The organism is Kitasatospora sp. SUK 42 (assembly GCF_015776785.2).
Classification (GTDB): domain Bacteria; phylum Actinomycetota; class Actinomycetes; order Streptomycetales; family Streptomycetaceae; genus Kitasatospora.
Window position 1 is genome coordinate 821993 of the sequence record NZ_LFMD02000007.1, and the last position, 57671, is coordinate 879663.

The 57671-nt window shown below is 74.5% G+C and carries 49 protein-coding genes (2 of these 49 running past the window's edge); 20 read left to right on the plus strand and 29 right to left on the minus strand.

Going from position 1 to position 57671, the window contains the following annotated elements; genetic code table 11:
* Together RZ50_RS25330 and RZ50_RS25335 are read right to left on the minus strand one after the other, a co-directional pair.
* Positions 1-1023, minus strand: partial view of a bifunctional diguanylate cyclase/phosphodiesterase gene (locus RZ50_RS25330; protein ID WP_196948879.1) — the 5' portion only. It extends 1095 nt beyond the left edge of the window; only the first 1023 of its 2118 coding nucleotides appear in the window; the start codon lies at positions 1021-1023; its stop codon lies off the left edge, out of view.
* Positions 1024-1152: 129 nt separating this feature from the next.
* Positions 1153-1959 carry an SAM-dependent methyltransferase gene (locus tag RZ50_RS25335; protein WP_196948880.1) on the minus strand — a complete coding sequence of 269 codons (807 nt, stop codon included), beginning with the start codon at positions 1957-1959 and terminating at the stop codon, positions 1153-1155.
* A 360-nt stretch (positions 1960-2319) separates the two neighbouring features.
* Here RZ50_RS25335 and RZ50_RS25340 point away from each other — a divergent pair, with 360 nt between their 5' ends.
* The 8 genes from RZ50_RS25340 to RZ50_RS25375 all read left to right on the plus strand — a co-directional run bounded on the left by RZ50_RS25340 (position 2320) and on the right by RZ50_RS25375 (position 11965).
* Positions 2320-2850 (plus strand): SRPBCC family protein, encoded by a 531-nt coding sequence (locus tag RZ50_RS25340; protein ID WP_196948881.1) that lies wholly within the window; start codon positions 2320-2322, stop codon positions 2848-2850.
* Complete coding sequence (locus tag RZ50_RS25345; protein WP_196948882.1) at positions 2847-4145, plus strand: aminotransferase class I/II-fold pyridoxal phosphate-dependent enzyme; 1299 nt, start codon at positions 2847-2849, stop codon at positions 4143-4145. Before RZ50_RS25340 ends, RZ50_RS25345 begins: the two co-directional genes overlap by 4 nt.
* Positions 4146-4471: 326 nt before the next feature.
* Positions 4472-5752 carry an ergothioneine biosynthesis glutamate--cysteine ligase EgtA gene (egtA, locus tag RZ50_RS25350; RefSeq protein WP_254803049.1) on the plus strand — a complete coding sequence of 427 codons (1281 nt, stop codon included), beginning with the start codon at positions 4472-4474 and terminating at the stop codon, positions 5750-5752.
* The gene (gene egtB, locus RZ50_RS25355) at positions 5749-7128 is read left to right on the plus strand and encodes an ergothioneine biosynthesis protein EgtB (protein WP_196948884.1); all 1380 of its coding nucleotides are present in this window, start codon (positions 5749-5751) and stop codon (positions 7126-7128) included. The genes egtA and egtB overlap by 4 nt, the downstream gene beginning before the upstream one ends.
* Entirely contained in the window at positions 7128-7877 is a 750-nt protein-coding gene (gene egtC / locus RZ50_RS25360; RefSeq protein ID WP_196948885.1) for an ergothioneine biosynthesis protein EgtC, read from the plus strand. Before egtB ends, egtC begins: the two co-directional genes overlap by 1 nt.
* Before the next feature lie 45 nt (positions 7878-7922).
* Entirely contained in the window at positions 7923-8894 is a 972-nt protein-coding gene (gene egtD / locus RZ50_RS25365; RefSeq protein ID WP_196948886.1) for an L-histidine N(alpha)-methyltransferase, read from the plus strand.
* Positions 8895-9091: 197 nt separating this feature from the next.
* Positions 9092-10519 carry a sugar porter family MFS transporter gene (locus tag RZ50_RS25370; protein ID WP_196948908.1) on the plus strand — a complete coding sequence of 476 codons (1428 nt, stop codon included), beginning with the start codon at positions 9092-9094 and terminating at the stop codon, positions 10517-10519.
* Between the two features lie 324 nt (positions 10520-10843).
* Entirely contained in the window at positions 10844-11965 is a 1122-nt protein-coding gene (locus RZ50_RS25375; protein WP_196948909.1) for a nitric oxide synthase oxygenase, read from the plus strand.
* 22 nt (positions 11966-11987) lie between these two features.
* Here the strand turns inward: RZ50_RS25375 and RZ50_RS25380 are convergent, their stop codons facing one another.
* A complete protein-coding gene (locus RZ50_RS25380; protein WP_196948887.1) occupies positions 11988-12644 on the minus strand; it encodes a TetR/AcrR family transcriptional regulator in 657 nt (218 codons plus the stop codon).
* A 173-nt stretch (positions 12645-12817) separates the two neighbouring features.
* Here RZ50_RS25380 and RZ50_RS25385 point away from each other — a divergent pair, with 173 nt between their 5' ends.
* The 4 genes from RZ50_RS25385 (at position 12818) to RZ50_RS25400 (ending at position 17891) form a co-directional block, all read left to right on the plus strand.
* A complete protein-coding gene (locus tag RZ50_RS25385) occupies positions 12818-13981 on the plus strand; it encodes an acyl-CoA dehydrogenase family protein (RefSeq protein ID WP_196948888.1) in 1164 nt (387 codons plus the stop codon).
* A 90-nt stretch (positions 13982-14071) separates the two neighbouring features.
* Positions 14072-15271, plus strand: coding sequence for an acetyl-CoA C-acyltransferase (locus tag RZ50_RS25390; protein ID WP_196948889.1), 1200 nt, complete (start codon positions 14072-14074; stop codon positions 15269-15271).
* 209 nt (positions 15272-15480) lie between these two features.
* Complete coding sequence (fabG, locus tag RZ50_RS25395) at positions 15481-16239, plus strand: 3-oxoacyl-ACP reductase FabG (protein WP_196948890.1); 759 nt, start codon at positions 15481-15483, stop codon at positions 16237-16239.
* Between the two features lie 281 nt (positions 16240-16520).
* Complete coding sequence (locus RZ50_RS25400; RefSeq protein WP_254803051.1) at positions 16521-17891, plus strand: S8 family serine peptidase; 1371 nt, start codon at positions 16521-16523, stop codon at positions 17889-17891.
* Positions 17892-18042: 151 nt separating this feature from the next.
* Here RZ50_RS25400 and RZ50_RS25405 read toward each other — a convergent pair whose 3' ends face one another.
* Positions 18043-19956 carry a hypothetical protein gene (locus tag RZ50_RS25405; protein WP_196948891.1) on the minus strand — a complete coding sequence of 638 codons (1914 nt, stop codon included), beginning with the start codon at positions 19954-19956 and terminating at the stop codon, positions 18043-18045.
* Between the two features lie 387 nt (positions 19957-20343).
* Between RZ50_RS25405 and RZ50_RS25410 the strand changes: the two genes are divergently transcribed.
* The gene (locus RZ50_RS25410; RefSeq protein WP_196948892.1) at positions 20344-20841 is read left to right on the plus strand and encodes an HAD domain-containing protein; all 498 of its coding nucleotides are present in this window, start codon (positions 20344-20346) and stop codon (positions 20839-20841) included.
* A 76-nt stretch (positions 20842-20917) separates the two neighbouring features.
* On the opposite strand, the gene RZ50_RS25415 is transcribed toward RZ50_RS25410, so the two are convergent.
* The 13 genes from RZ50_RS25415 to RZ50_RS25475 all read right to left on the minus strand — a co-directional run bounded on the left by RZ50_RS25415 (position 20918) and on the right by RZ50_RS25475 (position 35323).
* Positions 20918-24952 carry a LysM peptidoglycan-binding domain-containing protein gene (locus RZ50_RS25415; RefSeq protein ID WP_196948893.1) on the minus strand — a complete coding sequence of 1345 codons (4035 nt, stop codon included), beginning with the start codon at positions 24950-24952 and terminating at the stop codon, positions 20918-20920.
* Positions 24952-25401, minus strand: coding sequence for a hypothetical protein (locus RZ50_RS25420; protein WP_217680846.1), 450 nt, complete (start codon positions 25399-25401; stop codon positions 24952-24954). Before RZ50_RS25420 ends, RZ50_RS25415 begins: the two co-directional genes overlap by 1 nt.
* 308 nt (positions 25402-25709) lie before the next feature.
* The gene (locus tag RZ50_RS25425) at positions 25710-26216 is read right to left on the minus strand and encodes a TadE/TadG family type IV pilus assembly protein (RefSeq protein WP_308272242.1); all 507 of its coding nucleotides are present in this window, start codon (positions 26214-26216) and stop codon (positions 25710-25712) included.
* Positions 26213-26587: a TadE/TadG family type IV pilus assembly protein gene (locus RZ50_RS25430; RefSeq protein WP_254803052.1), complete on the minus strand. Its 375-nt coding sequence runs from the start codon at positions 26585-26587 to the stop codon at positions 26213-26215. Before RZ50_RS25430 ends, RZ50_RS25425 begins: the two co-directional genes overlap by 4 nt.
* 35 nt (positions 26588-26622) lie before the next feature.
* Positions 26623-26919 (minus strand): hypothetical protein, encoded by a 297-nt coding sequence (locus RZ50_RS25435; RefSeq protein ID WP_196948897.1) that lies wholly within the window; start codon positions 26917-26919, stop codon positions 26623-26625.
* Positions 26920-26974: 55 nt separating this feature from the next.
* Positions 26975-27853 (minus strand): hypothetical protein, encoded by an 879-nt coding sequence (locus tag RZ50_RS25440; protein ID WP_196948898.1) that lies wholly within the window; start codon positions 27851-27853, stop codon positions 26975-26977.
* Entirely contained in the window at positions 27850-28812 is a 963-nt protein-coding gene (locus RZ50_RS25445) for a type II secretion system F family protein (RefSeq protein ID WP_196948899.1), read from the minus strand. The genes RZ50_RS25440 and RZ50_RS25445 overlap by 4 nt, the downstream gene beginning before the upstream one ends.
* Positions 28812-30440 carry a CpaF/VirB11 family protein gene (locus tag RZ50_RS25450; protein ID WP_308272244.1) on the minus strand — a complete coding sequence of 543 codons (1629 nt, stop codon included), beginning with the start codon at positions 30438-30440 and terminating at the stop codon, positions 28812-28814. The genes RZ50_RS25445 and RZ50_RS25450 overlap by 1 nt, the downstream gene beginning before the upstream one ends.
* Entirely contained in the window at positions 30430-31776 is a 1347-nt protein-coding gene (locus RZ50_RS25455; RefSeq protein WP_196948901.1) for a hypothetical protein, read from the minus strand. The genes RZ50_RS25450 and RZ50_RS25455 overlap by 11 nt, the downstream gene beginning before the upstream one ends.
* Positions 31776-32579, minus strand: a complete 804-nt coding sequence (locus tag RZ50_RS25460) for an SAF domain-containing protein (protein ID WP_217680847.1) — start codon at positions 32577-32579, stop codon at positions 31776-31778. The genes RZ50_RS25455 and RZ50_RS25460 overlap by 1 nt, the downstream gene beginning before the upstream one ends.
* A gap of 190 nt (positions 32580-32769) precedes the next feature.
* Positions 32770-33570, minus strand: coding sequence for a hypothetical protein (locus RZ50_RS25465; RefSeq protein ID WP_196949128.1), 801 nt, complete (start codon positions 33568-33570; stop codon positions 32770-32772).
* A 128-nt stretch (positions 33571-33698) separates the two neighbouring features.
* Positions 33699-34262 (minus strand): hypothetical protein, encoded by a 564-nt coding sequence (locus RZ50_RS25470; protein ID WP_196949129.1) that lies wholly within the window; start codon positions 34260-34262, stop codon positions 33699-33701.
* A gap of 197 nt (positions 34263-34459) precedes the next feature.
* Complete coding sequence (locus RZ50_RS25475; protein ID WP_196949130.1) at positions 34460-35323, minus strand: hypothetical protein; 864 nt, start codon at positions 35321-35323, stop codon at positions 34460-34462.
* 193 nt (positions 35324-35516) lie between these two features.
* On the opposite strand from RZ50_RS25475, the gene RZ50_RS25480 reads away from it, so the two are divergent.
* From RZ50_RS25480 to RZ50_RS25490, 3 genes are all read left to right on the plus strand, one after another.
* Positions 35517-35969: a pyridoxamine 5'-phosphate oxidase family protein gene (locus tag RZ50_RS25480; RefSeq protein ID WP_196949131.1), complete on the plus strand. Its 453-nt coding sequence runs from the start codon at positions 35517-35519 to the stop codon at positions 35967-35969.
* 109 nt (positions 35970-36078) lie between these two features.
* A complete protein-coding gene (locus tag RZ50_RS25485) occupies positions 36079-36531 on the plus strand; it encodes a MaoC family dehydratase (RefSeq protein ID WP_196949132.1) in 453 nt (150 codons plus the stop codon).
* Between the two features lie 340 nt (positions 36532-36871).
* A complete protein-coding gene (locus RZ50_RS25490) occupies positions 36872-38125 on the plus strand; it encodes an MBL fold metallo-hydrolase (RefSeq protein ID WP_196949135.1) in 1254 nt (417 codons plus the stop codon).
* Between the two features lie 27 nt (positions 38126-38152).
* Here RZ50_RS25490 and RZ50_RS25495 read toward each other — a convergent pair whose 3' ends face one another.
* Both RZ50_RS25495 and RZ50_RS25500 read right to left on the minus strand, forming a co-directional pair.
* Positions 38153-40906 (minus strand): DUF6493 family protein, encoded by a 2754-nt coding sequence (locus RZ50_RS25495; RefSeq protein ID WP_196949133.1) that lies wholly within the window; start codon positions 40904-40906, stop codon positions 38153-38155.
* Between the two features lie 5 nt (positions 40907-40911).
* Entirely contained in the window at positions 40912-42276 is a 1365-nt protein-coding gene (locus RZ50_RS25500) for an SWIM zinc finger family protein (RefSeq protein ID WP_217680848.1), read from the minus strand.
* 136 nt (positions 42277-42412) lie between these two features.
* Here RZ50_RS25500 and RZ50_RS25505 point away from each other — a divergent pair, with 136 nt between their 5' ends.
* Positions 42413-43324 (plus strand): acyl-CoA thioesterase domain-containing protein, encoded by a 912-nt coding sequence (locus RZ50_RS25505; RefSeq protein WP_308272248.1) that lies wholly within the window; start codon positions 42413-42415, stop codon positions 43322-43324.
* Between the two features lie 88 nt (positions 43325-43412).
* Positions 43413-44063: a TetR/AcrR family transcriptional regulator gene (locus tag RZ50_RS25510; RefSeq protein WP_196949271.1), complete on the plus strand. Its 651-nt coding sequence runs from the start codon at positions 43413-43415 to the stop codon at positions 44061-44063.
* A gap of 30 nt (positions 44064-44093) precedes the next feature.
* On the opposite strand, the gene RZ50_RS25515 is transcribed toward RZ50_RS25510, so the two are convergent.
* Positions 44094-45305, minus strand: a complete 1212-nt coding sequence (locus RZ50_RS25515; protein ID WP_196949272.1) for a sulfite oxidase — start codon at positions 45303-45305, stop codon at positions 44094-44096.
* A gap of 352 nt (positions 45306-45657) precedes the next feature.
* On the opposite strand from RZ50_RS25515, the gene RZ50_RS25520 reads away from it, so the two are divergent.
* Entirely contained in the window at positions 45658-45843 is a 186-nt protein-coding gene (locus tag RZ50_RS25520; RefSeq protein ID WP_196949273.1) for a hypothetical protein, read from the plus strand.
* 109 nt (positions 45844-45952) lie between these two features.
* Here the strand turns inward: RZ50_RS25520 and RZ50_RS25525 are convergent, their stop codons facing one another.
* A complete protein-coding gene (locus RZ50_RS25525) occupies positions 45953-47698 on the minus strand; it encodes a DUF2398 family protein (RefSeq protein WP_196949274.1) in 1746 nt (581 codons plus the stop codon).
* 231 nt (positions 47699-47929) lie between these two features.
* On the opposite strand from RZ50_RS25525, the gene RZ50_RS25530 reads away from it, so the two are divergent.
* Positions 47930-48655, plus strand: a complete 726-nt coding sequence (locus tag RZ50_RS25530; protein ID WP_254803053.1) for a lysoplasmalogenase — start codon at positions 47930-47932, stop codon at positions 48653-48655.
* 70 nt (positions 48656-48725) lie between these two features.
* Here RZ50_RS25530 and RZ50_RS25535 read toward each other — a convergent pair whose 3' ends face one another.
* The 8 genes from RZ50_RS25535 to RZ50_RS25570 all read right to left on the minus strand — a co-directional run.
* A complete protein-coding gene (locus RZ50_RS25535) occupies positions 48726-49349 on the minus strand; it encodes a hypothetical protein (protein ID WP_196949275.1) in 624 nt (207 codons plus the stop codon).
* 216 nt (positions 49350-49565) lie between these two features.
* On the minus strand, positions 49566-50369 hold the full coding sequence (locus RZ50_RS25540) for an exodeoxyribonuclease III (RefSeq protein ID WP_196949276.1): 804 nt from the start codon (positions 50367-50369) through the stop codon (positions 49566-49568).
* A 176-nt stretch (positions 50370-50545) separates the two neighbouring features.
* Positions 50546-52333, minus strand: coding sequence for a gamma-glutamyltransferase (ggt, locus tag RZ50_RS25545; RefSeq protein ID WP_217680849.1), 1788 nt, complete (start codon positions 52331-52333; stop codon positions 50546-50548).
* 666 nt (positions 52334-52999) lie between these two features.
* Positions 53000-53374: a hypothetical protein gene (locus RZ50_RS25550; RefSeq protein ID WP_196950758.1), complete on the minus strand. Its 375-nt coding sequence runs from the start codon at positions 53372-53374 to the stop codon at positions 53000-53002.
* A gap of 350 nt (positions 53375-53724) precedes the next feature.
* Positions 53725-54831, minus strand: a complete 1107-nt coding sequence (locus RZ50_RS25555) for an ROK family glucokinase (protein ID WP_196950757.1) — start codon at positions 54829-54831, stop codon at positions 53725-53727.
* Positions 54828-55697, minus strand: a complete 870-nt coding sequence (locus RZ50_RS25560; RefSeq protein ID WP_196950756.1) for an ATP-binding cassette domain-containing protein — start codon at positions 55695-55697, stop codon at positions 54828-54830. The genes RZ50_RS25555 and RZ50_RS25560 overlap by 4 nt, the downstream gene beginning before the upstream one ends.
* Entirely contained in the window at positions 55694-56725 is a 1032-nt protein-coding gene (locus tag RZ50_RS25565) for an ABC transporter permease (protein ID WP_196950755.1), read from the minus strand. The genes RZ50_RS25560 and RZ50_RS25565 overlap by 4 nt, the downstream gene beginning before the upstream one ends.
* A protein-coding gene (locus tag RZ50_RS25570; protein WP_196950754.1) for a sugar ABC transporter substrate-binding protein crosses the window boundary here: on the minus strand, positions 56722-57671 show its 3' portion. Its footprint extends 70 nt past the window's final position; only the last 950 of its 1020 coding nucleotides appear in the window; the start codon falls outside the window, past its right edge; it ends in the stop codon at positions 56722-56724. The genes RZ50_RS25565 and RZ50_RS25570 overlap by 4 nt, the downstream gene beginning before the upstream one ends.

Here is a 57671-nt window from a genome sequence, read left to right on the forward strand (position 1 = left end):
GACCAGGTGGCCGAGCGGAGTGAGGGCGGCCTTCAGCCGGGCCGCGACGGCGGACAGCAGCTGGTCGCCCATGTCGTGGCCGAGGCTGTCGTTGACCACCTTGAAGCCGTCGAGGTCGACGTAGCAGAGGCCGAAGCGGGCGCCCGGCTCCGGTTCCTCGAACAGCTTCTCCAGGCGTTCGAAGAAGGCCGCGCGGTTGGGCAGGCCGGTCAGCGGGTCGTGGGTGGCCTGGTGGCGCAGCCGCTCCTGGAGCCGGTAGCGGTCGGTGACGTCCTCCAGCATCGCCACCTGGTACACCGGGACACCGTCGTCGTCGCGGATCAGCGAGACGGTCAGGTGGGTCCAGACCACCTCGCCGTCCTGGCGGTAGTACGGCTTGTCGAACTGGAAGTACTCCCGCTTGCCGCTGATCAGCTCCTCGTACGCCTCCCAGACGCCCGGGGTGTCCTCCGGGTGGACGAGGTCGCCGACCCGGCGGCCGATCATGTCCTCGGGGCCCGCGCCGAACAGCTCCTGCAGGGCCTTGTTGACCGCGAGGATGTTGCCGTCCGTGTCGCCGATGCCGATGCCGATCGCGGCGCTCTCGAACAGGGCGCGGAACCGGGCCTCGGAGGCGCGCAGCGCGCGCTCGGCCTCCTTGCGGGCGGCGTCGGCGGCGGTGCGGATCGCCTCCTGCTCGCTCAGCGTGCGCTCGCGCAGGGCGGCGGCCCAGCCGGCGGCGAAGGCGCCGGTCAGGGCGGGGCCCCGGCCGTCGCCGATCGGCTGCGCCTGGAGCAGTTCGACCGCGCGGGCGAGCAGGAGCGGGTCGGTGAAGTGCGCGTCGACCAGCTCCGCGCCGGCCTGGGAGGCCAGCCGGGGCTGGAACGGTTCGTCCTGCTGGGCGCGGTGCAGCAGCGCGGCGGTGCGCGAGACCAGTCGGCCGAGCAGGTCGGGGTGGACGGCGATGCCGTGGTCGGCGGAGAGCAGCCGCGACCAGTCCTCGTGGAACCGCTCGGCGTCACCGGTCACCGGGGTGGTGCTCATCCGCCCGCCCCGGTTCTCGGACCGCCGCGCGTCGTGCCGGCCGCCGTCACCGCCGGGGTGGGTGCGCCGGGCCGGGCGACGGCGGCCGCGCGGGGCGTGCGGCCGTCGGCTGTTCGCCGGTTCGACCGCTCAAGGTCGGAACCCCACGCCCGCCACCCCGGTCATTCGCTCGGGGTGCTCGCCGACCGTACCCGGCTGGTCCGGGCGCCACTGCGGCAGGTAGACCACACCTGGCTCGACCAGTTCGAAGCCGTCGAACATCGCGGTGATCTGCGCGTGGGTGCGCATGGTCAGCGGGGTCGGGGTCCTCTGGTAGAGCTTCTGGTGGTCCTCGGCCTGGTCCGGGCGGCCCTCCAGGGAGGCGTGCGAGAGGGCCAGCGCGCTGCCGGCCGGGAGCGCGTCGCGGACGACGCCGATCAGCTTCCGGGGGTCCTCTTCGTCGCTGACGAAGTGCGCCACGGCCACCAGCAGTACGGCCACCGGTTCGCCCTCGGCCAGCAGTCCGGTCACCTCGGGGCGGGCCATCAGGTCCTCGACGTCGCGCAGGTCGGCCTGGACGACGGCGCTGTTCGCGTCGTCCTCAAGCAGCAGGCGGCTGTGCGCGACGGCGACCGGGTCGCGGTCCACGTAGACGACCTTCGCCTCGGGCCGGATCGCGCGGGCGATCTCGTGCACCGCGCCGAAGGTCGGGATGCCGGAGCCGATGTCCAGGAAGCGGGTGACGCCCCGCTCGGCGAGGAAGGTCACGGCGCGGCGCATGAAGGCCCGGTTGGAGCGCATGATCTGCGGCAGCTCGGGCCACAGGGCGATCGCCTTGCGGGCCATCTCCCGGTCGACCTCGAAGTTGTGCGAGCCCCCCAGGTAGTAGTCGTAGACCCGCGCGGCGTTCGGTTTGTCCAGGTCCGTGCCCTCCGGTACCCAGCTCGGTCGCCGCATGCCTGTGACTCCTTCACTCCGTGTCCGGTGGTGCAGCGCCTCATGAATGCTGCCGTGACTGATGAGACTACAAGCACAGAAGATCCTCCCCCGCACCCCGAACAGGTGCAAGCGGAGTGCACGCTTCCCTGTGAACGGAGTTCTTTGCCGGGCGTTTACCCGTCGTTCCGGGGCCGCGGCGGCCGTACGGGGCGGGGGCGGCGGGGCGGCGGAGGCCGTACGGACCGCGCCGACTCGACGCCGACTCGACGCCGGCTCGACCGGGCCCCGACGCCAACTCGACGCCAACTCGGCAGCGGCTCGGCGGCGTTCGGGCCCGAGGCCCGACCCACGCGGCGGGCGCCGGGCTAGGGTGGGCGCGTGGACCCCAACCACTACCGATTCCGCGGCGTGTGGCGGCTCGCGGCACCGGTGACCGCGGTGTACGCGGCGCTGGAGGACGTGCAGAACTATCCGCAGTGGTGGCCGGAGATCCGCGCGGTGCGGCGGACCGGCGAGGAGTCCGGGGACGTGGTGATCCGCGCGCTGCTGCCGTACCGGCTGGTGGTCGGCCTGGAGACGACGCTGCGCGACCCGGCCGCCGGGGTGCTGGAAGCGGCGATGCGGGGGGACCTGAACGGGTGGTCGCGGTTCACGGTCACGGCGGACGGGCTGGACGGCGCGGGCAGCCGGGTGCGGTTCGAGGAGGACGCCCGGCCGGGCAAGCCCCTGCTGCGGCGCCTGGCGCTGCCGCTGCACCCGTTGTTCCGGGCCAACCACGCGGTGATGATGCGACGGGGACGGTGGGGGCTCGCCGCGTACCTGGCGGGCGGCGGCGGAACGGGCTTCAGCGGAGCGGACTTCGGCGAACGCGCTTCGGCGGACGGACTTCAGGGAACGGGGGACGGATGACGGATGACAGCTTTCAGCGAACAGATGACAGCTTTCGAAATCTGTCATCTGTCAGCGGTTCGCCCGCCCCCGGCGCCGCCCCCGCCGCCTCCCCCTCCCCTTCCCTCGCCCTCTCCCCCGCCTTCGACTTCGACGCCCCCTTCGACCGCGCCGGCACCGGCAGCAGCAAGTGGGCCCGCGCGACCGCCCCCGGGGTGATCCCGATGGGCCTGGCGGACATGGACCTGCCCGCTCCACCCGCCGTGGCCGAGGCACTGGAGCGGCGCGCACGCCACCGGGCGTACGGGTACACGGTGTGCGACCCGGCCGGCCGCACCCTGGTCGCCGACTGGTACCGCGCCCGGCACGGCGTCGAGGTGGATCCCGACTGGGTCCTGCTGCTGCCCTGCGGCCCGCGCACCGCCCTCCGCGTCCTCCTCGAAACCATCCGGCCCGAGGCCGGCGGCCACCGACCCGACCGCCCGCAGGCACCCGTCCTCTTCCCCACCCCCGAGTGGGGCGGCTTCGCCCAGCTCTGCCGCGCCGCCCGCCTCGACCACCTTGAGCTGCCGCTGCCCACCGGCCCCGACGGCTACCGCCTCCCCGACGGTCCGCTCCCCCGCCCCGCCACCGCCGTCCTGCTGAGCAGCCCGCACAACCCCTCCGCCCGGGTATGGCCCGCCGCCGAACTGCACGCCCTCGCCGAACGGGCGGCCGAGGCGGACGCACTGCTGGTCTCCGACGAGGTGCACGGCGACCTCACCCACCCCGGGCACGTCCACCCCGTCGCCGCCACCACCGTGGACCCGGCCCTGCGCCACCGCGTGGTCACCCTGAACTCCGTCGGCAAGACCTTCAACTGCTCCGGGATTCCCAGCAGCTTCGCCCTCGTCCCGGACCCCGGCCTGCGCGCCCGCCTCACCGACGCCCTCGCCGGCTACGGCCTCTGGGAGGGCGGCCTGCTGGAGCAGACCGTGCAGCAGGCCGCCCTGCGCGAGGGCGGCCCGTGGCTGGACGCGCTGCTCGCCCACCTCGCCGCCGCCCGCACCCGGCTCACCGAGCGGCTCGGCGCCGCCGTCCGCTCGGCCCCGCACTCCTCCTACCTGCTCTGGCTGGACGCCGCCGCCCTCGGGCTGCCGCCCGCGAACGCCCGTCAGGCCCTGCTGGAGCGCTGCGGCCTGGAGTCCTCCGACGGCGCCGACTTCGGCCCCGGCGGCCGGGGCTCACTGCGCTTGAACTACGCCCTGCCGGGCCGGGTGCTGGACACCGTCCTGACCCGTCTGGACCGCCTGGACCTGGACCGCCCGCACCCCTGAGCCCGGCGTACGCCCGTACCCGTACCCCCGCCCGCACCCGCGCCGGGAGCACGGACACGCCCCCGAGCACGCCCCGCGCACAACGGCCGCGGCCCCCACCTCCCCCGCTTCCGACCGTTTTCACCCGATCGCCGCCCCACTGACCTGCAAAAACGAACATTCACGCGATATTTGCGGAGCGCGCCCGCATGCTCCGTAGCAGACTGGGCAGGGTAGACCGGGCCGCAATCGTGATCCCGAGGATGGTGAGTCCGGTGATACCGACATCCCGTACGACACCGCCCGACCGGCAGAGCGCATCACCGCCCCCGGAAGGGGCGACCCCGTTGACCGAATCGGGGGCGCACAGCCACGTGTCGGGCGTCTGCTTCAAGATCGGACCCCCCAGGCTGGTGGGTGTCGAGGTCGAGTGGTTCGTCCACGACGACCGATGTCCTACCCGGCCCGTAAGGCCCCAACTGCTCCACGCCGCGCTGGAGTCGCTGCCCCTCGGCGGTCCCGACGGCACCTCGCTCCCCTCCGGTTCGCGCCTCACGCTCGAACCCGGCGGACAGGTCGAGCTCAGCTCCCCGCCCGCCACCGGCCTCCTGGCCTGCGTCGACGACACCAGACGTGATCTGACCGCCCTGCGGGCCGCGTTCGCGGCCCAGGGCCTGCGTCTCACCGGTACCGGGACGGACCCGCTCGCCCGACCCCGACGGATGGTGCTGGACCACCCCCGCTACCTGGCGATGGAGCACTTCTTCGACTCGGCCGGCCCCTGGGGCCGGATCATGATGACCGGCACCGCGTCGGTGCAGGTGTGCCTGGACGCCGGCGACGCGGACGGCCCCCAGGCGGTGGAGCGGCGCTGGGAGCTGGTCCACCGGCTGGGCCCGGTGCTGGTCGCCGCCTTCGCCAACTCCCCGCTGCTGGACGGGAAGCCGACCGGTCACCGGTCCACCCGCCAGACCGTCTGGTCCCGGATGGACCCGACCCGCACCCTCGCCCCCGCCCCGGACCACGGCGACCCGCGCGAGGCCTGGGCGCAGTACGTGCTGGATGCCCAACTCCTGTGCGTGCAACGGCCGGAGGGAATGCCGTGGACGGCCCCGCCCGGGCTGACCTTCCGCGACTGGATTCGCGACGGAGGCGAACGCCCGCCCACCATGGCGGACTTGGACTACCACTGCACCACGCTGTTCCCGCCGGTGCGCCCGCGCGGCCACCTGGAGCTGCGGATGATCGACGCCCAGCCCGGCGACGGCTGGGTGGTGCCCACCGCCCTGGTCACCACCCTGCTGGACGACCCGGTCGCCGCCGACGCCGCCTTCGCCGCGCTGGAGCCACTGGAGGCCGCGGACGGTCCTCGCCCGCCCCGCAGCGACGCCTGGCTCCGGGCCGCCACCCTGGCCATGGGCGACCCCGAGCTGCGCCGCGCCGCCCTCGCCTGTTTCGCCGCCGCCGACGCCGCACTGGGCCGCCTGCCCGGTGCCGAGCGGCTGCGCGCCGTCGTCGCCGAGTACGCCGAACGCTACCCCGCGCGCGGCCGCTGCCCGGCCGACGACCAGCTGGACGCCCACCGCTCCGGCACCCGACGCACTCCCCCGGAAGAGGCCGCACCATGACCGACGTCCGACCCCCCGCCGGTATCGAAGCAGGCACCGGCACCGCACACCACACGGGCGGCAGCGGCGGCACCGAGGCACTGCGCGAGACCATCGCGGCCGAACTGCTGGCCGCCCGGGCCCGGACCGCCGCGCTGACCGACTGCGTCGAGGACGCGGACCTCACCGCCCAGCACTCGCCGCTGATGTCCCCGCTGGTCTGGGACCTCGCGCACATCGGCAACCAGGAGGAGCTCTGGCTGCTGCGCAACGTCGGCGGCCGCGATCCGCTGCACCCGGAGATCGACCCGCTCTACGACGCCTTCCAGCACCCCCGGGCCGAGCGCCCGAGCCTCCCGCTGCTGCCGCCCGCCGAGGCCAGGGCCTACGCCCACGAGGTGCGCGGCCGGGTGCTGGACCTGCTGGCCGCCAGCCCGCTGGAGGGCGCGCCGCTGCTGGACGCCGGATTCGCCTTCGGGATGATCGCCCAGCACGAACAGCAGCACGACGAGACGATGCTGATCACCCATCAGCTCCGACCGGGCGAACCCGCCCTGGCCGCTCCCCCGCCGCCGCCCGCACCCGTGGACGCGGCCACCATGCCCGCCGAAGTCCTCATCCCCGCGGGCCCGTTCACCATGGGCACGGACACCGAGCCGTGGGCACTGGACAACGAGCGCCCGGCACACGCCGTCGAGCTGCCGGCCTACTTCCTGGACACCACCCCGGTCACCAACGCCGCCTACCAGCGCTTCATCGCGGACGGCGGCTACGACGACCCCCGCTGGTGGACCCCGGAGGGCTGGGAGCACCGACAGCGGGCCGGCCTGACCGCCCCCCTGTTCTGGAAGCGGCAGGACGGCCAGTGGCTGCGCCGCCGCTTCGGCACGGTCGAGCCCGTACCGCCGAACGAGCCGGTGCTGCACGTCAGCTGGTACGAGGCCGACGCGTACGCCCGGTGGGCCGGCCGGCGACTGCCGACCGAGGCGGAGTGGGAGAAGGCGGCCCGGCACGACCCGGCCACCGGCCGCTCGCGCCGCTACCCCTGGGGCGACGGGCCGCCCGGCCCCGAGCACGCCAACCTCGGCCAGCGCCACCTGCGCCCGGCCCCGGCCGGCAGCTACCCGGAAGGCCAGTCCCCGTACGGTGTCCGGCAGTTGATGGGCGACGTGTGGGAGTGGACGGCCAGCGACTTCCACCCCTACCCCGACTTCCGGGCCTGGCCGTACAAGGAGTACTCGGAGGTCTTCTACGGCCCCGAGTACAAGGTGCTGCGCGGCGGCTGCTTCGCGGTGGCGCCGGTCGCCTGCCGGGGCACCTTCCGCAACTGGGACTACCCCGTCCGGCGGCAGATCTTCTCCGGCTTCCGCACCGCCCGCAGCCTGGAGGAGGCCTGATGTGCCGTCACATCGCCTACCTCGGCGAGCCGGTGGCACCGCAGGACCTTCTGGTGCACCCGCCGTACGCGCTGTACCGGCAGTCCTGGGCACCCCGGACGCAACGGCACGGCACGGTCAACGTGGACGGCTTCGGCCTCGGCTGGTACGCGGACGGCGACGAGACGCCCGCCCGCTACCGCCGGACCGGGCCGATCTGGGCTGACGAGACCTTCGCCGACCTCGCCCGGGTCGTCCGCACCCGGGCGCTGCTGGCGGCCGTCCGCTCCGCGACCGAGGGCTGCGCGGCGGGCGAGGGCGCGGCCGCGCCGTTCGCCGCCGAGCGCTGGCTGTTCAGCCACAACGGCGCGGTGGCCGGCTGGCCCGGAAAGCTGGACGGCCTCGCCGCCCTGCTCCCGCCCGCCGAGCTGCTGGAGCTGGAGGCCCATTCGGACTCGGCGCTGCTGTGGGCGCTCACCCTGCACCGGCTGCGCCGGGGCGCCGGACTGGACGAGGCCCTGGCGGGCACCGTCGCCGACGTGGCCGCACACACCACCGGGCGGCTCAACCTGCTGCTCACCGACGGCACCTCGGTCGCGGCGACCACCTGGGGGGACACCCTGCACCACCGCGCCCTGCCCGGTCTCGGCACGGTGGTGGCCTCCGAGCCCTACGACGACGACCCGGGCTGGACGGCCGTCCCGGACGGCTCCCTGCTGCTGACGGACGGACGGGGCGTCACCGTCCGCCCTCTCCCCAGTCACTACTGACCCACCACTCTCCCTTCACTTTCTGAACAGAGGAACCACCCTGTCATGGACACATTCGATCTCACCCGACTGCTGCCCGCCGACCACTTCAGCACCGCGCTGCGCCACGACGTGCAGACCGGCCTGACCTCCGAACCCAAGCGGCTGCCGCCGAAGTGGTTCTACGACGCGCGGGGCAGCGAGCTGTTCGAGGAGATCACCCGGCTGCCCGAGTACTACCCGACCCGCGCCGAGCGGGCCATCCTGACCGCCCGGGCCGGCGAGATCGCCGCCGCCACCCGGGCCCGCACGCTGGTCGAGCTGGGCTCCGGCTCCTCCGAGAAGACCCGGCTGCTGCTGGACGCGCTGCGCGCGCTCGGCACCCTGGAGACGTACGTCCCGGTGGACGTCAGCGAGAGCGCGCTGACCGGGGCGGGCGCCGCGATCGCCGCCGAGTACCCCGGCCTGGCGGTGCACGGCGTACTGGCCGACTTCACCGCCCGGCTCGGCCTGCCCCCGGAGGGCGGCCCGCGCCTGGTCGCCTTCCTCGGCGGAACCCTCGGCAACCTGCTGCCGCGCGAGCGGGCGGAGTTCCTGCGCGGCCTGCGCGCCGCCCTCGACCCGGGCGACTTCCTGCTGCTCGGCACCGACCTGGTCAAGGACCCCGAGGTGCTGGTCGCCGCCTACGACGACAGCGCCGGGGTGACCGCCGAGTTCAACCGCAACGTGCTCAACGTGCTCAACCGGGAGCTGGGCGCCGACTTCGACCCGACGGCCTTCGAGCACGTCGCGCTCTGGGACGCCGAGCAGGAGTGGATCGAGATGCGGCTGCGCTCGCTGCGCTCGCAGACCGTGAAGATCCCGGCGCTGGACCTGCCGGTGCACTTCGACCGGGACGAGGAACTGCGCACCGAGGTGTCGGCCAAGTTCCGCCGCGAGCGGGTGGCCAGGGAGCTGACGGCGGCCGGGCTGCGGCTGACCCACTGGTGGACGGACCGGGAGGGCCGGTTCGGCCTGTCCCTCGCGGCCCCGATCTGAGCCGGCGCCCGGTCCGAGCTGGGCCGGCGCCCGGTCCGGGCGGGGCCCGGCCTGGGGCGAGGCCCGGGAAGCGTCAATTTGCTTGTTCACTTTACGAATTCTCAGAGCAAAACTTGAGCTTCCACGTGTACAAGGCTTGAACGAATAGGTGTTACGATCGCGGCTACCGAGCTCAGCGTTGAGTACCAGGAGTCAAGATCGTGAGCGTCACCCAGAAGCCCTCCGGGGCGGCCGCGGCCACCGCGCCCGGCCGCCTCGGCTTCGTCGTCTTCATCACCGCCGCCGCGGCCCTCGGCGGATTCCTGTTCGGCTACGACAGCTCCGTGATCAACGGTGCCGTGTCCGGGATCCAGGAGAAGTTCGGTGTCGGCGACGGCGTGACCGGTCTGATCGTCTCCTCGGCGCTGCTGGGCTCGGCGGTCGGCGCCGCGCTGGCCGGCCGGTTCGCCGACCGCTACGGCCGGATCAAGGTCATGAAGGCGGGCGCGCTGCTGTTCGCGGTCAGCGCCGTCGGCTCGATGCTGCCGTTCTCCGCCTGGGACCTCGCCCTGTGGCGGGTGCTCGGCGGCGCGGCCATCGGCATCGCCTCGGTGATCGCCCCGACGTACATCGCCGAGGTCGCGCCGACCAAGTACCGCGGCCGACTGGCCTCCTTCCAGCAGGCCGCGATCGTGCTCGGCATCGCGATATCCCAGCTGGTCAACTGGATGCTGGCGCAGGCTGCCGGCGGCGAGACCCGCGGCCACCTGCTCGGCCTGGAGGCCTGGCAGTGGATGCTCGGCATCTGCGTGATCCCGGCCGCGGTCTACTTCACGCTCTCCTCGATGATCCCCGAGTCCCCGCGCTACCTGATCCAGGCCGAGCGGCTGGACGACGCCCGCAAGGTGCTCGCCCAGGTCGAGGGCGAGGGCGTGGACACCGACGCCCGGATCGCCGAGGTCCAGGCGCTGATCGCCTCCGACCACCGCCCGCGCTTCCGCGACCTGCTGGGCGGCCGGTTCGGCCTGCTGCCGATCGTCTGGGTCGGCATCGGCCTGTCGGTCTTCCAGCAGCTGGTCGGCATCAACGTGATCTTCTACTACTCGTCGATCCTGTGGCAGTCGGTCGGCATCGACCAGAGCAACTCGCTGATGATCAGCTTCGTCGGCTCGGTCATCAACATCCTCGGCACCGTGATCGCGATCCTGCTGGTCGACCGGATCGGCCGCAAGCCGCTCGCCCTGATCGGCTCGGCCGGCATGGCGATCTCGCTCGCCGCGGCCGGCTGGGCGTTCGCCTCGGCCACCGGCAGCGGGGACAACGTCTCGCTGCCCGACCTGCAGGGCACCGTCGCACTGATCGCCGCCAACGCCTTCGTGCTGTTCTTCGCGATGTCCTGGGGCGTGGTCGTCTGGGTGATGCTCGGCGAGATGTTCCCGAACCGGATCCGCGCCGCCGCGCTGTCCGTCGCCGCCTCCGCGCAGTGGATCGCCAACTGGGCGATCACCGTCTCGTTCCCGTCGCTGTCACGCTGGAACCTCTCGGCGACCTACCTGGTGTACGCGGCCTTCGCGGCGCTGTCGATCGTCTTCGTGGCCAAGTTCATGAAGGAGACCAAGGGCGTCCGACTGGAGGACATGGGCTGACCGCCGAACATCGGCTGGTCCGACGATCGGACCTTCGGCCCCCGCACCCTAGCGCGATCCGCGCGGGTGCGGGGGCCGAATCGTTCACCCTCTGCGGCGGGCCGGACACCTCCGGTACTCCTGTGCGGCAGGAGGGATGAGTCCTTGATCTTCGACCGGCTTCGCACCCGCGGCACCGCCACCGCCCCGAACGGCGGCTGCCCGTACGCCCACACCCACGTCCACACCCACGGGCCGGCCCCTGCGCACCGGGAGCCCACGGCCGTACCGTCCTCCGCACCGACGGCGCCACCGGCCACGGCGTCGGCGGCGACACCGACGACCGTGCCGCCGTCAGCCCCACAACCGCCGCCCGGACCACCGCCGTTCACCGACCCCGACCGGGCCGCCGAGTTCGTCCGCCAGTTCCACCAGGAGCAGCCCGCCGCCGGGGACCCGGAGATCCGGCTGCGCGCCGTCCTGGACGAGATCGACCGCACCGGCAGCTACCGGCACACCCCCGCCGAACTCGCCTACGGCGCCAGGCTCGCCTGGCGCAACGCCGCCCGGTGCATCGGCCGGCTGTACTGGCGCAGCCTGGTGGTGCGCGACCTGCGCCACCTCTCCTCGGCCGAGGAGATCGCCGCCGAGTGCTTCGAACACCTGCGGCTGGCGGGCAACGGCGGCCGGATCCGCCCGGTGGTCTCGGTCTTCGCCCCCGACCGCCCCGGCCGCCCGGCCGCGCGCATCCTCAACCAGCAACTGGTCCGCTACGCCGGTCACCTGGTCGACGGCGCCGTGGTCGGCGACCCGGCGGGCGCCGCGCTCGCCGACCGGGCCTGCGACCTCGGCTGGAAGTGCGCCGAGGAGCGCTTCGAGGTGCTGCCACTGCTGGTCCAGGAGCGCCCGGGCGCCCAGCCCGCCCGGTACGACGTGCCGGAGGACGCCACGCTGGAGGTGCCGCTGAGCCACCCCGAGCACGGCTGGTTCGCCGAACTCGGCCTGCGCTGGTACGCGGTGCCCGCGATCAGCGACATGACGCTGGAGATCGGCGGCGTCCGCTACCCCACCGCGCCGTTCAACGGCTGGTACATGGGCACCGAGATCGGCGCCCGCAACCTCGCCGACGCCGACCGCTACGACCTGCTCGGCACCGTCGCCGAGCGGCTGGGCCTGGACACCTCCAGCGAGCGCACGCTCTGGCGCGACCGCGCGCTGGTCGAGCTCAACGTCGCGGTGCTGCACTCCTTCCAGGAGGCCGGGGTGACGATCGCCGACCACCACACCGAGTCGGAGCGCTTCCTCAGGCACGTAGCCCGGGAGCGGCGGCTCGGGCGGCCGACCCCGGCGGACTGGAGCTGGATCGTGCCCCCGGTCTCCGGCGGGCTGACACCGGTCTACCACCGGTACTACGACCCGGTGGACCCGGAGCAGCGGCCGGCCTTCGTGGCCCGCGAGCCCTGGTAGCGGCGGCGGCCGGGCACCGGGGCTACGACGAACGCGCGGGCAGCCGTTCGAAGCGCAGGGCGAGTCCGTCCAGCAGCGCCTCCAGCCCGGTCTCGAACGCGCCCTCGTCCACCGTCCCCCGGTGCCCGGCCAACCGGTGCGCCTCGCCGAGGTGCGGGTAGTCGGCCGCGTCGTACACCTCGGCGTCCGCCGGGAAGCCGGCCGCGAAGGAGGCCAGTGCGGAGCCGGTGACGAAGTAGCGCATCAGCGCGCCGATCCGGGTGGCCTGGCCGCGCGGCCACCCGGACTCGACCAGGTGCCCGAAGACGGCGTCGGCCAGGCGCAGCGCGTTGGGCCGCCGCCCCGGACCCTGGGCGAGCACCGGGACGATGTTGGGGTGGGCGGCCAGCGCGGCGCGGTAGGAGCGGGCCCAGGCGCGCAGCGCCTCCGGCCAGCGTGCCGTCGAGCCCGGTGGGGCGCTGAACATCGACAAGTCGACTTCACCGATGACACTGTCCACCACCGCGTCGAGCAGGTCGTCCTTGGTGGCGAAGTGGTTGTAGAGCGAGGGCCCGCTGACCGACAGCTCGGTGGCGAGGCGGCGGGTGGAGAGGGCGTCCAGTCCCTCGTCGTCGATCAGCCGCAGAGCGGCGGTGACGATGCGCTCGCGGCTGAGCAGCGGGGTGCGCGGGCGGGCCATCTCGGCGACTTCCTCCGTTCCTCCGGCCGGTTCCCCCGGCCGGGTGGGTGGGGACCGATTCTGACAGGTGCCTCTTCCCAGTGCGGGCCGCCCGGAGCTACAGTCCCCTCATAAAACTTGCAGCGCTAGTTTATCCGGTCGGGATCCGTCCGGGTCCGGAGTCGGGAGCCGCCGTGAACCTGGAGTTGTCCGAAGAGCAGACCGCTGTCCGGGACCTCGCCGCGGCCTTCACCGACCGCGAGATCGTGCCGTACGCCGCCGAGTGGGACCGCGCCGAGTCCGTCGACCGTGCGATCGTCGGCAAGCTGGCGAAGCTCGGCTTCCTCGGACTGACCATCCCCGAGGAGTACGGCGGCAGCGGCGGCGACCACCTCGCGTACTGCCTGGTGCTGGAGGAGCTCGGGCGCGGCGACTCGGCCGTGCGCGGGATCGTCTCGGTCTCGCTCGGCCTGGTCGGAAAGTCGATCAACGGCTACGGCACCGAGGAGCAGAAGAGGTACTGGCTGCCCCGGCTCACCTCGGGCGAGTCTCTCGCCTGCTTCGCGCTCACCGAGCCCGGCACCGGCTCGGACGCCGCCAACCTCACCACCCGGGCCGTCCGGGACGGCTCGGACTGGCTGATCAGCGGCGCCAAGATGTTCATCACCAACGGCACCTGGGCGGACGTCGCCCTGGTCTTCGCCCGCACCGGCGGCAGCGAACCCGAGCAGCAGGGCCACCGGGGCATCACCGCCTTCCTCGTCCCCACCGACCTGCCCGGCTTCACCCGCACCGAGATCCACGGCAAGCTCGGTCTGCGCGGACAGGCCACCGCCGAACTCGCCCTGGACGGCGTCCGGGTGCCCGACAGCGCCCGGCTCGGCGAGGTCGGCAAGGGCTTCACGGTGGCGATGGCCGCGCTGGCCAAGGGCCGGATGTCGGTCGCGGCCGGCTGCGTCGGGATCGCCCGCGCCTGCCTGGAGGCCGCCGTCCGCTACGCCGGCGAGCGCGAGCAGTTCGGTCGGCCGATCGCCTCGCACCAGCTCGTCCAGGAGCTGCTGGCCGGCATCGCGGTGGACGTCGAGGCGGCCCGGCTGCTCACCTGGAAGGTCGCCGACCACATCGAGCGCGGCCTGCCCTTCGCCACCGAGTCCTCCATCGCCAAGCTCCACGCGAGCGAGGCCGCCGTCCGGGCCGCCAACAACGCGCTCCAGGTGTTCGGCGGCTACGGCTTCATCGACGAGTACCCGGTCGGCAAGTACCTGCGCGACGCCCGGGTGATGACCCTCTACGAGGGCACCAGCCAGATCCACCAGCTGCTCATCGGGCGCGCGCTGACCGGCGTCAACGCCTTCTGACCCGCCCCCGGGGCCCGCATTCCGACCCGCCCCGGGCCTGTCTTCCGACCCGCCTCCTGACCCGCCTCCACCGACAAGGAGCCCGACGACGTGCGTCCCGTCTACTTCGCCGCAGCCCGCCGCACACCCATCGGCCGGCTTCGCGGTGCGCTCGCCACGGTCCGCCCGGACGACCTCTCGGCCACCGTGCTGCGCGCCCTGCTCGCCGACGTACCCTCCCTCGACCCGGCCCGGATCGACGACGTCTACTGGGGCGCCGCCAACCAGGCCGGCGAGGACAACCGCAACGCCGCCCGGATGGCCGTCCTGCTGGCCGGACTGCCGGAGACCGTCCCCGGAGCCACCGTCAACCGGCTCTGCGCCTCCGGCCTCGAAGCCGTCACCCTCGCGGCCCGGGCCATCGGCTCCGGCGAGGCCGACGTGGTGCTGGCCGGCGGCTGCGAGTCGATGACCCGCGCCCCCTTCGTCCTGCCCCGCCCCGACGAGGCGCTGCCGCACCGGATCGAGACCTACGACACCCGGCTCGGCTGGCGGCTCACCAACCCGCGGATGGCCGAACTGCACGGCGTGCTCAGCATGGGCGAGACCGCCGAGGAGGTGGCGAGCCGGTACGGCATCGGGCGTGAGCGCCAGGACGCCTTCGCGCTGCGCAGCCACCAGCGGGCCGCCGCCGCGCGCAAGGACGGGCACTTCGACGCCGAGCTGATCCCGGTCGAGCGGCCGGACGGGGTGACGGTGAGCCAGGACGAGGGCATCCGCGAGGACACCAGCCTGGAGAAGCTCGCCCGGCTCAAGCCGGCCTTCCGCCCGGGCGGCACCGTCACGGCGGGCAACGCCTCGCCGATGAACGACGGCGCGGCCGGGCTGGTCCTGGTCAGCGAGGAGGCTCTGCGCGACCTCGGGTTGCAGCCGCTGGGCCGGTACGTGGCCGGGGCCTCGGCCGGGGTGCACCCGGACGTCATGGGCATCGGGCCGGTGCCGGCGACGGCGAAGGTGCTCGGGCGGTCCGGCTGGGCGCTCGCCGACCTGGACACCGCCGAGCTGAACGAGGCCTTCGCCGCCCAGGCGCTGGCCTCCGCCGACGGCATCGGGTTCGACCCGGAGCACGCCGACCGGGTGGTCAACCCGAGCGGCGGGGCGATCGCGCTGGGCCACCCGCTGGGCGGCTCGGGCGCACGCATCCTCACCACCCTGCTGCACCGGATGCGCCGCACCGGCGCCCGGCGCGGCCTGGCCACGATGTGCGTGGGCGTGGGGCAGGGTACGGCCGTGCTGGTCGAGAACGTCTGACGGCGAAGTCCGGCAGGGAAGGTCCGGCAGGGAAGGTCCGGCGGGGAGCGTCCGGCAGGGAAGGCCGGACGGGGGACGTCGGACAGCGAACGAACGACGGATGGCGGGGAACAGATTTCAGCTGACAGATAACGGATGACAGATGTTGAAATCTGTCACCCGTTATCTGTCGCCCGCCATCCGTCGCCCCACTCTTCGAAGGAGTTCACGTGACGCGTTTCGCAGGGAAGGTCGCCGTGGTGACCGGCGCGGCCCAGGGCATCGGTGCGGCCACCGCCCGCCGGCTGGCGGCGGAGGGTGCGGCGGTCGCCGTGGTCGACCTGACCGCCGAGCGGGCGGCCGGGACGGTCGCGCAGATCACCGCCAAGGGCGGCACCGCCCGGGCGTACGGCTGCGACGTGGCCGACTACGACGCCGTCGAGGCGGTGTTCGCGCGGATCGCGGCGGACCTCGGCGGGCTGCACATCCTGGTGAACAACGCCGGGATCACCCGGGACAACCTGTTCTTCCGGATGCCCAAGGCCGACTGGGACGCGGTCCTGACGATCAACCTGACCAGCGCGTACAACTGCAGCCACGTCGCCCAGAAGTACATGGTGGCGCAGAAGTACGGGAAGATCGTCTCGCTCAGCTCGCGCTCCGCGCTCGGCAACCGGGGCCAGGCCAACTACGCGGCCGCCAAGGCCGGGATCCAGGGGCTCACCGCGACCCTGGCGATCGAACTCGGGCCGTTCAACGTCAACGTCAACGCCGTCGCCCCCGGCTACATCGCCACCGCGATGACGGCGGCCACCGCCGAGCGGGTCGGCAGCACGGCCGAGGACCACCAGGCGGAGGCCGCCACCCGGACGCCGCTGCGCCGGGTCGGCCAGCCGGAGGAGATCGCGTCGGTGGTGGCCTTCCTGGCCAGTGAGGACGCCTCGTACGTCAGCGGGCAGACGCTGTACGTCAACGGCGGGGCTCGATAGGGCGTCGGCGGGACAGGTGGGAACCGGGCGCGGGGCCGGTGGGCCTCGGACGGAACCAAACAGATAGCCCGACCGTATTACTGACGTGTCATCACAAGGCCGTCCCAGGTGCGCGGTTACTTTTCCCTGGGACGGCCTTTACCTTTTCGCGTGGCCGATCATGACCATGCCCCCAGCCCGACGACCCCACCAAATGACTATGGCATGATCATGCGGCTCTCGATGGGATGTCCGAACCGACCCGACCGGACCTGGTCGGGCCCTGCGTCCCTAGGAGTCCCATGGGCAGCCCCGTCACCCTCCGCCGCGCCCTGGCTCTGCTCGCTGTGGGGGCCACCGCCCTCACCGCCGGCACCATCGCCGTACCGGCCGTCGGCACCGCGACCGCCGCCCCCTCGCACGACCTGACGGGCGTCCACGTCCGCCCGGCCTCCTTCGGCCACCACAACGCCCAGGCGCGCGTCGCGCCGCTGAGCACCACCCAGTGCGTCAGCCAGATCGGCATCCACTGCTACTCGCCGCTGCAGTACCGGAACGCCTACAACCTGAACCCGCTGTACCAGGAGGGCATCACCGGCAAGGGCCGCACGATCGTCATCGTCGACTCCTTCGGCTCGCCGACCATCCAGCACGACCTGGAGGTCTTCGACAAGCAGTGGGGCATCCAGGACACCCAGGTCGAGGTGGTCAAGTGGGGCAACGTTCCCGTCTTCGACCCGAAGAACCCCGACCACACCGGCTGGGCCGGCGAGACCACGCTGGACGTCGAGTACGCCCACTCGATCGCCCCCGACGCCCACATCGTCCTGGTCGAGACCGGCGTGGCCGAGACCGAGGGCACCACCGGTCTGCCCGAGATGATGGACGCCGAGAAGGCCCTCATCAAGGCCGGCCGCGGCGACGTCATCTCGCAGAGCTTCGGCGCCACCGAGAACACCTTCCCGGGCTACGACAAGGGCGACTTCAAGTCGCTCACCGACCTGCGCTACGCCTTCAAGGCCGCCGCCGACCACAACGTCACGGTGCTCGCCGCCTCCGGCGACAACGGTGCGACCGACTCGCAGACCAACGGCACCGACCTGTACCCGTACAAGGTCAACTCCTGGCCGTCCTCGGACCCGCTGGTCACCTCCATCGGCGGCACCCAGCTGACCCTGGACGACAACGGCAACCGCACCGCGCCCGACAAGGTGTGGCACGACAAGTCCGGCGCCGGCGGCGGTGGCGTGTCCGGCGTCTTCGAGCGCCCGTGGTACCAGGCCGGCGTCGCGAACGTCACCGGCAACCACCGCGGCACGCCCGACATCAGCATGAGCGCGGCCGTGGACGGCGCCGCCTGGACCTACGAGTCCTACGACCCGACCGCGGTCGGCTGGCACCTCACCGGCGGCACCAGCGAGGCCACCCCGCTGTTCTCGGGCGTCGTCGCCCTCGCCGACCAGCTCGCCGGCTACCGCCTCGGCCAGCTCAACTGGCGCCTGTACGGCCTGAACCTGCTCCCGAGCGACTGGAGCGGCCTCGTGGACGTCAAGCAGGGTGACAACGGCTGGGGCGGCGTCACCGGCTACAACGCCACCGAGGGCTACGACCTCGCCAGCGGCCTCGGCACCATCGACGGCGCCAAGTTCGTCCACGCGATCGCCGGTCGGTGATCCGCTGCCGGCCGGCGGGCGACCGCCGGCCGGTGGACGGCTGACCGTTGTCGGCCCGCAGCTGACAGCCGACAGCTGACAAGTAACAGCGGACGGATAACAGATTTCGAAATCTGTTATCCGTCCGCTGTTTTCCGTCTTCCGTCCCCTGTCAGCTGCCGGCCGGCGCGGGGGCGGCGGCCAGCTGAGCCAGGTAGCGCTCGGCGGCCCGGAGCTTACGGCCGTCGCGGCCCGGGAGATGGGCGCGCAACTCGATGATCTCCGGAGCGATCCGGATGGCCTCCGCCCGGTCGGTGATGGAACGCCAGCAGGCCTCGGCGTTGGTGGCGGCCTGCTGGGTCTCCGGGTGGTCCGCGCCCTGCGCGCGGAGCAGCGTCAGCGCCACCTCGCGGTAGATGTCCGCGGCTTCGACGGGTCGGCCCGCGAGCCGGCACACGTGCGCCCGCACCTGACGTACCTGCAGGACCGGCTCGGACACGGCCCCGTGCTCGGCGATCGCCTCCAGTTCGAGGGCGAGGGCGAGGTCGGTCGCGGCGGCGTGATCCCCGGCGTCGGCGCTGCGGACGATCCGTCCGATGACCTCGCGGTAGTCCGCCCGGGGTCGACCGGCGGGCGCCTCCTCGGCCGGAGCGGCGTCCTGCGGCGCCTCGTCCACCGGCACCCGGTCGGCGGGCTGGGCCTCGGCCGGGACGGCGTCCCGGGGCTCCTCGACAACCCCGCCGGTCCCGACGGCCTCGCCGACCTCGGCCGCTTCCACGGCCTCCGCCGCCTCGGCGGCCCCCTCGACGGCTTCAACCTCGCCCGCGGCCACGACCTCGTCCACGGCCGAGACCTCGGCCTCGATCTCGTCCGACGACTCGGACCGTCCCTTGCGCAGCGTGACACCGCCCGAGGTCACCGCGTCCTCGACCGGAGCCTCGGCGGCGGAGCCCGGCTTGCTCAGGTTCAGGCCCACGTCCGACGCCTCCGCCGGCTGCTCCTCTCCCGCCTTCAGCAGACTGACCGGCCGGGCCGGTCGCGGCGGAGTGGGCGGCACCCCGGGCTTGATCAGGCTCACCGGCCCGCCCGCGGGCGTGGAGGGCACCGCCCGTTCGGCCACCGCCTCCTGAGGCTCCGCCTGGCGCGGCGGCGGGACGGGCGCCGCGGCCACCGGCGGCACCGGCGGCCGCTCCGCCGGTACGGCGTCCGACGGCACCACATCCGCGACCGGCACCGCGGCGGGCACCATGTCGGCCGGCGCCACGTCGACCGCCGGAACGACGTCCGCCGGGACCTCACCACGGCGGGCGGTGTTGCGGAAGACCGGGCGGTCCGGGGCATGCGTGGCCAGGATGACCACGTCCGGCCGCAGCACCGAGTACACCTGCTGCCGCAGCTGCTCCGGCGCCAGCACCTCGCCCGCACCCGGGCGGCCGCCGTGCAGTGCCTCTATCAGGGCGCGGGTGAAGGTGCCGATCTGCTCCGGGTCCGGGCTGACGACCGCCCACAGCGGAATGCCCTCGCTGAGCGGCGAGACCGCGCCCTGGAGGTACGGCCACACGTTCTGGTCGGCGCTCAGGTCGGCGATGACCAGGGTCTGCCACTCGGCCGGACGGTGGCTCAGCTCGGCGGCGATGGCCTGCCAGGGCAGGCCGTCCTGCCTGGAGTCGCGCAGGGTGAGCTGCAACTGGCCCCCACGCTTGTCGGCGACGACGTGCCCTCCCAGGTGCACCAGCAGCGGCCCGGGGTGCCGGGAGGCGGCGCGCAGGTGGGCGAGGACGGTGTGCGGGTCGCCGGCGCCTGGGAGGTGGACGGCGTCCACCGCGTCGGCGGCGAGCAGCACCTGCGGCGAGACGGCGGCGAGCATCGCCGACAGCACGGGCGCCTGGGCCGGTCCGCCACGCCCCCAGGTGCGGCGTCCGGAGTTGCCGTACCCGCCCTCGATCACCAGGATCCGTCCGCGCGGCGCCGCGCCCAGTCCGCCCGCACCCGTACCCGTGCCCGTGCCCGTGCCCGCGGCAGCCGTACCCGCGACCGTGCCGGGGGCGGAGAACGGCGGCGACGACGCCGGGCCGGGAACCCCCACGGCGGGAAGGCCGGTGAGGGTCCATCCGGTGGGTGCGACGGGCGGTGCGGGCGGCGCCGGGGGCGCGGCCGGCGGTACGGGCGGCTCGTACAGCGCGGCGGGCCCGGGCGGGTGCTCCTCGGAGGGCCGGCGCGAGGGCGGTGGCGGTACCGCGTCCCAGGGGCCCGAGTCCGCGGTCGGCTCGGGACCTCCGGAAACAGCTGTCGTCTCCGCCATCTTCTGGTCACCGCCCCGCCCCGCCGCTGCCGCGGCGTCTGATGCCCTAGCAATCGTGGTGCCTGCCACCACGTCCCGTGCGCGCAACCCTACGAGATCCCGGCACACCCGATCCAGGCCGGGTCGTCGATCGGCGCGCCGACGCGACGCCGTCGCCGCTACGGTGCCTCCATGACCCGCCCCGACCTCCCCTTGCTGTTCCTCGACGTCGACGGTCCGCTCATTCCCTTCGGCGCCCCGCCCCTGGGCGGCTACCCGACCTACCCGGGCCCCGTCCCGTACGGAAACCCGTTGGTGGCGCGGGTCGACCCGGCGCTCGGGCCGCGCCTCCTGGCCCTGCCCTGCGAACTGGTCTGGGCCACGACCTGGTTGGCGGACGCCAACGACTGCCTCTCGCCCCGGCTGGGCCTGCCCCGGCTGCCCGTCGTGGACTGGCCTGCGACGGACGCCCCGGACAACGGAGGTCAACTGCACTGGAAGACGAGGCCCTTGACCGTCCGGGCCGCCGGGCGGCCGTTCGCCTGGGTGGACGACGAGATCACCGAAGCCGACCGCCGCTGGGTCGCGGCCCATCACCCGGCCCGCGCGCTGCTCCACCGCGTCGACCCGCAAGTCGGCCTCACCGACGCCGACTTCGCCACCCTCGATGCCTGGCTGCGCACGGTCTGACCGGGCCCGCCGGCGACCAACGCCGACTGCCCGCCCGATTCCCAGGAGGAGTCGGGCGGGCAGTCGGCGTACGGCCTCAGGAGCCGGCCAGCAGGTCCCGCAGGAGGGTGACCGTGTCGGCGTCGAGGTCCCGGCCGGTGCGGCGGCTCAGCGCGTCGAGGCGGTTGACCGCCCGGAGCAGCTGGTCGCGGGCGCCGGCGGAGGCGTAGGCGTAGAAGAGGTCCCGGTGCAGGAGTTCGACGTCCGGGGCGACGGCGAGGCCGCGGAAGACGGCGGCCTCGGCGCTGCGGTGGTCGCCGTACTGGAGGCGGCGGGCGGCGAGTTCGTGGGCGGTGTCGACGATGGCGGCGATCATGTCCTGGCGTTCGGACTCGGCCCAGCCGTAGGAGGCGGGCGGCGCCTCGGCGAAGGGGGCGCCGCGGACCAGGGCGAGGGCGTGGGCCAGGGCGGCGTCGGCGGTGGCGCTGGTGCTGCGCATGCCGCGCCGGTAGAGGCTGCGGAACTCGTCCCAGTCGCAGGTGACGGCCGGCGCGAAGGAGTAGCCGTCGGTGCCCTCGGTGGGCAGGTGGGCGCGGCCCTCCGGCGAGTTGCCGAACCAGGCCGCGAGGTCGGCGAGTTTGGCCGGGAGCGGGCTCTTGGTGCCGGAGGCGGTGGGGTGCGGGTCGAGGTGTGCGGCGCCGGGGTGCAGGTCGTGGTCGAGGGCGTGGTGATCGGCGCCGGGGCGCAGCGCGAGGTAGACGGCGAGTTCGGTGAGCCGGGGCAGCGCCCCGGGTTCGGCGCTGCCGAGGGTGCCGGCCACGTCGACCGGACCGAGCAGCCGGATCCGGGGCGCGTTGCGCGGGGCGTGCGCCTCCGGGGAACGGAGGATGGCGAGCAGGTCGTCGCTGTCGCTGCGGCCGGGGGTGGTCCGGGCGACGGTGGCCACGGCCGCGGGGCCGGGTTCGGCGTCGGGCCCGGCACCGGCCCCCGCCTCGGACGGGCCGTCCGCGGTGGGATCAGGCCGGGACGGGATCCGCGGGTCGACGCCGGTGGGCGCGGGCGCGCTCTGGTGCGTCGGGGCCGGCTCGGCGGGCCTGGCGGGATCAACAGGCCCGGCGGGATCGACGGGCCCGGCGGGCTCGACGGACCGCTGCGGCGCCACGGGCTGAACCGGAAACACGACCACCGACGCGTCCACCGGCGCCACGTCCGCCGTCTCCGCCCCGACCCGCGGATCGGCCGGCGAATCGACCGACGAACCGGCCGACGAACCGACCGCCGGATCGGCCGGCGAACCGGCTGGCGAACCGGCCGGCAGCCGCAGCTCGCGGGTGGTGTCGTCGGTGGCCTGCTCGGTGTCGGTGGCCGCCTGCCGCCCCTGCCCGTTGATGGCGAACCGCGCCGGCCCGGCCTGTACGGGAATGGGGGCGGGGGACGGAGCCGGCGCCGCCGGGTCCGTGCCCGCGAACGGGCTGGCGCCGGTGCCGATGACCCTGGTCAGCAGCCGGGGCCCGGCGGCCGCGTCCGCGCCCTCCTCGACCTCCGCACCCGACGCGCCGACCGCAGCCAACACGGGTACCGCGAGCGGCAGTTCGGTGGTGTCGGTGTCCTCGTCGAAGTCCGGGTCGAGCCCGGGACCGTCCAGGGTCCAGGCGGGCGCCGGGTGCTGGGTGGTGTCGTCGGCGACCCGGAGCAGCTCGGCGACCTGGTCGTACTGCTGCCCGTCGAGCCGCTGGAGTTCGACGGTCAGGTGCAGGCCGGGGATGGCGGCCTGGCCGGTGGTCGGCAGGGTCCAGCGGGCGACCGGCCCGGTGCCGCGCTCGGGGGCGCGGGTGATGACGGCGACACAGGTGCGCGGACGGGCGTCGAGCAGGCGGCCGAGTTCGGCGGGGGTGTCGCCGCCGGGCTGCTGGGCGCAGAGCACGATCTCGGGGATCCAGGACTCGTCCGCCTGCCCCCGGCTGCGGGCCTCGCGCGGGCTGACGGCCTCGGCGGCGATCAGGGTGGCGCGGGCCTTGGCGGTGCGCGGGCCGAGGGCGGCCAGCGCGGCCTCCAGGGTGGGGTGGCGGTGGATGCGCTCGGCGGCCGGGCCGCTGATCGACACCTCGTCGGCGAGGTCCACCAGGTGCAGGTGGAGCCGGTCGGCGAGCGGGCTGTGGGCGAGTTCGATGGCGAGGGTGCGCAGCACGTCGCGGGCGTCGTCGGGGTGGCCGGAGAGGTGGAGCAGCCGGACGGCCTCCAGGTCGGCGAGCACCACCGAGCCGTCGGGCGAGGTGCCGAGGGTGACCAGCGCGGGGTAGGGCGCGGCGGTCTTACGGGCCTGGGCCGCGCTGAGCAGGTCACCGGAGTCCGCGCCGCACCACCAGACGTTGGCGGCGTGCGCGGCGCGGAACGGCGCGATCGGGGTGGCCGGGCCGGACAGGTGCAGCTCGATGACGTGGTCGAGGGTGATCCGGGCGGCGACGATGGCGGGCAGGCGCTTGCCCCCGCGCACCGTGTTGCGGGCCAGGGTGCGCAGGGCGCGGTCCAGCAGTTCGAGACCGGCCTGGTCCTGGCGGGTCATCAGTTCGTTCTCGAAGGCGGCGGCCTCGGCCTCGGGCATCGCGATGCGGTGCCGGGGGCGGCGGCCCCGCAGCTGGGCACCGCGCTTGTGGGCGACGGTGCCGACCATGATGGCGGCGAGCAGGACGCCGACGGTGGAGGCGGTGAGGGCGACGCTGTAGTCGCCGCCGGATGCCGGGTCGGCATGCGCGGCGGAGGCTGGCGCGGGGGTGTGGGCGGGCGCCTGCGTGGGCGCCGGGGTGGCCTGCTCCGGGGCAGCCTGCGTCGGGGCGGGCGCGGGAGCCTGGGTCGCCGGGGCCTGGCCGGGCGCGGGAGCCGGCGTCTGGGCGGGGGCGGGAGCCGGCGTGGGAGCGGTCGCCCCCGGCACGGTGAGCACCGTCCCCGGCTCCAGCACGTCCGGGTCGGTGAGCCGCTCCCCGCCCGGCGCCTGCACCCCCTTGTTCGCCTCGAACAGCTTCGGCCAGGCCTCGCCGTCACCCAACTCCCGCTGGGCGATGGCGGACAGGCTGTCCCCGGACTGGACGGTCACCGTCTTCGGCCCGCCCGCCCCGGGCTCCGTCCCGGCCTGCGGCACCTCGGCCGCACCGGATCCCGACGCCGCACCGGACCCCGCGGCCGCACCGGCACCGGCATCCGGCGTCTGCGCGGGCGTCTGGGCCGGGGCCTGCGCGGGAGTCTGCGCGGAGGCCTGCCCGGCCGCCTTCGCCTCGTCCGGCTTGGCGTCCGCCGGCATCAGCAGTTCCCAGCCCGGCTGGATCGGCCGGTCCGCGTCGAAGCGGACACCCGAATCGCCCATCGTCCGGCCGTCGTTGAGCTTGGCGATCTCCACCCAGCGTTCGCCGGAGCCCAGTTGACGCTCCGCGATGGACCACAGACTGTCCGCCGGCCGACTGTCCCGCACGGTGTACGTCGCGTGCTGGTCGGCCGCCGGGGCCAGTGCGGGCGCCGACTGCGCCGCGGGCAGCGCGGCCCGCTGCACGCCCGGGGTCAACTGGGCCTGGACGACCGGGGTGTGGGTCAGCTCGGGCACCGCGGCGAAGGCGGAACCGGCCACCGGCAGCAGCCCGAGCACCGAGCCGACGAGTCCGGCCGCGACCCGCTGGCTCCAGCCGAAGGCCGGGATCCGGCGGGCGATCCGGCCGCGCAGCTGGGCGGGGATCTCCAGCAGCACGGAGAGTGCGAAGCAGGCCCAGGCCAGCCAGCCGACCACCACGAGCAGCCAGAGGAACAGCCGCCCGTCGTCCGGACTGGTGAGCGCCTCCCCCACCCCGCCCGACACGACCTCGCCCATCGAGGCCACCGCCTGGGTGCCGTACAGCAGCAGCGCGGGCACGCCGAACAGCAGCGCGAGCAGGGTGACCAGCGCGGCGAGCGCGGTGATCAGGGCGCCGCCGCGGCGGCGCCCGGCCCGGTGCCCGGTTCGGGTCCGGCCCCTCGCGTGTCGGTCCCGGTCGTTCCCGGTTCCCGTCCGGGCGGTTCCGGCCCGAGCGGCTCCCGCCGGGTTGGTTCCGTCCCGGCCGGTACGGGCCTGGGCGGATCGGGCCTGGTCCTTGGCACGTGGCGCGGCCATCAGTCGGTCTCCGCTTTCTCGACTCCGTGGACGAGGGTCGCACTGCCCTTGCCCGTTACCTTCCGCTCCCCGAGGGCGCCCAGCAGGACCGGGCGGTAGTCGGCCTGCACGGTGACGGTGACGACCCTGCCGTCACCGGAGAACTCGACCTCGCCGACCCGTAGCCCGTACAGCCCGAGGTAGGCGTCGGCGGCCTGCCGGACGTACTCCTGCTGGACCTTGAATCCCTTGCCCTGCAACACCGCCGCCTGGTCGAGCTGTTGTCCGCCGACCCGCGCGGCCTCCTGGGCGTAGGCGTCGGTGCGCTCGGCGACCCGCAGCCGGCCGCCCGCATCGATCACCAGGGCGATGACGAGCACGACGTAGGCCGCGCAGATCGCCACGAAGAGGGCGACCGCGCCCCGGTCGGACCGGCGCGAGCGCCCGGTCCGGCGCCGCAGTCCGCTCAACACCCGCATCCCCTCCCCCCGATCCGCACGTCGTCTCCCCACCGGCTCCCCACCGGGCGCCCCTCGGTGCCGTTCCGTCATCCCCCGAGCGCTCTCCGCTTGCGTCTCCCCCGCGCGGGCCGTCCCCAATCCCCCGGCCGACCCGCCGGGGGCCTCGCGGTGTCCGGTGCGCCGTCACGCGCCCCGTCTCATGTCCTGTCCTGCGTCCAGTCCTGCGTGCTGTCCTGCGTCGTGTCATGTGCGCTGTCTTGCGTCTCGTGTCATGTGCGCTGTCGTACGTCGTGTCGTGCGTCGTGTCGTGCGTGCCGTCAGGTGCCGCGGTAGCGGTCCACCACGGAGGTGAACTCTCCGACGAGGTGCTTCGTCACGGGCACCCCGGCCGGTCCGCCCAACAGGTCGACGAGTTCGACGTCGCAGACCACCGTGACGGTGACGGTCGTGACCGGCCCGCCCGGCAGGTCCAACTGGCCCTTGCCGACCCGTACGTCGCCGTTGCGGCAGGAGACGCCCTGCTGGTTCAGCGTCGCCCGGGCGGAGTCCGCGGCGGGCTGGTCCATCCCGTCGACGCTGCGCTGCAGCGAGGCGGTACGGGCCCCGGCCCGGGCGGCGGCCTCGACCGTTCCGGCCGTGGTCTGCACCCGCCCTGCCGCGATCGCGAGCAGGACCAGCCCGACCACGGGCGGCACGACGATCGCCGCCTCGATCGCGACCCCGCCCCGGTCCGCCCGCCGGGCGAGCCACCGGGGCCGGGGCCGGGGCCGCGACCGGAGCCCGGGCCGCCACGACAGCAGGCGCGCGCGGACCCCCCGGCTCACTGCGTCACCACCGGCGGGACGAAGCGCTCGCGCGGCGCCTCGGCGTACTGCCGGACGCTGGGCGCCGAGAGCCCGGGGATCAGCAGCGGAGGCGTCAGCTCCACGGTGACCCGGATCGTCTCGGGCGTGCTGCCGTCGGTCCGCACCTGGTACGACCGCACGCCCTGCCGGTCCAGGAAGTCCCGGGCCTGCCGCTGGGCGGCCTCGTTCTTCACCTCGTCCGTCGCGTTCCCCTGCACCCGCCCGGCGTCCACGCCCTCGCGGGCGGCGGTGAGCGCGACCTGCCGGTCGTACCACCACAGCGAGGCCTGGACGACGAGCAGCAGGAGCAGCAGGACGACCGGGAAGACGATGGCGAGACTGATGCTCATCGACCCCCGGTCGCCGCGGCGGCGAGGAAGGCGCATCACTTGGAGGCGCCACCCGCGCCGCCGGGCAGGTTCGGATCCTGCTCGACCTTGGTGACCACCTTGTCCTTCAGCAGGTACAGCGCGGTCGCGACGGCGCCCGCGACGAACACCAGCGCGATGATGGCGAGGGCGAGTTCGATGCTGATGGCGCCGCGGTCGCCGCGCGCGCGGGCGGCGCGCAGCCGGCCCAGCCGCAGCGTGAACAGCAGCAGGGCGAACTGCACGGGCAACAGGGCGGGTCGTAGGACGGGTCGCAGCACCCGGCCTGCCAACTGGGCGAGTCGTACGGTCATCGGGCTCTCCGGTGGGTGTGGTGTGGTGTCAGCTGCTCTTGCTCGGGGACGGGCTTCAGTTGAGCATCTGGTGGAGCGCGGGAAAGACGATCAGGACGGTCATCAGCAGGGTCAGCGCGGCCCCGGGCGCGACCATCCGCTCGCTGTCGGCGTTGGCGCGGGCGAGGTCCTCGGCGAGCAGTTCGCCGCGCAGCCCCTTGGCGCGGGCCCGCAGGGTGTCGTACACGGCGGCGCCGTCGGTGCCGGACAGCCGCATGATGTCGGCCACGTCCTGGAGCGGGCTGAGCCCCAACTCCGCGGCCAGCGCGTCGAGTCCGGCCCAGGGTGGGAGCCGGTCGGTGGCCGCGCGCTCCAGGGCGTCGCGGATCCGGCGGAACACCGTGCCCTGCCCGACCGAGGCGGCGCGGCGCAGCGCCTCGGCGGGGCCGCAGTCGGCGGCCCGCTCCAGCGCGACCAGTTCCAGGTAGGCGGCGATGCCGTGCAGGTACTCGGTGCGCGCCTCCTTGGCCTCGCCCCGCACGATGGCGTCCGGGACGAAGAAGAGCAGGCCGGCCAGCAAGGGCCCGGCGACCAGCGGCAGGGCGAAGGGCAGGCCGACGTCCATCAGCAGGGCCATCGCGCCGAGGTAGGCGGGCAGCACCAGGCCGATCGCGGCGAACAGCAGCTTGTGCACCATGAACCGGGCCGGGCTGCGGCCGATCAGGGCGAGTTCGCGGTGCGGGATGGAGACCCCCCGCAGGGTGAGCGAGCGTTCGCCGATCCGGTCGTACCAGCGCGGCCGCTCGTCCGGGTCCTGCTGCCGGTCGGCGGGAGCGCGGTGCAGCCGGTCCAGCGCCTGACTCAGGTCGGGTGGCGCGGGCCGCAGTTCGGCGATCAGCAGGGCGACACCGCCCGCCGCGGCGGCACCGGCCAGCACGGACCAGGGGGAGATCACCGGACCTCCCCGAGCTGCTCGGCCGGCTCCGCCTCGCCGACCTGGCCGCCTCGCCGGCCGCCCCTGCTGCGCCGGTCCGGCGTGAGCAGCCGGGGCACCGGCGGGTGCGAGGCCAGCGCCCGCATCCAGGCGATGATCGCGACGAACAGGGCGGCGACCACGGCAAGCACGATCTGGCCGAGGAAGGTCCCGTACGGGCGGGTGTACTCGGTGTTGAAGGAGCCGATCGTGACGACCAGCACGATGATGCCGACCAGCCAGCGGATGGTGGTCCGGTGCTTGGCCCGGTCGGCCTCGATGGCGCGGCGCTGGCGGACCTCCTCGCGCACCGAGTCGGCCATGTCGGAGAGTGTGCGGGCCAGGCCCGGGCCGCTGTCCCCGGCGCGCAGCACCAGGGCGGCGAGCACCTTGTCGGCGGTGGCGTCGGCCAGGCTGTCGGCGAAGGCGTGCAGCGCCTCCTCGGGCCGCCAGCGGGCCTGGAGCCGGGCGGCCAGTTCGCCGATCTCGTCCTCCAGGGCGGCGGGGGCGGTGCGGCGGCTGGTGACGATGGCCTGGTTGAGGCCGACACCGAGCAGCAGCACGTCGGCGATCCGCTGGGTCCACTCGGACAGCGCCTCCAGCCGCTCGATCCGGTGGGTGTCCGGGCGGGTGGTGTCGAACAGCCAGGGCAGGCCGAAGACGGCCAGCGGCACCAGCAGCGCGGTGAGCGGGATGCCGGTGAACAGCCAGGCCAGCGGGGCGCCGGCGAGCGCGATCGGCAGCTGGACGCGGCGCAACCGCACCATCCGCATCGAGGCGGTGCCGGGGGCGCCGTACCAGAAGACGTGGGCGCGGTCGGCCAGCGGGTTGTCCCGCCGGGCGGTCTCGTCCTCGTCGGCAGGCTCGCTGCCGCGGGCCCAGGCCACCAGGGCGACCAGGCCGCCCGCGACCGCCAGCCCGCACAGGGCGAACAGCAGCATCACCGCGCGCCACCACCGATCCGCAGGTGCAGCGGGGTGGCCCAACTCCCGTACCGGGAGTCGAGCAGCGAGGCGTCGAAGCCGGCCCGGCGCAGGTCGTCCAGGCACTGCGGCGGGGTGTGCGGGACGGCCCGCGGCTCACCGAGGTCCGGCCGGGGGCCGAAGACGGTGTTCAGCGCGGGCCGGCCGCTCTCGCCGAGGCCGGTGACCTCCAGCACGTGCGAGACGAAGCGGTGCCGGCGGCCGCCGACGGCGGTCTCGTCGACCATGGTGACGTGCACGATGAGGTCCAGGGCGTTGGCGGTGAGGCGGTAGGCGAGCGAGTCGGTCATGTGCGAGCCGTACTCCAGGCAGAGTTCGGCGATGCGGTCGACGACCATCTGCGGGCCGCGGGCGTGCAGGGTGCACATGGAGCCGCCCTCGCCATTGGTCATGACCCGCAGCATCGGGACGACCTCGCCGGAGCGGACCTCGCCGACGATGATCCGGGACAGCGTCATCCGCAGCGCGGCCGGAATGAGGTCGCCGATCGTCAACTCCCCTGCCAGGCGGCCCTCGACGCGTTCGCCGTTGCCCTCGCGGGCCTCCATCGGGACGACCTGGCGCAGGTGGCCAAGGGTGTGCAGCCAGAGCTCGAACTCCGACTCCAGGGTGCCGATCCGTTCGTCCGGCGGGATCTCGGCGGCCATCGCGCGCAGCAGGCTGGTCTTGCCGACGCCCTGGGTGCCGGTGATCATCACGTTCTTCCGGGCCCGGATCGCGGCCGCCAGGAAGGCGGCCAACGTGGAGTCCAGGGTCCCGAGTTCGACCATCTCGGGCAGGGTCGCGGAGGCCACCCGGTGGCGTCGGATCGCCACGTACGGGCGGGGCGTCACCTCGGTCAGCGCCTGGAGACGCATGCCGCCCTCCAGCCGCAGCGCCAGCGTCGGGCTGGCGGTGGACAGGCTGCGTTCACCGCCGCCGTGCTGGCGGGCGAGGTCCTGGAGCAGCTCGACGAGTTCGGCGTCGCTCTCGGCCACCGGCGGTACCTGGCGCAGGGGTTGGTGCACCTTGGAGACCCAGACGTCGTCGCAGCCGTTGATCAGGATGTTCTCGATCTCCGGGTCGTCCAGATAGGGCTGGAGCCGGCCGGCCCGGAACAGCAGGTCGAAGACGGCCTCGGAGAGGGCGCGGTCCTGCTCCCGGGTGGGCGGGATGCCGTGGGTCTGCGCGTAGGCGTCGGACCAGCGGGCGACGGCCTCCTCGATCAGTGCCCGGCCGCGCTGTCGGCGGGTGGCGCGGTCCGGTTCGGAGCCGGAGGCGGTCGTCAACCGGCTGATCTGCTGGTGCAGTTCGGCCGCGACCTGGCGCTTGAGCTCGCGCGCGACCTGCGGGTCGACGGCCGGGCGGGTGGCGGCGCCGCGCAGGTCCAGCGAGGGCAGCTGGGAGGGCACGGCGGTGGGCCCGGCGGCGCCACCGGGGGCCGGGGCGACCGGGCCCGGCCGGTAGGCCTGGGGCTGCTGCGGCTGGTGCGGCTGCTGCTGCGGCTGTACGCCGACCGGCCCGGGGGCGGGTGCCGGCAAGGGCGTGGACCAGGGCAGGGCGGCCGGGTCGGCCGTCGGGTGCTGGTGCAGGGGGCTACCGCGCACGGAGCACCTCCCCGGGGTTGTGCGGGTACTGCCGACCGTTGAACTGACCATCCGTCACTATCGGCTCCTGGAGCGCGTACTGGCCGTACTGGCCGCCCTCACCGTCCGGCGCCCCCGACTGGACGTGCGCCGGGAACGGCGCCGGTGCGGCCGGCTGCGGCGCCAGACCGGCGAGCGGAGCGACCGGGCCGGTGGTGATCACCGGCGGGGTGTAGGACGGCTGCTCGGCCTCGCCCGGCCCGTAGGCGTGCTGCCCGTACGACTGCTGGCCGTAGGCGGGTTGGCCGTACGACTGCTGCCCGTACGACTGCTGGCCGTACCCGGGCTGCCCGTAGGCGGGCTGCTCGTAGGCCGGCTGCCCGTGTGGGCTCGGCGCGGGCGCGGGTGCGGACGGCGGGACGGGCCCGGGAACCGGCCCGGGCACGGGGACGGTCGGCGGGACGGGTACCGGCGGGGCCTGGACCGGCGCCGGTATCGGAGTCGGTGTCGGTGTCGGTGTCGGTACCGAGGCGGGCGCCGAGAGCTGTGCGGGCGCGGGCGCGGCGTTCGGCGCCAGCCGCTGCCGCCGTCGGCGGATCAGCAACTGCACCTCGTCGGCCGCCGAACGCGCCGTGCGCATCAGCTCGGAGCGGATGAACCGCCGGTCGGTGGTGTCGCCGCCGTCGGAGAGCACCCGCGCGGTACGGGCCGCGTGCGGCAGCACCCCGAGCACCGGCAGGCCGAACTCGCGCGACACCTCGGCCCCCGAGTACGGCCCCTCGGCGACCAGCAGCAGCCCGAGCGCGTCCGACCCGGTGCCGCCCGCGGCCAGGTCCTCGGCGAGCGCGGACACCCGGGGGCGGGCCGAGCTCAGCCCGCGCAGGGTGGTGCGGACCGTCACCGCCACCACGTCCGCGCGGCGGGCCAGCACCGCACTGGTCCCGGTGGCGCCGGAGCGGCCGAGGTCCACGATGACGTCGTAGCCCTGCTGCTCGATGCCGTGCAGCAGTTCGGCGAGCGGCTCCCAGGTGTAGGCGAGGCCGGGGGCCTGGGCCGGGTCGGTCAGACCGGGCAGCAGCAACCGCTCGGCCTCGCCCTCGGGCGAGAGGTCGATCAGCTGCTCCCAGATGGTCTGGGCGAGCAGCCCGCGCCGGTCGGCGACGGCCAGGTTGCGCAGCCCGTACACCGCCTCGACCCGGCCCTCCAGGGCGCCCGCGAGCACCGCGCCGCCGTCCGGGTCGGCCTCCACCAGCAGGATCCGCCGGCCGGGCTGGAGCGGCCAGGCCAGCAGCAGCGCCAGGGCGGTCGTGGTCGCGCCGGGGGCGCCCGGGCCGCCGACCACCGCGATCACCGCCATCAGGCGCCGCCCGTCCCGGCCGGGGGCGCGGGCGTGCCGGAGGCTCCGCCGGAGGCCGGCGCACCGCCGGGGGTGGCCGCCGGGGAGGCGGGGGAACCGGGGGACGCGGGGGTGGCGGAGGGCGCCGGGGCGGCCGCGCCGCCCGCCGAACCGGCGCGCGGCGCCAGCAGCACCTGGATCCGCCCGCCGGCCACCCACTGCGCCAGCCGGGGCCCGTCCGCCGTGCCGACCGCCACGTCGATCACCTGGCTGCCGTCGGTGTCCACCCGGCCGACCGTGATGACCGTCGCGGCCAGCGAGTCGGGCCGGCCGTTGTCGGGGGTGTTGACCACGACGATCTGCTGCCCGGGCTGGAGCCGGCTGGCGGGCAGCTGGGTGCGTTTGGCCGACACCCCGACCACGATCTGCCCGGGCTGCACCGACAGGCCCTGGGCGAGGTCGGAGCCGGTGAGCATCGCGCCGCGCTTGAGGTCGGTGGCGGCCCTCATGCCGACCGCCCTGCCCCGGTCCTGCGCCGACAACGGCCGCAGCGCCGGGTCGCCCGCGATCCGGGCCACCACCAGGTCGTCCTCGGTGATCACCTGTCCCCAGGGCACGTCCCGGGCCAGCGCCAGCACCGCGACCCGCTGGCCGGTGCTGTTGTAGAGGACGGCGCCGCCGAGGCCGCCGGCGGCGATCAGCGCGACGGCCATCGCCAGCATCGCCGGGCGCCGGCGCCGGGCCCGCATCGTCCGGCCGGGCGCGTGCGGCGCGGCCCGCCCCCGGCCGCCCCGGCCCTGGTTCTGGTCCTGCTGATCCGGCACCGCCACGGACACCGCGGCGCCTGCGGCCGTGCCGGATCCCGGCGTCGCGAATGTACGGTTGTCCACCGGGTTCCGCCCTTCCCTCGTTCGCTTCCGGATCGTCAGTCGGCTCGTCGGTCGGCTTGCCGGTCGGATCGCCCGTCGGATCGCCGGTCGGCCCTTCGGCGGCCTGATCGCCGTCGTGGCGGGGTCAGTTGAGGACCTGCATCTCGGCGACCCTGAGCGCGAGGTCGGCCCCGCGCGGCATGTCGAGGTCGAAGGTCTTCGGGTTCGGCCCGGTGATCACCACGTGCGCCTGCCAGTTCGCCGTGACCGTGCCGTTGAAGACGCCGTCCTTCCTGCTCCCCGAGCCGACCGGGAACTCGTAGCCGCAGTCCGGGGACTTGGCGGCGCCGTACTTGGGGTCGTACGGCGTCCCGGCGGTGGCGCAGTCCACGCTCATGCCGTCGCCGAAGTCCCAGGTCATGCCCTTGAGCCGCGCGGTGACGGTGACGGACGCGCCCGGGACGGCCAGCGAGCTCGGCGCGGGCGCCGTCATGCCCTCCGCCCACAGCCAGACCGGCGCCTTCACCACGGCGGTGTCCTTGGGCGCGACGCTCGCCACCGGGGTCGGGAAGGCCATCCGGCCGGCGAGCAGCTTCCCCTGGACGGTCAGGTCGACCACCTGGGTCGCGCCCGCGGCGTTGCTGACGAACACGGTCTCCATGCCGCCCTGCCCCCCGTCGGTCTGCGGGCAGACCTTCGAGTAGACCGCGCCGTCCGTGGACTTGTGCCCCTCCCAGGCACGATCGCCCTCGGGGGGCTGCTTGTCCAGCGGGCGGAAGTAGCAGCCGTTGTCGCTGTTGAAGTAGCCGCGCTCCGGGTCGTAGCAGGCCCACTGGGTGCCGTGGTAGCTGCACACCTGCGGCCCGCCGTCGTCACCGCCGCCACCGCCCTGGGAGGGACGGGGGGCCGGGGTCTTCCCCCCGCTCCCGGCGTGCGTGCAGATCACGCTCGGGGCGCATTGTTCGGCGCCGGCGTCCGGTGGTTCGTCCGCCGTCGCGGTCACCGCCGAGGACAACAACAACCCGGCGGACAACGATGCGGCGAACACGAATCGCCGGGCCGGTTTCCGTGAGTTCAGCATGTCCGGTCCACCTCCCGCTTGAAGTCGTAGATCAGCCAATGCGCTTGGAACCAGCGCAGGGACGCGGTCGCGACATAGCGGTTCAGTCGGTCGGCCGGTTCCTTCGCGGCCCCGGTGACGGCATCGACACGGCGCCAGGCCGACAGGTCGACGCAGTCCTCGATCACGGCGGTCTGCGGATCGGCTTTCAGGTCAATGGACTTGACCACGGCCGAATTCCGCGGCGTTCCGGTCATCACCAGTTTGGCGTCGTGGAGTTGGCGCAGGCCCACCAGGGCGTCGGACAGGGCCCGCCCGGAGGAGTACGCCTCCAGTGGGGCGCCGTCCGAATCCGTACGCCCGAAGGCCTCGGCCTGGGCCTGCCACCAGTCCTGATACGTCTTCACGGCCAGCCGCCCCTTGGCCCCTTCCGGGCCTTCGGTCGGCGCGATCGTGGCGTTTACCGAACCACTCGAAGGAGTTAACGGGTTCACTCCCGCAACAGTGGGTGCAGCCGACCCGAGACGATCGGTGGAACCGCCGGCACCACCGCTCGCGCAAGCGCCGAGCAGCAACACCAGAACCGCCCCACCAACCCCAACCGCCCCAGGGCGCAACACATTTCCGCGCTGCCGCATCGCCCCACCTCGTCGCGACCGAGCCGATCCGTGATCCACGGCCGCCAGGAGAATTCCGCCGTCCCGCCGGTGTTTCCGCTGGGGATCGATTCTTCGCCAACCCACCCCATCACGGCAACACCTCAGGCCACCTGACCTTACGCGGAAGGCGGTTCCGTCGGGGCACTTTCGCGCCACAGAACGGCCAACAGTTCTTCGGAAAGCGACAATCCGGCCAATGCCCCCCGAACCGCGGCCCGATTTCGCATCAACAGGCGCCCGCCGTGCGGAGGAAGGAGCAGGCGCGCGCCCGGCGCACCCGAACCGCCTGACGCGGCGTCGGCCGCGCCGCCCCCGTCGAGCAGCCCGGCGACGGCGGGCTGGAGGTCCAGCGGGGCGACGGCCGCGGGGGCACCCGGGACACCGTGGCGCAGCACCGTGGTGAGGGCCCGGCTGAACGATCCCTCACCCCCCGGCCGTACGGCGTCCCGGCCGCGTCTGCCCGGGGTGTAGCGGCCGACCCGGCCCCACAGCGGGACCCGGGAGTAGCTGAGCAGTTCGCCCGCGGTGTCCTCGCCGTCGCGCTCCAGCGCCGCCCAGGCGTCCCGGTCGGCCACCGCGTCGACCAGCAGCAGCGCCTCCTCGTGGTCGCCGTGCACCATCGCGCTGACCACCCAGTCCCAGGCCAGACCGCGCCGGTAGGCGTTGTCGTGGGTGCTGCCGCCGGTGACCAGGGCGAGCCGGCGCCCGCGCGGGTCGGCGACCAGCTGGCCGACCAGGCAGACCACCAGCCAGCGGCCGGAGTGCTGGGCCGCGTTCCGGACGGCGGTGAGCAGCGCGTTGGCGTCCGCGTCCGGCGCCGTGGCGGTGACCCGGCAGCCGGCCGCCCCGGTGTCGAAGAACATCCCGGGCAGCACCTCGGCCAGCAGCCTGGCGCCCTCCGGCGCCTGCGCCGAGCCGCCGTACGCCCGGTCGGGCCCGCCGTCCGCCCCGATCACCACCAGATCGACCCCGCCGGCCATCCGTCCGCCCCCTCCCTCACCGGCCCGGGTGCGGCACGGGTCCGCGCCGCACCGGGTACCGTCCACACCGGTCACACCGGTCCGCCGCGGGGCAGGCTACCGCTCCGGGCGGACGCCGACGGGGCTCCCGGCCCGTCCGCTCAGGGACCATGGGCCCTATCGACGCGCGCGCCGACCGAGGACGATCGGACGCATGGAGCGTGAGGACCGTGTGGAGACCCTGAGCGAGGCCGAGTGCCTGCGGCTGCTCAGCACCGTGCCCGTCGGGCGCGTGGTGTACACCGAGCACGCACTGCCGGCCGTCCTGCCGGTCTCCTTCGAGGTCCTGGACGGGCGGCTGGTGCTCGCCGTGCGCCGGGGAAGTGCCACCGCGCGCGGGCTTGACGGCACGGTGGTGGCCTTCCAGGCGGACATGCTGGATCCGGTCACCCGTACGGGGTGGAGCGTGCTGGTGCACGGGCGGGCCGACGCGGTGCGCGACCCCGAACAGGTCCGGCGGGTGCTGCGCTCCGGGCTGCGGCCGTGGGTGGGGGATCCCGAGCCGCTGTTCATCGCGCTGGTGCCGGAGCTGGTCAGCGGCCGGAGGCTGTTCCCGACGGGGCAGTTCGGACAGGGCACGCTGGGGCGCACCGCGCTGCGGCCCTGAGCGGCCGTCGCCCCGGTTCCTCCGCTGCTCCTGACAGATACCAGCGGGTAGGCATACGCTTCCGGCGTCCTGACCCCTCCCCGGGGCCCGTCCCCTCCAGGAGCGCACCGTGACGACCTTCGCCTCCCTCGCCGAGCTGACCGCCGCCGTCGGCACCGAACTGGGCACCAGCTCGTGGCACACCATCGAGCAGCGGCAGATCGACCTCTTCGCCGAGGCCACCGGGGACCACCAGTGGATCCACGTGGACCCGGAGCGGGCGAAGGAGAGCCAGTTCGGCTCCACCATCGCGCACGGCTACCTGACCCAGTCGATGATCCCGGTGCTGGCCAAGGAGTGCTACGGGGTCGAGGGCGTGCGGATGGCGCTGAACTACGGCTCGGACAAGGTGCGCTTCCCCGCCCCGGTGCCGGTGGGCACGGCGATCCGGGCCACCGCCGAGCTGGTGTCGGCCACTGAGGTGCCGGGCGGGGTCCAGGCGGTGGTGCGGTTCACCATCACCAGCGAGCAGAGCGCCAAGCCGCACTGCGTCGCGGAGACGATCACGCGCTTCTACGCGTAGCGGCACCGGGGCGCCGGGGTCTCAGCACGCAGGGTCTCAGCACGCGGGGGTCTCGACACGCCGCAATCCCAACACCTGGTGGCGGGTACGCCGAACGGACCGCGCCGGGCTCCCCACCAGGTCCGGACGGGCCACGGCGAGTAACCTCCGACGAGATGGTTGTCGTGCCACAGTGGCCTCAACTGCCCCTGGGGTGCGCGCCCCGGCCCGCTCGGTAGCCGTGACCGTCCCTGGAGGAGCCGTGCCCCGCCCCGCCCCGTGGTTCTCCCGCCTCGCCGGTCTGACCTCACAGCTCGTCCCGCCGTCCGCCGGGCCCTCCGCCGACCGGGCCGTCCCCGGCCTGGCCGGACTGCCCCGCGCGGCCTGGCACCGGGTCCGGACCGAGGCCTTCGGGGCCGAACCCCGGGGCGAGCGGCTGGCCCGGATCCGCCGCTCGCCGCAGTTCGTCGACGGCGCCTTCCGCAACCCGGTGCCGACCCGCCGCCTGGTCTACGAACGCAGCCCGCTGGAGATCACCCGCGCCCAGCTGGGCGGGGACAAGACCCGCCGGACCCCGGCCGCCGCCGTGCCGGTGCACCGGCTGCTCCCCGTCGACCTGGCCGCGCCGCCGGAGTCCGGACTGCGGCTCACCTGGCTCGGGCACGCCACCGTGCTCGCCGAGATCGGCGGACGGCGCGTCCTGCTCGACCCGGTCTGGGGCGAGCGCTGCTCGCCGTTCGCCTGGACCGGGCCCAAGCGGCTGCACCCGGTGCCGCTGCCGCTGTCCGAACTCGGGCCGGTGGACGTGGTGGTGATCTCCCACGACCACTACGACCACCTCGACATGGCCACCGTGCGGGTGCTGATCGGGAGCGGCGCGGTGTTCGCCGTACCGCTCGGGGTCGGGGCGCACCTGGAGCACTGGGGGGTGCCGGCCGGGCGGATCGTCGAGCTGGACTGGTGGGAGTCGGCGGAGGTCGCCGGGCTGACCCTGACCGCCACGCCCGCCCGCCACTACTGCAGCCGCGGACCGCGCACCAGCGCGCTGTTCCTGTGGGCCTCGTGGGTGGTGGCCGGCGGCGGGCGCCGGATCTTCCACAGCGGGGACACCGGCTACTTCCCCGGCTTCACGGAGATCGGGCGGCGGCTCGGGCCCTTCGACGCGACGATGATGCAGGTGGGTGCGTACAGCGAGTTCTGGCCCGAGGTGCACATGACCCCCGAGGAGGGCGTCCGGGCCCACCTGGACCTGGGGGGCGAGCTGCTGCTGCCGATCCACTGGTGCACCTTCAACCTGGCCATCCACCCCTGGGAGGAACCGGCCGAACGCGTCGTCACCGCCGCCCAGACGCTCGGCGCCCGGCTCGCGGTCCCCCGCCCCGGCAAGCCCTTCGAGCCCGCCGACCCGCCCGCGCTGCGCCTGTGGTGGCGCGCCGTCGCCGCCGCGCCGCGCGGCATCGAGCCGCTGGTCGCGGAGCGCGCGGGTGCGGCGGGGACGGGTGCGGCGGCGGGGACGGCGGGCGCCGAAGCGGGGACGGGGACGGGGGCGGGCCGAGCAGAGGCGCGCGAACAGGTAACAGACTTCAGCGAACAGATTTCAGATTCTGTCAGCTGAAATCTGTTCGCTGAAACCCGTCAGCCGTCAGCCGTCAGCACCCGACCCCGCGAGCACGTCCCGCAGCACCCGGGCCTCCTTCACCAGCCGGCTCGACCCGCCCCGCTCGGCCACCGCCGTCACCTCGGCCACCGGCCCCCGTGCACGGGTGCGCCGGGCGCAGTCGGCGGCGAGCGCGACCAGGTCGCCCAGACCCCGTGCGGACGGGTCGGCCGCCCCCAGCAGCCCGGGCAGCGCCGCGCCCAGCACCGACCAGGCCGTCCGGTACGCGCCGGTCTCCGCCACCAGGCCGAGCGCCGTCGCCAGCCGGGCCGGCTTGACCGTGCCCCGGGCCACCAGCTCGCCCAGCTCCCGCCCGAGCAGCGCCCCGTCCAGCTCCCCCCGCGCGGCGAGCACCAGCAGGGCGTCGACGGCCCCGGTGCGGTCCTCGGCGTGCCGGGCGCCCAGCCCGTACGCCAGCGCCAGGTGCACCGCGAGCCCGGCCGGACCGCCGGACTCGGCGAGGAGCGGCAGGAGCCGGCCCGCGCCGCGCTCGTCCCGGTCGGCGCCCAGCGCGAAGTGGTCGAGCCAGCGGGCGGCCAGTTCCTCCCGGTGCCAGGGCAGCATCGCGGTCCAGTGCGTGATCGGCCGCCAGGCCCAGTCGTACACCTTGCGGGCGCGGGACACACTGGGCTCGGTCGGCTCCAGCAGCGCCCGGAACTCGCGGTCGAGCCGCTCGCCGTCCGGCCCCTTGGGCCCGGTGCCGATGCCGGGCTGGGCGACGACGATCCGCTGCAGGTCCTCCCACCAGCGTTCCGCGTAGTGGCGGCCGCGCTTGGAGCCCCGGCCGGGCGCGAACAGCACCCGCTCGGACGGCTGCCCGGGCAGGCCGCCGGTGCGCAGCCAGTGCGCCAGCCACCGCCCGGCCGGCGAGGTGAGCGCCTCGGCGGCCCGTAGCACCTCCGGGTCCGCGGCGGGCCCGACCCGCAGCAGGGCCGCGCACAGGTCGGCCCGGCCCGGCACCACCCCGGCCGCCTCGTACCCGGCGAGGCGCTCGACCAGCACGTCCGCCGCGAGCGCCCCGGTGGCGTGGGTCGGGGTGGCGAGCAGGTACGGCGGCCGGTCGGAGGCCACCTGCCAGGCGGCCTCCTCCAGCCGGGCGGCGAGCACCTCGCCGTGGACGGTGGTCTGCGGGCCGCGCAGCGGGGAGCGGCCCTTGCCGCCGAGGAGGTCCCAGAGCCGGCGCGGCGGCGTCTCGCCCGCCACCGCGGCCACCACGTAGAGGACGTCCCGGGGCATGGTGTCCATCCACCGGATGGTGCCGTTCCACGGGTGCGTCCGGCGGACCGGCTCCAGCGCCTCGACCAGTGCCTCCCGGTCCAGGTGGGCCTGCCGGACCAGCCCGTCCAGCACCCGTTCGAAGGCCGCGACGTCCTCCTCCCGGCCGGCCAGCAGGGCGGAGAGCTCCTCGGCCAGTTCGGCCGCCGAGCCGATCGGCGCCCCGAGGGGGCGCGGTTCGGGGGCGGGCGGCAGGAGTTCGTCCTCGTCAGCGGTCGGCAGGTCGCCGCCGACCGGTGCGCCGAACAGTTCGCCTGCCCTCGGGTGGTGGACGGGGTTCAGCGTCTCGGCGGCGGCGCGCAGCTCGGGCAGCACCGCCTCCCCCGCCGCCCGGAGGTGACGGGCCACCACGTTGAGGGCCCGCTCCTGGACGCCCGGGTCGGCGTGTCCGAAGGCCTCGGCCGCCGCGAGCACCACCGGGCCGGAGCGTTCCGGCGCGCGCCGGGCGGCCTTCTCCAGCCAGCCCAGCTGGGCGCGGACCAGCTTCTTCTCGGCCCGGAACAGCACCACCGCCGAGGCCTCGACGAGCGCCTCGGGCTCGATCAGCCCGGCCTCGTCCAGCTCCGCCAGCGTCCCCTGGGCGTGCCCGGCGACGGTCGACGGGCCGTCCAGCAGCGCGACCAGGTCCCGGACCCGGGCCGCGTACTCCTCGGGCGCGGGGTCGAGCGCCCGCAGCACCTCCAGGAAGGACCGCTGGTCGGCCGGTTTGCCGCCGCGCAGCAGCCGGGCCAGCGAGCGGTCGATCAGCTCGGTCCGGTCCAGGACGCCGGTCGCGGCCAGCTCGGCGATCGCCTCCGTCCAGACGTCCCCCGGCCGGGGGCTGAGCCGTCTGGCCAGCGAGCCGCCGACGTCGGCCAGGTCCAGTACCCGGGGCGCCAGCTCCGGGGTCAGGCGGTCGGCCCGCAGCTGTTCGGCGAGCGTCGGGCGCGGGCCGCCGACGTCGAGCTTGCCCTCCATCCAGCTGCGGACGAACGGCTCGCTCACCGGCGCCGCGCAGCCGGTACGCCGGACGACGGCCTCGGCGAGCGGGTGCATCGACCAGGTCCAGGCCCGCGCGGGCCGCTCGGCGAGCCGCCGGGCCACCTCGATCTGCCACTCCTGCGGCTGCGCCTCGACCACCGCGTGCAGCACCGGGTGGCGCGCCCAGTCGCGGACGCGGAGGTCGTCGGCGCCGAGCCAGCGCGCGGCGGCGGCCGGACCGGAGTGGCAGCCGACCCCGGCGGCCAGCAGGGCGCCCCTGACGTCGGTCAGGTCCTGCGACCAGTCCCCGCGCAGTTCCTTGCGCAGGTCCTTGAGCGCGGGCAGGCAGGCCCGCCGCCGCGCCTGGTCCAGGCCGGCGAGCAGCTCCGGTATTCGCGCCAGCCGCCCGGCCCGGACGGCCGCGAGCAGTTCCTCCACCCCGCCCTCCGCGTCCAGCCCGCCCTCTGCGCCCGCCCCGCCGTCCGCGCCCACCGTGTCCTCCATCGCGTTCACCCCTCGGCCCCCGCCGACTCCCGGACGATCCCGACGGCCAGCGCGTGCTTGCACGGCCCGCGCCCGCCCCGGTACTTGGCCCACCACAGACAGGTGCAGCCGACCCGCCCCGCCGCGTCCGTCCGCACCCGCTGGATGTGGTCGTCCACCGTGACGACGGCCGTCGCGCCGTCCGCCTCCAGTCGCACCGCGCCCGCCGCGACCAGCTCCCGGGCGGCCCGCAGCCGGGGGTTGGCCGCCTCGGCGTGCCCGGCCCGGTACGGGAGTTGGCGGTGGAAGTAGGCGGCCTCGGCGGTGTCGTAGCCGATCTGCCCGGCAGTGCCGAGCCGGGTGAGCGCGGCCCGGACCCGCTCGGCGCCGATCCCGGCCTGCTCGGCCAGCTCCGCGATCTCGATCCGCGGCTCCCAGGCGAGCAGCACCGCGACCAGGTCGGCGTCGCGCTCGGCCGCCTCGGTGGCCAGGGCGCCGAGCACCCCGCCCTCGCCGGAGAAGCCGCGCGAGGCGTCCGGCGAGAGGGTCAGGGTGAGCCGCATGCCGGGCAGCACCACCTCCCAGGCCGAGGCGGTCGGCTCCCCGGCGGAGACCGGCGCGTACACCCGGAGGGCGAGCGCGTGCCGCAGCACCCGCTGCAGCGCGACCAGCCGCTCGGGCCCGGGCAGGCAGACCGCGCCGGGCACCGGGCGGGTGGTGGGCCGCAGCGTCCGCCCCGCCGGGACGACCCAGCCGACGCCGCCGCGCCCGCCGCGCGGAAGCGAGCGCAGGAAGCGCACCGCCTCGGCGGCGGGCAGCTCGGCGCGCGGTTCGAAGCCCGCGGCGACCACCTGGGTCTCGGCGAAGCCGCGCAGCCAGCGCTCCGGCAGCGGCACCTTCCGTTCGACCAGCGGGCCGTCGAAGGTCGTGACCTCCAGTGCGTCCGGCCCGACCGCCAGGTGCAGCGGGTCGGCCGGGCCGATCCTGGTGAGCGCCTCCCGCAGCGGGTCGTTGACGTCCACGTTGGTGGTGCCGTGGCCGATCTCGTCGCCGTCCAGCCCGGCCGCGAGCACGTCGAGCCGGGCGTAGACGCCGCAGCAGCCGGAGAAGGACTCGAAGCGCAGCCGGTCCCCGTTGGCGGTGACCACCGGGTCGAGCGAGGCGCGCAGCCGCGGCTGGTGGTAGCGGGCGGCGGCGACGTCCGCCACCGCGAGCAGCGCGGCGGCGGCCGGCGCCGGGTCGGCCAGGAAGCCCGTGAAGAAGCGCGGGTTGGCGGCCGCCCCGAGCGGGGTGGCGCCGCCGGAGGTGGCCAGGTCGAGGCGCCGCCCGTCGGCACCGTCCAGGACGGCCGACGGACGCAGGTAGGCGTACCCGTGTGCGGATTGCGTCATGCGGAGCACGCTAGGTGACGGGTCTGACAAGCCGTCGGAGCAGAGCGGGAATGGAACACGTTCTATACGTTTCGAGCAGCGGTGAACGTTACCCGGGTCACACCACGGCGCGACCGGCTTCTGCCACTATGGGCCCGTGACAGACCTGACCGAACAGCAGCTTCCGGCCGAGCAGGCACCCAGCCCGACCACCCCGTTCGCCGAACTGCTGGAAATCGAGCAGCTGAACGAGAACACGTTTCGAGGCCATTGCCACGCCGGCGCCCCGATGCGCGCCTTCGGCGGCCACGTCGCCGCCCAGGCGCTCGCCGCCGCCGGACGCACCTGCGACGGGCAGCGCGCCGTGCACTCGCTGCACGGCTACTTCCTGCTGCCCGGCAACCCGACCCGGCCGATCGTCTACGAGGTCGAACGGCTGCGCGAGGGCGTCACCTACGCGACCCGCCGGGTGCGGGCGGTGCAGGAGCGGAACGAGATCTTCAGCCTCACCGCGTCCTTCAAGCACCCCGAGACGGCCGGCGGCGACCGCCACCGCGAGCTGCCGCCGCTGCCCGGCCCGGAGGCCCTGCCCGACGCCTTCTCGCACTGGGACGAGGAACTGCGCGCGGCGATCAGGAGCTCCGGAGGCTTCCGCGACCTCGAACTGCGCTTCGTCCCGCAGGACACGCCGGGCCTGCCGCCGGCCGTCCCCGGGATGCCGCAGCAGTTCGTCTGGCTGCGCATCATCACCCCGCTGCCGGAGGCCGACCCGCTGCTGCACACCTGCGCCCTCACCTACCTGTCCGACCTCACCCTCGCCTCCACCGCCGGGCTGCACGAGCAGCCGAACTTCTTCCAGCGCACCGAGGCGCCCCGGCTGCTGATCGCCTCGCTGGACCACGCGATGTGGTTCCACCGCCCGTTCCGGTCCGACGAGTGGCTGCTGTTCGCCCAGCGCAGCCCGTCCTGCTCGGACGGCCGGGGGCTGTCGCTCGGCGAGTTCTATGACCGCGACGGCCGGCTGGTGGCCTCCGCCGTCCAGGAGGCGCTGATCCGCAGGCTGGCCTAGCCGAGATGCCCCGGTGGCCGCCGGGCGAACGGAAGGGGGCCGGTCGGCGTCATACTCCTGAGCGGCCCCGGCCCGTATCATGGTGCGGGTGACCAAGGTTGACCTGTCACCACGACCGGTGGAGGCGATGTCTCCGCGTCAACTCGAACGCCGCGAAAGCCTGATCGCGGCCGCGCTCGCCCTGGTGAACGAGATCGGCGTCGAGCGGCTGCAGATGAAGCAGGTCTGCGAGCGGTCCGGAGTCGCCCTGGGGACGGCGTACCGCTACTTCTCCTCCAAGGACCACCTCCTGGCGGCGGCGATCGCCGAGTGGCATCGCCTGCTGCTGGCCGATCTGGTGGCCGAACTGCGCGGTCCGCGCGCCGGGCTGGGGGCCACCGACCGGGCGGTCCGGTTCGTCCGGGGCGGAATGCGGGCCTACCAGCGGCAGCCCGAACTGGCCCGGCTACGGGTGGCCGTCGCCGCCTCCACCGATCCCTTCGCCAGCGAGGCCCTGCAGGGCATGGCCAGGGCCGACAGCGCCGCCCTCCAGGCGGTGACCGGCGAGGTGCCGGCCGCCGCGAGCGAGCTGGTACGGCACATCGTCGCGCACGCCTGGCAGGGGGAGCTGACCGCCTGGGTGACCGGGCGGACCACCCTCGGGGACGCCCGGCGGCGGCTGGAGGACGTGGTGCGGCTGGTGCTGGCCCCGTACGAGACCCGCTATCCGGCCCCGTACGAGGTCCAGTCCACCGGCTGAGCACGGGCCCGGCCGGCCGACCGGCCGGGCTCAGGCCACCGTGACCGGGTGCGACACCACCGCGCCGAACAGGTAGCCCTCGCGGTTGAACCCGGCCGTGTCGGGCTGGGTGTCGCCCCGGCGGTCCGTCGCGCGGGCGCGCAACTCGTACGGGCCCGGCCGCTCGGGGCGCCAGGCGATGCTCCAGCGCGTCCAGTCGTGGGCGCGCGGTTCGTCGTGCAGTTCGGCGCGCCGCCAGCTCCGGCCGCCGTCGGTGCTCACGTCGACCCGGTGCACCGGGGCCGTGCCGGACCAGGAGCGACCGTGCAGCCGGTGGTCCCGGCCGGCCTCCAGCACCGCACCCTCGGCCAGTTCGAACGCGGACTTGACCACCTGGGTGGTCAGCGGGTCGCCCCCGCCGGGCGGGTGGTCCGGGCCGAACATCCGGTAGAAGTCGGTGTTCCACGGCGAGTGGAGCGGGTGGTCCGCCACCTCGATGCCGCCGACCCACTTGATCGAGGCGATGCCCACCCAGCCGGGCACCACCAGCCGGGCCGGGGCGCCGTGGTCGGGGGTGAGCGGCTCGCCGTTCATCTCGTAGGCGAGCAGCACGTCGTCCAGCGCCTTGGCGATCGGCAGCGGGCGGCGCACCGGGCCGTAGTTGACGCCGTTCACGACGTAGTCCGGGTCCAGGCCGGTGGGCAGCACGTCCACCGCGCCGTCGGCCAGTCCGGCCGCCCGCAGCACCTCGGCCAGCCGGACGCCACGCCAGCTCGCCGAGCCGATGCCGCCGAGCGTCCACGGCGTGCCGGGCACGCTCTGGTGCTGCTGGCGGGAGTAGTAGCTGCGGCCGTTGCCGGCGCACTCGATCAGCGCGTCGATCCGGGTGGCCGGCAGCGCCCGCAGGTCCGCCAGCCCGAACTCGACCGCCCGCTCGCGGGCCGGGGCGCCGCGCAGGCCGCTGCCGAACAGCTTCAGCCGCCAGCTCGCCGGGTCGATCAGCGGGGTGCTGGTGTGGTTGCGGACGAAGAACCGTTCCACCGGCACACGTCGGCCGACGACGGCCTCCCCGTCGGCCCCGCGCAGGGACTCCCAGCGCATCTCGGCGTTGGTGTCACGCGGGACGAACCACTCGGCAGGCAGCGGTTTGACGATTCCGGGCACGGGCCTGGTCACCTCCTCGGCGGCCGCCCGGCCCGGGGCGGGCACCGGCGCGGCCAACGCGGGCACGGTGACCGCCCCGGTGGCGCAGCGCAGCGGCATCCGGACGGCACTGTCCGGATGACGCTCCGCTCCTCAGCGTAGGCGCTCCGGCGCGACAGGTGAGACCGGTGGCGGGCCGAACCTTCCGCTTGGCCTTTTCAGCGGAGCACACGGCCTGAACCCTCCCGGGCGGCGTGGGGGACCCTGACGGGACGCTGGTCCCCACGCTCCGTACGGGCCGCCGCCGGCGAGGCCCCGGCCGAGTGCGAACGGCGCCATCCATGCCGCTGACCAGCGCATACGCCCCACCCGCGGGCCGGGTGGGAGGCATACGGCCAACCGACGCCCAACCCCCGTCCGGACTTCACCCGCGCGTACCGACCGTTCACACCGCCCTGGAACCCTCGCTGTCATGAACGCCAGCCCTCAGGCGCCCTACCAGGAACCGCGCTTCCCGCTCCCCCAGCGCCACCGCCGTCTGCTCGCCTGCACCGCCGTCCTCGCCTCCGTCGCCCTCGGCACCCTCGGCGTCGGCGCCACCGTGGAGACCACCCAACACGGCCCGGCGGCCACCGCCGCCGCCACCACCGGCAAGTAGCACCCGCCCTACCCGCTCCTCCCCGGCACCGCGGTCCGCCTCCGGACGCGGTGCTTCCGCCTTTCCGGGCGGGGCCACGTTTCAGGCGTGCGGGTTCAGGCGCGCTGGTTCAGGCGTGCTGGTTCAGGCGGGACGGCGACGCGGCGGGGCGGGAGTGGCGACCGGTGCCGGGGGCGGGCCGGAGGTCGGGGGCCGGGGCGTAACGGGCGGCCGGGGGGCGCAGGAGCCAGGTGGTGCGGGGGGTGGGGGCGATCAGGTTGAGGCGGTGGAGCAGGTCGAGCGCGTCGCGGCGCAGGGCGGTGCGGTCGGCGAGGTAGCAGGCGGGGAGGCCGTACTCGTCGGCGATGTCGCCGAGGACACCGTCTATCAACGCGTCGGCCACAGGGACGTCCCCCTCGACGGCCTCGCCGGGCAGCGGGCGGACCTCCTCGACCAGCCGCTCGACCAGCAGCAGGGCGGCCTGGGCGAGGGTGCCGGTGCCGGGGAGGGCGAGGTCGGTGAGTTCGGCGGCCGGGTCGAGCAGGGCCACGCCCTCGGCGCGCAGCTCGGTCTCCAGGCCGAGGAACTCGGCGAGCGCGGCCGGGCCGCTGAGCCGGTGCGCGTGCAGCCAGGCGCGCCGGTCCTCGGAGAGGTCGGCGGCGAGGACGACGGGCGTCTCGGCGAGCAGGCGGCGGACGGCGGTGGCGGGCTCGGCCTCGGCGGCGCGGCGGATGAGGTCGGCCGGGTCGTCGGCGAGGGCGGGCGGGCCGGCCGGGACGGCGCGGGCGAGCTCGCGGTCGACGGTGAGCACGAAGTCCCGGTCCGCCGGATCTGCCGGCAGCTCGCCGAGCACCTGCCACCCCGCCAGCGCGGCGAGCGCCATCGCGAGGTCGGCCGGGTCGGCGGCGAGTTCGGGCGCGGCGGCGTCCATCGCGTCGAGCAGCCGCCCGTACGGGAGCCGTTCGGGGGCGTCGACCAGCAGGGCCAGGGCCAGGGTCAGCCGGGCGTAGCCGGCCGGGGTGAACGGGGCACCGGTGACGGGGTGTTCGAGGCGTCGGGCGGCGCCCGGGCCGAGGCCCGACTTGCACAGCCGGGCGTGCCACGGGCCGACGACCAGCCGGTAGCCGAGCAGGGTGTCGAAGCGCTCGGTGAGCCAGTCACGGTGACGGCGGATCAGCGGGAAGCCGTCGGCGTGCGGGCCGGAGGCGGTGACCAGCGGGTGGGCGAGCAGCAGCCGGGCGGCGATCCGGCGTTCGGCGGCGGGGAGCTCCTCGCCGGAACGGGCCTGCGGGTCGGAGGGCTCCGGGGTGCGCTCCGGCTTGCGGTGCCTGCCGGGCCTGCCCGGCTTGGCGCCTGATCGGACGACGGGCAGGGCGGCGGAGTCGCGCCGGGCGCGGCGCAGGCCGTCGGCCCGGGTCTCGCGGCTGCGCGGGAGCGGGACGGTGGCACCGTGGGCCGTCGGGCCGTGCCACCAGCTGACGCCGGGATCGGCGGGCTCGGCCGGGGATCCGAGGTGGCGGGCGGGGTAGAGGCCGAAGGAGGCGGTGCACAGGTCGTCCGCGGTGCCGGGGGTGGCGTCGGCGAACCAGTGGGCCAGCCGCAGCAGCCCCGGGTCGGGCGAGAGGTGCTCGGCGGAGGCCTGCGGGCCGTCGGCAGAGGTCTGTGGGCCGTCGGCACCGCCCTCGGCGGCCGGCTCGGGCACCGCGCCGGCGGAGGTCCCGGCGGAGGCGGCTTCGGCAGGGGCGGCTTCGGCGGAGGCGGCTTCGCGTACGGCGAGGACGGCGTCGGCGGTTCCCGGCCCTGCCCCGCCCTTGCGTCCGTCCGGCCTGCCGACGGCCACCCGGGTGGCGCCGACCGCGTACTCCTGCTGCTCCATGTCGGGGTCCAGACTAGACGGTGAGCGGCTCACCCGGTGGCAGCAACCGTCCTCCTGAGGAACTCTCCGCAAGAGCCCTCGAATCGGCCGCCGGCCCTCCGCTACCCGGCCGTCCCGTCATCCGCCGTACCGGGCCCGGGTTACGCGCCGGTAACCCGGTCTACCGCCGCCCGCCCGATTCCCTTAGGGTCGGTGGATCTCCCCACCGTGCACCCCGGAGGCACTCGCGGCATGAGCATCCGTACGACTTCCACCCGCAGCGGACTCGGCGGGCGCCTGCGGTCGGCCACCGGCCTGCTCGGCGGCTTCGCGGCCACCTCGGCGGCGCACCTGGGCGCGATCCTGTCCGGCGCCTCGGTGCTGCAGAACGCCACCAAGCCGGCCCTGATGCCGCTGCTGGCCGCGCACAGCGTGGCGGCGTCCGCCACCGCCGAGCGGGAGGCGCCCAGGCTGCTGGCCCCGGCGCTGCTGGCGAGCGCGGGCGGGGACGTCCTGCTCCAGCTGAAGGACGACACCGCGTTCCTGGCCGGCATGGGCTCCTTCGCGGCCGCGCACGTCTGCTACGTGACGATGTTCGTCCAGCGCGGGGCGCTCACCGACCGGCGCCGGACCCTGCTGGTCGCGGCCGGGTACGCGGCGGCCTGGGCGGCTCTGGTCAGTCAGCTGTGGCCGGACCTCGGGGACCTGAAGGTCCCGGTGGCCGGCTACAGCCTGCTGCTCGCCTCGACGGCCGTCACCTCGGCCGGGCTGGGCTGGCGGACCGGGCTGGGCGGGGCGCTGTTCCTGCTCTCCGACACGCTGATCGCCACCCAGCTGGCGAAGTGGCGGGAGCTGCCGGGGCATCAGTTCTGGATCATGGCGACGTACGTCCTCGCCCAGTACCTGCTGGCCACCGGCACCCTGCGGCACGAGGCGCAGCGCGAGGCGGAGCCCGAGCCCGAGCCCGCGACCGTCTGACGCAGCGCCGCGCCGCCGATCCCGTACGGGGACCCGGCGGCGTGGAGCAGGGGTGAGGGGGCGGGGGCCGTCAGGCACCGCGCCTCCGGAGCAACCAGAAGCCGCCGACGCCGCCCGCGACCAGGGCGAGGCCGGCGGCCAGCTCCGCCGGGTTCGCGGCGACGGAGCCTCCGAGGCCCGTCTCCACCGCGCCGTGCGGGGCGACCTGCTGGCTGCCGGCACCGGACTGCCCGAGCGAGCCGGCCCACTCCCCCGCGGCCTTTCCCCAGTCGCCGAGGCCTTTGTCGGCGCCGGGGCCTTTGTCGGCGCCGAGGCCCTTGCCGACGCCCCCGGCCGCCGCGGTGGCGACCTTGACGGTGGTGGAGAAGGCGCCGCCGTCCGGGCAGGTTCCGTCGACCTTGTTGTCGCCGGTGTGCTGGGAGGCCAGGCGGGCGGAGCCGCTGTGCTTGCCGTCGGAGCCCAGGGTGAGGGTCGCGGGGCCGCCCTCGAAGGCGGCGGAGTGGGCGGTGATGGTCTTGGCGTCGGGCTTGTCCGACTTCTCGCAGGAGACCGTGACCGTCACGGTCTGGCCCGGTGCGGCCTGGGACGGGTTGACCGTGGCGGCGCCGTCCCGGCCGGAAGCGAGGGGGGCCGTCAGACCGGTCAGCACCGTCGCGCCGATCAGGGCGGCGGCGGCCGTACGCATGGGGCGCATGCCGGAACCTCCGGGATTCTCGGGCGCGGCCGGAGACTCTCAAGTCCCCGTGGTCGAACAACCGCACCCGGTCACTCACCGACGGTAGGCAGGCGCCCGGCGCCCAGCCACCGCTCAGGACCGTTCGAGCGACGGCCTGTCACGCGGTGTGACGCCCGCCTCCGCCGAGGTGACCCAGAGCGAGACAGTCCAGGGCGTACGGCTCGGAGCCCCGGCTCAGAGGCCGAGGTCGACCACGACCGGGGCGTGGTCGGAGGTGCCCTTGCCCTTGCGGGCCTCGCGGTCGACGTAGCTGTCCGTGACGGCGTCGGCGAAGGGCTTGTTGGCGTAGGTGAGGTCGATCCGCATGCCCCGGTTCTTCGGGAAGGCGAGCTGGCGGTAGTCCCAGTAGGTGTAGGGGCGGTCGTACTTGAGCGGGCGCGGCACCACGTCGTGCAGGCCGATCCCGTCGAGCGCCTCCAGTGCGGCGCGCTCGGCCGGGGTGACGTGGGTGAGGCCCTCGAAGGCGGCGACGTCGAAGACGTCCTCGTCGGCGGGGGCGATGTTGAAGTCCCCGAGGACGGCGAAGGGGCGGGAGCCGGCCGCGTCCTCGACCGAGGCCTTGCGCAGCGCCTCCAGCCACTCCAGCTTGTAGCGGTAGTGCGGGTGGTCGACCTCGCGGCCGTTGGGCACGTAGACCGACCAGACCCGGACCGGGCCGCAGGTGGCGGCGATGGCGCGCGGCTCGACGTCGGGCAGCAGGGCGCCGTCGGCGAGGTATCCGGGCTGGCCCGGGAGGTCGCGCACGACGTCGTCCAGGCCGAGCCGGGAGACGATCGCGACGCCGTTCCACCGGCCGGTGCCGTGCGCGGCCGTCTCGTAGCCGAGCTCGCGGACCTCCTCGTACGGGAACGCGTCGGCCGCGCACTTGAGCTCCTGGAGGCAGAGCACGTCGGGCTTGGCGCTCTCCAGCCACTCCAGGAGCTTGGGCAGCCGCGCGGTGACGGAGTTGATGTTCCAGGTGGCGATGCGGACGGTCACGGCGGGCGGCCTTCCCGGTGGTTCGGTACGGACGGGGGTGAGCCCGCCCCCTCGTGGGGGAGGCCCACCCCGAACATACCGCCCGACACTGACAAGTCCGGCAGCCCCGGCGCGCGGCCCGAACGGCCGCGCGAACCGGGGGCGCCCGCCCTCGGGCCGTGCCCTACCGGCAGGCCTCAGCCCGCGGGCCGGACCACCGCGGCCGAGCCGCCGCCGCGCCGCACCGGTTCGGCGGCGGCCACCCAGCGGCCGTCCGGCAGCCGTTCGACACCGGTGGCGGCGCCGATCTCGCCGGCGTTGGCGAACCCGTGCCCGAGGCCCTCCAGCGCGGCCCGCTCCGGCAGCGCCAGGAAGCCCGGCTCGGCCTGGGTCACGGCCGTGTTGCGCTGACTGGCGCGCGGCGCGGCGATGGCCTGCTCCAGGCTCAGGCCTCGGTCGAGCCGGCCGAGCAGCACCTGCAGGGTGGTGGTGATGATGGTCGCCCCGCCCGGGCTGCCGGTGGCCAGCAGCGGCTCACCGTCGCGCAGCACGATGGTCGGGGACATCGAGGAGCGCGGCCGCTTGCCCGGACCGGGCAGGTTGGGGTCGGGAACGCCCGGGGTGAGCGGGGCGAAGTCGAAGTCGGTCAGCTCGTTGTTGAGCAGGAAGCCCCGGCCGGGGACGGTGATGCCGCTGCCGCCGGTCTGCTCGATGGTGAGGGTGTACGAGACGATGTTGCCCCAGCGGTCCGCCACCGTCAGATGGGTGGTGTTGGGGCCCTCGTACGGCTCGGCGACGGCCGGGCCGGCGGCCTCGCAGTCGGCCGGGTGGCGCGGGTCGCCGGGGGCGAGCGGGCTGGTGAGGGCGCGGTCGGGGCTGATCAGGCAGGCCCGGGAGGCGGCGTAGCGCTCGGACAGCAGCTGCTTGGTCGGGACGTCTCCGAAGGCCGGGTCGCCGACCCAGCGGTTGCGGTCGGCGAAGGCGATCCGGGAGGCCTCCAGGAAGTGGTGGTAGTACTGCGTGCTGCTGTACGAGGAGAGGTCGCCGTCCTCCAGGATGTGGAGCGCCTCGCCGACGGTGGTGCCGCCGGAGCTGGAGGGGGCCATCGAGTAGACGTCGTAGTCGCGGTAGGCGACGTGGGTCGGCGCCTGACGGCGGGCCTGGTAGGCGGCCAGGTCCTCGGTGTCGACCTTCCCCGGGCGGGCGTTGCGGCCGGAGGCCGGGTCGACCGGCGGGTGCTGCACGGTGTTGACGATGTCCTTGGCCAACTCGCCCTGGTAGAAGGCCTTCACGCCGTCCTTGGCGAGCAGCCGGTAGGTCGCGGCGAGGTCGGGGTTGCGCAGGACGGTGCCGACCTCGGGGGGCTTGCCGTCCGGCAGGTAGAGCTTGGCGGTGGCCGGGAAGTCCTTGAACCGGGCGTAGTTGTCGGCGGTCTGGCCGCGGAAGGTGTCGTCGACGACGAAGCCGTTCTCGGCGATCCGCTCGGCGGGTTCGAGGTTCTGGGCGAGCGAGCGGGTGCCCCACTGGCGCAGGGCGGAGTCCCAGGTGGCCGGGGTGCCGGGGACGCCGACGGACAGTCCGCTGGTGACGGCGTCCGGAAAGGCGAGCGGCTTGCCGTTCTCCAGGAACAGCGAGGCGTCGGCGGTGCGGCCGGCCACCTCGCGCCCGTCGATGGTGTGCACCCGGCCGGTGGCGTGGTCGTAGTAGACGAAGTACCCGCCGCCGCCCACCCCGGAGGAGTACGGCTCGGTGACCCCGAGGGCCGCGGCGGCGGCCACCGCCGCGTCGACCGCGTTGCCGCCCTTGCGCAGCACCTCGATCCCGGCCGCGGTCGCGTCGGCGTCGACGGTGGCCACCGCTCCGCCCCACCCGACCGCCTCCGGCACCTTCGGCGGCGGCGCGGCGGCACCGGCCGGCCCGGCGTTCGCCCAGACCAGGGCGGTGGTGAGTAACAGCGATGGCGCGAGACGGGTCAGAGCCCTCATCCGAGTCCTCCTGATGCGACGTCAACTCATCAGTTGTTCCACAGGAGTCATCATCCGACAACCACATCGAGGCGCTACCAACCGGTAGTTGACGAGCCGGCGGCCCGGAAATCCGGAGGGGACGGGGATGTCGGAGGGGACGGGGAAGTCGGAGATCACGTTCCGGAGTCGATTCCGGATACGCTCAATCAACTTCTTATACGATCCATATACGGTGAGTGGCGTCACCATGAACCCACCACAAGAAGGACGCAGCTCCTCCGTGTATCCGCCACCGCCCCCTCCCCTGCCGCCCCAGCTGCCCGCCGCTCCCCCGCACCGGCCCTGGTGGCAGCACCGCGCGGTGCACGCCGCCAGCTTCCTGGTCTTCCCGCTCGCGGCCTTCCCGATCGCCTGGACTTGGCCCCGGCCGCTCTGGCGCAAGCTCACCAGCACCGTGGTGGCGGCGTTCTGCAGCCTGATCTGGCTCGGCGCGATCGTCGGACCCAAGCCGGCCGAGCCGGCGCCCGCCCCGGCTCCGGTGGTGGCTCCGGTCAGCCCGTCCGCGACCGAGACGCCGTCAGCGACTCCGACGCCCACACCGGATCCGACACCTACGCAGCCGCCCACGCCCGTCGAGACGCCGGCGGCCACGTCCACCCCGGAACCGCTCGCGCCGACGCAGGCTCAGCCGACCCACGCCGCACCTCCGGCTCCGGCGGCACCCCGGACCACCGCACCGGCGGCCGGGCACCCGACCGAGGCGGGCACCGGGGGCGGCGGATCGACCTCCGGCGGGGGCTCGACTTCCGGCGGCGGATCGGGCGGTTCCGGCTCGGGCGGGTCGACGGCTGGCGGCAGCAGCTCCGGGGGCTCCTCCTCGGGCGGATCGACCTCCGGCGGGTCGACCTCCGGCGGCAGCAGCTCGGGCGGGTCCGATTCGGGCGGGTCCGGCTCAGGTGGGTCGACCTCCGGCGGGTCCAGCTCGGGAGGCGGCTCCGCGGGAACGGTCCACCCGGGCTCCTTCTGCTCCCCGGCCGGTGCGACCGGCGTGACCACCAAGGGCACCCCGATGGTCTGCGGCCCCGGCAGCGACGGCCGCGACCGCTGGAAGTCGGCCGGCTGACACCCGCGAGACGGGCCGCCCTGGGGGGCGGCTGACGGGCGACAGAATTCAGCGAACAGAAAACGTAATTCGTTCGCTGAAAGCTGTTCGCCGCCAACTGTTCGCGCCCGCCGCCCACGACAGGGGCGGCGGGCGCGAGGGCGGGAGCGGGAGAACGGCGGCAAAGGCCGCGCGGGAGGCGGCCGACGCTGCCGACCTACGGCTGACGACCGACAGCTTTCAGAAAACAGATAACGAAATCTGTTCGCTGAAAGTTGTCCGCCGTCAACCGCCAGCCGCCCCGCCCCTACAGCGCGCTGCGTTCCACCCGCCGCCGCTTGATCGTGCGGAAGCGCCGGGCCACCTGCCGCGCCAGATCGGCCGCGCCGACCAGGCCGGCCTCGTTGCCGAGGGCGGCGTGCACGATGGCGGCCTCGGGGCGGAAGCCCCGGCCCGTGAGGGTGCGGCGGAAGGTGTCCCGGGCCGGCCCGAGCAGCAGGTCGCCGGCCTCGGAGACACCGCCGCCGATGACGAAGCGGCCCGGGTCGAGGGCCGCCGCCAGGTTGGCGATGCCGATCCCGAGCCAGGTGCCGACCTCGTACAGCAGCTCGGTCGCGGTCGCGTCGCCCGCCTGCGCGGCCTCGGTGACCAGCGGCCCGGTGATGCCCTCGACGTTGCCGCCCGCCCGGGCGAGCAGCGGCTGCACCACCGGGGACTCCTCGGCGACCAGCTCGCGCGCGTCGCGCACCAGCGCGTTGCCGGAGGAGTACTGCTCCCAACAGCCGCGGTTGCCGCACGGGCAGCGGTGCCCGCCCGGTACCACCTGCATGTGCCCGAACTCGCCCGCCAGCCCGAACTTGCCGCGGTCCACGTAGCCGTCCCGGACGACCGCGCCGCCGATGCCGGTGCCCAGGGTGAGCATCACCATGTGGTCCTCGCCGCGCCCGGCGCCGAAGCGCCACTCGGCCCAGGCGGCCGCGTTGGCGTCGTTCTCCACGATCACCGGGAACCGCAGCCGCTCGCTGAGCGCCTGCTGGAGCGGCTCGTTGCGCCAGTTGAGGTGCGGGGCGAACAGCACCCGGGAGCGGTCGGCGTCGACCCAGCCGGCCGCGCCGATGCCGACCGCGTGGACGTCGTGCCGGTCGGCGAGCTGTAGCACCAGCTCGACGATGACGTCCTCGACGATCTTGGGGCTCTTGCTCTTGTGCGGGGTGTCGGTGCGCAGCTTCTCCAGCACCTTCCCCTCACCGTCGACCACCCCGGCGACCACCTTGGTGCCGCCGATGTCGACGCCGATGGTGGGCAGCCGCAGTATCCCCGCGGGCAGGGCACGACGGCGGCGCTCGGCGCGCGGGCCGAGGCCGAGCAGGGTGGGCAGGACGGCCGGCCGGGTGCTGCCATGGGGGCTGGTCACGGCTGCGGACGCTCCTCACGGGAATCTCGGGAATCGCTGGAATTTCGGGAATCGCTGGAACCACTGGAACCGCTGGAATTTCGGGAATCGGACGGTCGGGCCAGCTCGTGCGACAGCTCCGCGAGGTCGGAGCCGCCGGCCATCTCGGTGGTGAGCTGTTCCAGGCTGATCTCGGCGCGCGGGTGGCTGCCCGCCATCCGTCCCCGCTTGAGCAGGGTGAAGTGGTCGCCGACCAGGTACGCGTGGTGCGGGTTGTGGGTGATCAGGACGACCCCCAGCCCGGCGTCGCGGGCGGCGGTGACGTACTTGAGCACCACCCCGGACTGCTTGACGCCGAGCGCCGCGGTCGGCTCGTCCAGGATCAGCACCTCGGCACCGAAGTGCACCGCGCGGGCGATGGCCACGCACTGGCGCTGCCCGCCGGAGAGGGTGCCGATGGGCCGGTCGACGTCGTGCAGGTCGATGCCCATCTTGGCGAGCGCCTCGCGGGTGGTGGCGCGCATGGCGTCGGCGTCCAGGCGCAGGCCGCCCCAGCGGCGCATGCCCTGCTCGGAGCCGAGGAAGAAGTTGCGCCAGACCGGCATCAGCGGGACGACCGCGAGGTCCTGGTAGACGGTGGCGATGCCACGGTCCAGGGCTTCGCGCGGGGAGCCGAAGCGGACCTCCTCGCCGCCGATGGTGTAGCTGCCCTCGTCGTGCTGGTGCAGCCCCGCGATGATCTTGATCAGGGTGGACTTGCCGGCCCCGTTGTCGCCGAGCACGCAGCTGATCTCGCCGGACCGCAACGTCAGCGAGACGTCCTGCAGCGCCCGAACCGTCCCGTAGGTCTTGCCGACGCCCTTGAGCGCGAGCAGTTCCGAACTCATCGCGGCCCCCGTTCGGCCCGGCGCTTGACGTAGGCGTTCAGCAGGGCGGCGAGCAGCAGCATCGCACCGAGGAAGAACTTGAACCAGTCCGGGTTCCACTGGGCGTAGATGATCCCCTTGCTGGCCATGCCGAAGATCAGCGCGCCGAGCGCGGAGCCGGCCACCGAGCCGTAGCCGCCGGTGATCAGGCAGCCGCCGATGACCGCCGCGACGATGTAGATCAGCTCGTTGCCGGAGCCCTCGCCGGACTGCACGGTGTCGAAGGAGAACAGCAGGTGCTGGCCGAGCACCCAGGCGCCGAAGCCGACGCCGAGGTAGAGCACGGTCTTCGTCCGGGCCACCGGCACGCCGACCGCTCGGGCGGCGTCCGCGTCCCCGCCGACGGCGAAGATCCAGTTGCCGAAGCGGGTGCGCAGCAGCACCCAGCTGCCGATCGCGAGCAGGCCGAGCCACCACCAGACGGTGGCCTTGACGGTCAGCCCGCCGATGGTGACCTCGGAGGCGAACAGCCAGCGGCAGGACTCGAAGCCCTGCATGTCCGCGATCGACTTGGTGGAGACCGTCCCGGAGATCGCCTTGGTGACGCCCAGGTTGGCGCCGGTCAGCATCAGGAAGGTGCCCAGGGTGACGATGAAGCTGGGCAGCTTGGTGCGGCCGAGCATCCAGCCGTTGAACCAGCCGATCGCCAGCGTGGTCACCAGCGAGACCAGGACGCCGACCCAGGTGACCGCGGTGAACTGGTACGAGACCATCGAGGAGGTCAGCGCGGCGGTGGTGACCACCACGCCGGCCGACAGGTCGAACTCGCCGCCGATCATCAGCAGCGAGACCGGCACGGCCATGATCCCGATGGTGGACGCCGCGTAGAGCACGGTGCCCAGCGAGGAGACCCGCAGGAAGGGCTCGGCGACGACGGCGAAGACCACGAAGACCGCGACGGCGGCGATCAGCGAGCCGAGCTCGGGGCGGGCGAGAAGGCGCCGCAGGGCCGCCGGGCGGTCCTGGACGAGCAGGTCGGGGGTGCTCACCTGGTCCCCCTCGCGACGTACTCGGCGAGCGCGTCGGCGTTGTCCTTGGTGAGAATCTGCGGGCCGGTCGAGACGGGCTTGCCGCCGCCGAGCATGTTCAGGTTGTACTTGTACAGCCAGATCAGGTCGACGCCCTGGTAGCCCTGGAGGTACGGCTGCTGGTCGACGGCGAAGCCGACGCTGCCGGACTTGAGGCCGGCCACCACCTGCGGGCCCAGGTCGAAGGTGTCCAGCTCGATGCCGCTGTGGGCGTCCTGGACGGCCTGCAGTCCGGTGGCCGCCATCGGGCCGGAGAGGGTGAGCACGGTGTCGATGCTCGGGTCGGACTGGAGCTTGGCGGAGATCGCGGCGCGGGCGTCGGGCATGTTGACGCCGTTCACGTACATCACCTGGAAGCCGGCGCCGGCCCTGGACTGGGCGCCGGAGCAGCGCTGCTCCTGGCCGACGTTGCCCTGCTCGTGGATGACGCAGAGCACGTTCTTGCGGCCGCGGGCGGCCATCTCCTGGCCGGCCGCCTGACCGGCGGTGGTCTCGTCCTGGCCGATGTGGGTGAGCGCGCCGAACTTCGCGGAGTACTCCTCGCCGGAGTTGATGGTGATCACCGGGATGCCGGCCGCCTTGGCCTTGCCGAGGACGTCGGCCATGGCGTCGCCCTTGGCGAGGGTGACCAGCAGGCCGTCGACCTTCTGGTCGATGGCGGCCTGGACGAGCTGGACCTGGTTCTGGGTCTGCGCGTCGTTGGAGTACAGGAAGGTGATGTTGTCCTTGGCGGCGGCCTGCTCGGCGCCCTTGCGAACAGTGTCCCAGAAGGCGTCGCCGGCGCCGGCGTGGGTCACCATGGCGACCTTCCAGCGCGGGGTGGTGACGGCGCTGCCGCCGGTGGCCGCGGCCTTGGCGCGGGCCTCCTCGGCGCGTCTGCCTCCGGTACTGCTGCAACCGGCCGCGG

Bases quoted from the DNA above. Each gene is read 5' to 3' on its own strand.
- RZ50_RS25335 (WP_196948880.1), bottom strand. From the start codon at position 1,959: ATGCGGCGACCGAGCTGGGTACCGGAGGGCACGGACCTGGACAAACCG.
- RZ50_RS25345 (WP_196948882.1), top strand. From the start codon at position 2,847: ATGACGGATGACAGCTTTCAGCGAACAGATGACAGCTTTCGAAATCTG.
- egtB (WP_196948884.1), top strand. From the start codon at position 5,749: ATGACCGACGTCCGACCCCCCGCCGGTATCGAAGCAGGCACCGGCACC.
- egtC (WP_196948885.1), top strand. From the start codon at position 7,128: ATGTGCCGTCACATCGCCTACCTCGGCGAGCCGGTGGCACCGCAGGAC.
- egtD (WP_196948886.1), top strand. From the start codon at position 7,923: ATGGACACATTCGATCTCACCCGACTGCTGCCCGCCGACCACTTCAGC.
- RZ50_RS25380 (WP_196948887.1), bottom strand. From the start codon at position 12,644: ATGGCCCGCCCGCGCACCCCGCTGCTCAGCCGCGAGCGCATCGTCACC.
- RZ50_RS25400 (WP_254803051.1), top strand. From the start codon at position 16,521: ATGGGCAGCCCCGTCACCCTCCGCCGCGCCCTGGCTCTGCTCGCTGTG.
- RZ50_RS25410 (WP_196948892.1), top strand. From the start codon at position 20,344: ATGACCCGCCCCGACCTCCCCTTGCTGTTCCTCGACGTCGACGGTCCG.
- RZ50_RS25415 (WP_196948893.1), bottom strand. From the start codon at position 24,952: ATGGCCGCGCCACGTGCCAAGGACCAGGCCCGATCCGCCCAGGCCCGT.
- RZ50_RS25430 (WP_254803052.1), bottom strand. From the start codon at position 26,587: ATGAGCATCAGTCTCGCCATCGTCTTCCCGGTCGTCCTGCTGCTCCTG.
- RZ50_RS25435 (WP_196948897.1), bottom strand. From the start codon at position 26,919: ATGACCGTACGACTCGCCCAGTTGGCAGGCCGGGTGCTGCGACCCGTC.
- RZ50_RS25445 (WP_196948899.1), bottom strand. From the start codon at position 28,812: ATGCTGCTGTTCGCCCTGTGCGGGCTGGCGGTCGCGGGCGGCCTGGTC.
- RZ50_RS25455 (WP_196948901.1), bottom strand. From the start codon at position 31,776: ATGGCGGTGATCGCGGTGGTCGGCGGCCCGGGCGCCCCCGGCGCGACC.
- RZ50_RS25475 (WP_196949130.1), bottom strand. From the start codon at position 35,323: ATGGCCGGCGGGGTCGATCTGGTGGTGATCGGGGCGGACGGCGGGCCC.
- RZ50_RS25480 (WP_196949131.1), top strand. From the start codon at position 35,517: ATGGAGCGTGAGGACCGTGTGGAGACCCTGAGCGAGGCCGAGTGCCTG.
- RZ50_RS25495 (WP_196949133.1), bottom strand. From the start codon at position 40,906: ATGGAGGACACGGTGGGCGCGGACGGCGGGGCGGGCGCAGAGGGCGGG.
- RZ50_RS25500 (WP_217680848.1), bottom strand. From the start codon at position 42,276: ATGACGCAATCCGCACACGGGTACGCCTACCTGCGTCCGTCGGCCGTC.
- RZ50_RS25515 (WP_196949272.1), bottom strand. From the start codon at position 45,305: ATGCCGCTGCGCTGCGCCACCGGGGCGGTCACCGTGCCCGCGTTGGCC.
- RZ50_RS25520 (WP_196949273.1), top strand. From the start codon at position 45,658: ATGAACGCCAGCCCTCAGGCGCCCTACCAGGAACCGCGCTTCCCGCTC.
- RZ50_RS25525 (WP_196949274.1), bottom strand. From the start codon at position 47,698: ATGGAGCAGCAGGAGTACGCGGTCGGCGCCACCCGGGTGGCCGTCGGC.
- RZ50_RS25530 (WP_254803053.1), top strand. From the start codon at position 47,930: ATGAGCATCCGTACGACTTCCACCCGCAGCGGACTCGGCGGGCGCCTG.
- RZ50_RS25535 (WP_196949275.1), bottom strand. From the start codon at position 49,349: ATGCGCCCCATGCGTACGGCCGCCGCCGCCCTGATCGGCGCGACGGTG.
- ggt (WP_217680849.1), bottom strand. From the start codon at position 52,333: ATGAGGGCTCTGACCCGTCTCGCGCCATCGCTGTTACTCACCACCGCC.
- RZ50_RS25560 (WP_196950756.1), bottom strand. From the start codon at position 55,697: ATGAGTTCGGAACTGCTCGCGCTCAAGGGCGTCGGCAAGACCTACGGG.